Consider the following 54,018-nt stretch of genomic DNA (forward strand, 5'->3'; position numbering starts at 1 on the left):
TCGTCCGTCCAGTCGGCGGCGCCGTCGGCGTCGAGCACCGGCAGGTGCCCGGGACGGACGACGACGTCCCCCCGCTCGCGCCGCGTCGCACCGGACTCGAGGGGGAACCCGCCGCGCACCCACGCGTCGAGGCCGCCGTCCAGGATGCGTACGGCGTCGTGCCCGAACCAGCGCAGCAGCCACCACGCGCGCGCCGCCGAGGTGCCGCCCACGGCGTCGTACACGACGACGCGGGAATCTGTACAGACGCCCCACCCGCGGGCGGCGGCCTGGAAGGCGGCCGCCCCGGGCAGCGGGTGCCGGCCCTCGGCCGGGTCCGGCGCCGCCGCCAGCTCCGTGTCCAGGTCTACGTACACCGCGCCCGGAAGGTGTCCCTCCTCGTAGCGGTCCCGGCCGTCGGAGCGTCCGAGCGCCCACCGCACGTCCAGCAGCACCGGGGCCCCGCCCGCGGGGTCGTCGAGCCCGCCGAGCTGCAGGTCTGCCGCCAGCGTCGCGGCGTCGACCAGCACCGCGTCCCGGGCCGACGGCGACCCGTCCGTCACGCCGCGTCCCCGTGCCCGCCGGTGGTCGACGCCCTCAGGTCCATCCGCATCGTGTACGCGTCCTTGTCCTCCGGCTGGTAGTAGCGCTTGCGGATCCCGAGGCGCTCGAACCCGAACGACGCGTACAGCGCCAGCGCGTGCTCGTTGTCCGTCGCCACCTCCAGCAGCAGCGACGTCGCGCGGAGCTGCCGGCTGCGGTCCACCAGCGCCTGCAGCAGCGCCCGCCCGACGCCGCGACCCTGGTACTCCCGGGCCGTGCCGAGCGTCATCACCTGGGCGACGTCGCCGTCGAACCACAGTCCGGCGTAGCCGATCACCGGGCGTGCGCCGAACCCGTAGCGCAGGGCGTCGATCCCGTCGGGCTCGGCCACCACGTACCACCTGCCGAGGCCGGCGAGCTCGTCGGCGAGCATCCCGTAGGTCCACGCCCCCGGCCCGAAGAGCTCTCGCTCGAGCTCGAGCACCCGGTCGAAGTCGCTGCTGGCCAGCGGCCGCATCCGCACCTGCAGAGGGTCGTCGCTCATGCCGTGCCCCCGGTGGCGGGGACCACCCGCTTGGCGCCGGCGGGCTCCTGGACGTCGGGGCGGCGCAGGTACAGCGGCTCGGTCGGCAGCTCCTCGCCCGCGGCGCGGCGGGCCAGCGCCAGACGCGCCAGCACCACGGCGTCGGGTCGCAGCGGCGCGTCCTCGTCCGCCGCGAGGTGCTCGGCGTACAGCTCGGCCCCCTCCCCGACGACAACGAGACGACCGTCCGGAGCGGGCGTCGCCTCGGTCGCGACGTCGGCCGGCCGGGCGACCTGCGGACCGTGCAGGGTCTGCACGACGGGCAGTCCGTGCGGACCCTCGTGCGCGACGACGCGGTACCGCCCCCAGTACACCTCCTTGCGCCGGGCGTCGGTCGCGACGAGGACCTCGTCGCCCGGGTCGAGGCCGAGGTCCGCGACCGCCTGGACGGCGACGGCGTCGATGCTGGGCACGCCGAGCGCCGGGACGCCGAGGCTGAGCGCCAGGGTCCGCGCCGTGACCAGCCCGACGCGCAGGCCGGTGAACGGGGCCGGGCCGGTCCCGCCGACGACGGCGGTCAGGTCCGTGCGGTCGACGCCGGCCTCGGCGAGGACCTCGGCGATCATCGGGGCGAGGGACTCGGCGTGCCGGCGCCGCTCGTCGGCGGTGCGGACGGCGAGCCGACCGCCTTCGTCGTCGGTCAGGGCGACGGCGACGGCTGCGGAGGTGTCGAGTGCGAGAACGGCCACGGTTCCCAGCCTACGGCTCGCCGCGGGCTGCCTGCCCCGCGACGATTCGGGCCAGGTCGACGGCGGCCCACCGGTCCCCCACGCCCCGCAGCGTGACGCGGCGGACGCCGGCGTCCGGGTGGTCGAGGGCCACCTCGCCGCCCCGCGGCCGCTCCAGGTCGATCTCGAGGCGGTCCTCGGTCAGCGCCTCGGCCAGCCCACGCCCCCACTCGACGACCGTGACCGACTCGTCCAGCGACGAGTCCAGGTCGAGGGCGTCGAGCTCACCGAGGTCACCGAGCCGGTAGGCGTCCACGTGCACCAGGGCCGGGCCCGTCGTGCCGTCCGGGCGCGGCAGCGGCGGGTGCTCGCGCGCCACGATGAACGTCGGCGAGGCGACCTGGCCGCGCACCCCCAGCGCCTCGCCGAGCCCCTGCGTCAGCGTGGTCTTCCCGGCGCCGAGGTCACCGGTGAGGATCACCAGGTCACCGGCGCGCAGCACCGCGGCGAGCGAGGCACCCAGCGCCCTGGTGTCCTCGGCCTCCGGCAGGTCCGTGCGGACGACGTCGCTCACGATGCTCCCTCTCCTTCGGTCGGGACGTACTGGCGGACCACCCGGCCGGCCAGCCGGGTGACGATCTCGTAGCTGATGGTGCCGGCGGCGTCGGCCCAGTCCTGCGCGTTGGGCACGTCGGCGCCGTGCGGGACGCCGTCGGACGCCCCGAACAGGGTGACGACGTCGCCGGGGCTGTCGGTCGCGCCGGGACCCAGGTCGAGGACGAGCTGGTCCATGCACACGCGACCGGCCACGCGCAGCACCCGACGCGCCGCGGGCGGGCCGACGGCGATGGGACCGCCCGGGCCCGCCGAGCCGCCGGAGCCGTGCCGCGGCACGCCGTCGCCGTACCCGACGGGCACGAGGCCCACGGTGGTGTCCTGCGTCGTCGTGTACAGGTGGCCGTAGGAGACGCCCTCGCCGGCGGCCACCTGCTTGACGCTCGCCAGCCGCGCCTGGAACGTCATCGCGGGGCGCAGGCCGTACCGACCGGGCGGGCCGAGCAGCGGGCCGGGTGAGTTGCCGTAGACGGAGATGCCGGGGCGGACCAGGTCGTGGTGCAGGTCGGGCAGGGTCAGCGTGGCCGCCGAGTTGGCCAGGTGGCGCACCTCGGGCCGCAGCCCGGCCGCCTCGACGACGCCGAGCGCGGCGTCGAACGCCGTGGCCTGCCGGGCGATCGAGGGGTGGTCGGGCTCGTCGGCGCACGCCAGGTGGGAGAACACCCCGACGACGCGCACCTCGCCGGACGCCTCGAGCGCGGCCAGCCGTTCGACGACGGCCCCCAGGTCCCCCGTGGCGACCCCGTTGCGGGACAGCCCGGTGTCCACCTTGAGGTGCACGCGCGCGACCCGGCCGGCGGCCCGCGCCCCGGCGGCGACCTCGTCGACCGCCCAGGGGGCCGCCACCGTGACGTCCACGTCGGCGGCCACGAGGTCAGCGAACGGTGCGCCGGGCGTCAGCAGCCACACGAGCACCGGGACGTGCTGCCCCAGCCCCGCGCGCAGCGCCAGCGCCTCGGCGGCCGTGGCCACCCCGAGCCACGTCGCCCCGCCCGCGAGCGCCGCGCGGGCGGCCGGGAGCATCCCGTGGCCGTACCCGTCGGCCTTCACCACGGCCATGAGGTCCGACGACGGCGCGTGCTCGCGCAGGGCACGGACGTTGTCGCTGATGGCGTCGAGGTCGACGACGGCGCGGGCGGGCACGCCGTCGGGGAAGGGCGGGAGCGTCACGGTCGCGATTCTCTCACCGGGCGGCCGGCCATCCGGCGAGACGGCGCCGGGAGGTGAAGGTGCGGGGCTCGCCGGTCAGCGGGTCGGCGAACGACACCGTGCGGGCGAGGAGCTGCAGCGGGGTCCCGGAGTCCTCGGCGCCGTCGGGCAGCACCTCGGGCCAGAACGGGTCACCGACCAGCGGCAGCCCGAGGCCCGCCATGTGGAGGCGGAGCTGGTGCGTCCTGCCGGTGCGGGGCTCGAGGCGGTACAGACCCAGGCCGCGTGCGTCGTCGCGGGCGACGAGGTCGATCCACGACTCCGCGTTGGACTCGCCGGGGACCTCCTCGGCGCGGACCGACCCGCGGCGCTTGACGATGCGCGACCGCACGGTGCGCGGGAAGCCGGGCGCTCCGTCGTCGTCCGCCGCTCCGTCCGTGGCACCGACGTCGGCCCCGGCGCCGTCCCGCAGCGGGGCGACGGCCTCGTAGACCTTGCGCACCCGGCGCTCCTGGAAGACGAGCTGGTACGCGCCGCGCACCTCGGGGCGGACGGTGAGCACGAGGACCCCGGCGGTGGGTCGGTCGAGGCGGTGCGCCGGCACCAGGTCGGGCAGGTCGAGCTCGCGCCGCAGGTGCGTGAGCACCGTGCGCGTCACCCAGCGTCCGCGCGGCATGGTGGCCACGCGGTGCGGCTTGTCGACCACGAGGAGTTCGTCGTCCCGGTGCAGGATCTCCAGGTCGGCGAGCTCGGGGACCTCCGGCTCGTCGGACGGCGGGTCCCGGTACAGGTACAGGAACCCGCGCGGCGCGTAGGGCGTGCCGGCGTCGACCGGCGTGCCGTCGCCGGTCACGACCTCGCCGGCGGCGATCTTCGCGCGCAGGCGGACCGCGTCGTCGGGGAACCGTTCCAGCAGGTATCCGGCCGCCGTGGCGTGACGGGCCACCGAGGCCGGGTCGTGCGGGAGCACCAGCCGGGTGGGGTTGAGGCCGTCGCGCACGGGCAGCGGGGGGACGTGCTTGCGCGGGGACGGCATGGCTCCATTGTCCGTCCCGGGACCCGCCGTCACGACTCCGTAAGGCGTCGCACCCTGGGTTCGCGGCCCGCGCCGACGCAGACTGGAGGCATGCGAACCACACGAGGTGCGGCGACGGCCGCCGCGACCCTGACCCTGCTGCTCGTCGCCGGCTGCGCCGCCGAGACCGAGCCGGCCGCGGACACCATGACGGCGTCCGAGGAGCCGATGGACGAGACGTCGGACGACATGTCCGACGACATGTCCGACGAACCCGAGGAGGACATGGCGGAGGACCACGAGGACGACGCCATGGCGGACGACGCGGCCGACGAGGACCTGGCTGCCGTCTACGACTTCACGGCCACCACGCTCGACGGCGAGGAGTTCTCCGGCGCCGAGCTCGCCGGCTCGCCGGCCGTGCTGTGGTTCTGGGCGCCGTGGTGCCCCACCTGCCGGGCGCAGATCCCCGCGGTGACCGCGCTGTCCGAGACCTACGGAGACGACGTGTCGGTCGTGGCGGTCGGCGGTCTCGACGACGCCGAGGCCATCAGCGCCATGGCGCAGAGCGACATCGCCGGGCCCACCCACCTGGTGGACGACGCGGGCGAGGTCTGGCAGCACTTCGGCATGACGCAGCAGTCCACGTTCGTGGTGCTGGACGACGCCGGCGAGGTCGTGCTCGAGGGCTCGGTGCCCGCGGACGAGCTCGACGCGACCGTCGCCGACCTCGCGGGCTGACGTGGGCGAGGGATTCGCGCTCGCCCTCGGTGCGGGCCTGGTCGCGGCGGTGAACCCCTGCGGGTTCGCGCTGCTGCCCGCCTACCTCGCCACCCTGGTGCGGCCCGACGACGGCCGGGCCGCCGCCGTCGGGCGTGCGCTGCGCTCGACGGCGGCGCTCACCCTGGGGTTCGTGGCCGTGTTCGGCACGTTCGGGCTCGTGGTGGCGCCGGTGGCCAGCTCGGTCCAGCGCTGGCTGCCGGTCTTCACGCTGGTGCTCGGCGTCGTGCTGGCCGCGGCCGGCATCTGGGTCGTGGCCGGACGCGAGCTGCCGGGCCTGCGCGTCCTGCGCACCGGGTCGGGGCGGCCGCTGACGGACCGCTGGTGGTCCGTCGTCGGGTTCGGCGCCTCGTACGCCCTGGCGTCGCTGACGTGCACCATCGCACCGTTCCTCGCCGTCGTCGTCACGGCGTTCCGGGCCGGGTCGATCGGTCAGGGCGTCGCCCTGTTCGCCACCTACGCAGCCGGCATGGCGCTGCTGGTCGGCACGGCCGCCGTCGTCGTCGCGGTCGCGGGAGCCGGCGTCGTGGGCCGCGCCCGCAGCGCCGGTCCGGTGCTCGCCCGCGTCGGCGGCGCCATCCTGCTGATCGCCGGGCTGTACGTCGCCTGGTACGGGTTCTGGGAGCTGCGCGTGCTGTACGGCGGCGCGGGCACCGACCCCGTGGTCGAGGGCGCCGCCGCCGTCCAGCGCTGGCTGGCCGCCACGGCCGAGGGTCTGGGCTGGGTCGGGCTGCTTGCCGTCCTGGTCGCGGTCGCCGGTGCCACGCTGGGCCTGACCTGGTGGCGTCGCCGCAGGGCATGATGGGCGGCATGGACATCTACGAGATCCCGTTCGACCGGATGGACGGCACGACCGCGACGCTGGCCGAGCACCGCGACGACGTGGTGATGGTCGTCAACGTCGCATCGCGCTGCGGCCTGACGCCGCAGTACTCGGCGCTGGAGGACCTGCAGAAGCGGTACGCCGAGCGCGGGTTCACCGTGGTCGGGTTCCCCAGCAACCAGTTCCTGCAGGAGCTGTCCACCGACGACAAGATCGCCGAGTTCTGCTCGGCCACCTACGGCGTGACGTTCCCCGTGGTGTCCAAGGTCAAGGTGAACGGCAAGAAGGCCCACCCGCTCTACCAGGAGCTGACGAGGACGCCGGACGCCGACGGTCACGACGGACGGATCCGGTGGAACTTCGAGAAGTTCCTCGTGCTGCCCGGCGGCGAGGTCCGCCGCTACTCACCCAAGACGGTGCCGGACGACCCCGCGATCGTCGAGGTCATCGAGTCGCACCTGCCGCGCTGAGGCAGGCGCGCGGTCAGCAGCAGCCCCAGGCCGCCGGCGAACGGGACGCGGTGGAACGACGGCGCCCGCGCGACCTCCTGGAACCCCCAGCGGCGGTGCAGCGCGATCGAGGCCGAGTTGGCGGCGTTGACGACGTAGTGCACCCGGTCGGTGCGCTCGCCGAGCCAGTCCAGCCGCGCCTCCGTCAACGCCGCACCGAGCCCGCGCCGTCGCCAGGCCGGGTGGACCGTCACCCCGCCGAGGTAGTGCCCTGCCGGCGCCGGGCCGTCGGGGCGGGCGAACAGGTGCGTCTTGGCCCAGCCGACCACCGCACCGTCGACCTCGGCGACGACGACGAGCCGCTGCGGGTCGAGCACCGCGGCCCGCACCGCGTCCGCGGTGGCGGACCGGTCCGCGGCGGCGTCGACGCGCTCGATGGCGGCCAGGTCCTCGACCGTGGCCGTCCGGACCGCGAGGCCGCCGCCCGTCGTCGCACGCGGCACGGGGTCCATGCGGACGATCCTGTCACGGTCCGGATCACGCCCCGCGCGAGGCGAGCAGCTCCGCCACGGTGCCCGGCACGGCCTCGGCCACGTCGAGCGCGGCGACCGGGCCGCCCGGGTCGGCACGTTCGGCGGCCAGGCCGTGCACGACGGCGGCACCCGCGGCGACCTCGGCGGCGAGCGCCGGGTCCTCGACCACCTCGGCGGACCGGCCGGCCAGCATGGTGCCGAGGATGCCGGCCAGGACGTCCCCCGCACCGGCGGTGGACAGCCAGGCGGGGGCGTCCGCCTGGGCGTAGGTGACGCCGTCGCCCACCACCACGGTCACGGCCCCCTTCAGCAGGATGGTCGCCCCGGTCAGCTCGTGCGCGCGGCGGGCCCAGGTCAGCGGCGCAGCCTCGACGTCGGCGCGGTGGACGTCCTCGCCGTGGCGGCGCAGCACGGTGCGCAGCTCTCCGGCGTGCGGGGTCAGCACGAACCACGGCGGGCAGGACTCGGCGACGAAGCTGAGCCCGCCCGCGTCCACGACGGCGGGCACCGGCCCGCGCGACAGCCCGGCGAGTTCCCCGCGGGCCGCCGCCAGCCCGGCACGCCCGCGGTCGAGCTGACCGTCGTCGGCGTCGTCGGCGGTGGGCGGCACGCCCGGACCGATCACCCACGACTGGACCCGGCCGGGAGCGGTGACGACCTCGGGCCGCGCGGCCAGCACCGTGCGGGCGACGGCGTCCGGGCCGCGGTAGCGGACCATCCCGGCCCCGGTGCGCACGGCGGCGGAGGCCGCGAGCACGGCGGCCCCCGGGAACGTGGCCGTGCCGGCGACGAGGCCGACCACACCGCGGGTGTACTTGTGGTCCTCCGCGCCCGGCACGGGCCAGGTGCCGGCGACGTCCGAGGGCTCCAGGCGGCGCACGGCAGGTGGTCCGGTGAGGGTCAGGCCGATGTCGACCACGGTGAGGTCGCCGACCAGGTGCGCGGCGGGCGGCAGGAGCAGGCCGGGCTTCGCGGCCCCGAACGTGACCGTGCGGTCGGCGGCGAGCACCGGGCCGGGGACGGTCCCGTCGTCGACCCCGATGCCCGAGGGGGTGTCGACGGCGACGACCCACGGCCCCTCGCCGAGGGCGGTGACGAGCTCGGCGGCCCGGCCGCGCAGCGCCCCCGACGCGCCGATCCCGACCAGTCCGTCGAGCACGACGTCGTCCCGGGAGACCTCCGCAGCCACGTCCCGCACCCGCTCCGGCGCGGCGGCGAGATCCACGACCCGCCCGCCGGCCGCCCGCAGCGCGGCCAGGCCGCCGTCGTGCACCCGGTCCGAGGTGAGCACCGCCCGGACCGCCACGCCGCGACGGGCCAGCACGGCTCCCGCGAACAGGGCGTCGCCCCCGTTGTTGCCGGCCCCGGCCAGGACGGACACCCGGGAGCCACGCACCGACCGGCGTCGCGCGCGCAGGTCGGCCAGGACCTGGGTGGCCAGGGCGAACGCCGCCCGGTCCATCAAGGGGACCCCGGCGGCGAGCAGCGGTTCCTCGGCGGCACGGACGTCGGCGACGGACCAGGCGGAGATCATCCCCGCATCCTCCCGCGAGGTGCGCGCCGGTGCAGCGTCAGGCATAGGCTCTCAGTCATGCGATTCGGACTCTTCATCCCGCAGGGCTGGCGGATGTCACTGACGGACGTCCCGCCGGAGCAGCACTGGGAGACGATGCTGTCTCTCCTCCACTACGCCGACAACGCCGCCGCCGGCGAGGCCGTCCCGGGCGGCGAGTTCGCCTGGGAGTCGGTGTGGGTCTACGACCACTTCCACACCGTGCCCGTGCCCAGCACCGAGGCCACCCACGAGGCCTGGTCCCTGATGGCCGCCTTCGCGGCAGCCTCCCAGCGGGTCCGCCTGGGCCAGATGTGCACGTGCATGGCCTACCGCGAACCGACCTACCTCGCCAAGGTCGCCTCGACCGTGGACACGATCTCCGGCGGCCGCGTCGAGATGGGGATCGGCGCCGGATGGTACGAGCACGAGTGGCGGGCGTACGGCTACGGCTTCCCGCGCGCGGGCGAGCGGCTGCGGGCCCTGGACGAGGGCGTGCAGATCATGGCGAACATGTGGCGCACGGGGTCCTCGGGACGTTTCGACGGCGAGCGCTACCAGGTGGACGGCGCGCTGTGCTACCCGCAGCCGCTGCAGCAGCTCCCGGTCGGTGACGGCGGCGCGAAGGTGCCCAGCATCCCGCTGTGGATCGCCGGCGGCGGGGAGAAGAAGACGCTGCGCATCGCGGCGCAGCACGCCCAGTACACGAACTTCTCGGGCGATCCGGAGGGCTTCGACCACAAGTCGCGGATCCTCGAGCAGCACTGCGCCGACGTGGGCACGGACTTCGGGGCGATCACCCGGTCGGCCAACTACAACGTGGTGATCGGCGAGAACCAGGCCGAGATCGACGACAAGCTCGCCTGGGTGGAGTCCCACTTCTCGCGCCACGCGCCGGGCGAGCCGGGCGAACGCGAGATCGCGAACTGGCGCAACGGCCCGCTGGTAGGCACCCCTGAGCAGATCGTGGAGACCCTCCGCAACCTGGAGGAGCGGGGCATGACGTACGCGATCACCTACTTCGCGAACGCCGTCGGCGACCGCGAGCAGATCGAGCTGTTCCAGCGGCAGGTCATCCCCGAGCTCCAGGGCTGACGACCCGCGCTCCCGTCCGGGCCCGGCCCTCGAGACCACCCCCCGCGCTGCGCCGAGATACCGGTGCGTCGCTCAGATACCGGTGCGTCGCCGTCGTCGACGTCGACCGTCCGGTATCTCGGCGACGGAGCGGTATCTCGGCGCGCGTCAGGGGCGGCTGCCCGGGCCGGGCACCACGAAGGTGACCGTCCGCACGGGGTTGTCGAACTCGGTGGTGCGCAGGGAGACCTGGACCGTCCACTCCCCGGCGGTCGGCAGCACCACGTCCCCGGCGTAGACGCCGGGGCCCAGCGACCTCACGGGGACCTCGCCGAGGTCGACGCCCTCCGACCGGAGGCTCAGTCGTGGCGCGTCGTACCCCTCCACCGGCTCGCCGGCGGCGTCGGTCATCGCGACGGAGACCGTCGCCGGCCCGATGGCCACCGGGTCCAGACCGACCTCTGCCCGGACGTCGTCCAGCAGGACCTGCTCCGAAGCGCCCTGCGACGACACCGCCCCGGCCGTGAGGTCGCCGCTCGGCTCCGGGCTGCGGTCGACCAGGAAGCCCGTGACCAGCAGGACCGCGACCAGGACGCCCGCCTCGGCGCGCGTGGCGCGGATCAGGAGGGTCGACGGCGCACGCCGGTCGCGCCGTCGGGTGGCGGCACGCAGGCGCGGCACCAGGACAAGGCGGTTCCAGGTGGCGACGGCGATCGCCACGAGTGCGGCGAGGACCTTGACCAGGAGGATCGGACCGTAGCCGGTCCCCAGGAGCGCCTCCCAGGTCTCGGCCACGCGCCAGGCCAGGAACGTTCCTGCGACGACCAGCACGGCCAGCGCTGCGGCGGCCCACGTCGAGAAGCGGGCGAGCACGACGGCGCCCGTGTCGTCACGGGTCAGGTCGCCGAGGACGAGGGCGAGCGCGACCACGCCGCCCAGCCACAGGGCTCCCGCCCCGACGTGGAGCACGTCCACGAGGATCACCAGCGCCTCGGGCGTGGCGGCTCGCGTGTGGCCGGTGAACGCCGGCGCGACGACGGCGGTGCCGGCGCCGACGAGGACCCCGACGACGTGCTTCCTGTCGGGCGCCCCTCCCCGCGGGAGCGACCGCACCGCGAGGATGAGCCCGGCAACCACCACGGCCGGCACGAAGTACTCCGACGGCGCGAGGACCGTCCAGGTGGACGGCTCGGCGAGTGCCGACAGCGGCGCGCCGAGCTGGTACAGCGCGATCAGCGGGACGGCCGCAAGCCAGCCGACCGCCGCGACCGCCGCCGCGACGGGGACCACGGGACGGAGCCGGGAGCGCGCACCGTCGCCGCGGCGGTCACGCGGAAGGAAGAGGACCGCGAAGGTTGCCGTGCCGGCGGCCACGAGGAGGCCCAGGTATCCGACCCCGCGGACCAGGCTGAGCACGACGGGAGCCGAGTCGTCGACCTCCGCACCCGCGCTCGGGACCGTCACCACGTCGCTGGGGGCACCCACGGAGAAGGTCAAGGAACCGCCGATCGGGTGTCCGTCCTCCGAGACGAGCCGCCAGAGCACCACGAGCGTGCCGTCGGAGACCTCCTCGTCGATGTCGACGAAGAGCTGCGACGCGCTCACCGAGGCCGACGACGCCACCTCCGTCCCGGTCGCGTCGAACACCTTGATCCCGGCCGGGACGCCGATCACCGACTCGTCGAAGGTGAACGTGACCCGCTCGGGAGCGACGTCGAGCACCGCTCCCTCGACCGGGTCGGTGCTCAGGAGCGTGGCGTGGGCGACGGAGCTGCCGGCCGGTCCCAGGACGAGTGCGCCGACGACGGCCAGCAGGAGGCACCAGAGTCCTGCTCGCCGTCCCGCGCGCCGAGGGTTCACCGGTGTCCGCGGCGTCGGATCATGACCGCGACGATCGCCAGGGCGCCGACGACGGCGGCGCCGGTCGCGCCGTAGACCATCAGCGGGTTGCTCGGGTCGTCGGTCGCGGCGGTGGCGTCGGCGCCGCCGGCCGCGGCGGGCGTCTCGGTCTGGGGGCTCACAGTCTCGGCGTGCTCGGACTCGGCGTGCTCGTTGTGGTCGTGCTCGGCATCGGCCGGGTCGCCGTCGGCAGCGGTCACGACGACGACCGGCGCGGGCTTGTCGAGCGAGTCGTGGTCCTGACCGGGCTCGGCGACCTCGGTCCACGCCACCTCGCCCTGCTCGCACTCCTGGACGACCGGGAACACGAGCGTCGCGCCCTCCTCGTCGGGGAGTCGCACGGTGAACTCGACCTCGGCCGTCACGGCGTCGGGTAGGGGTTCGTCCGTGGCGTAGGTGAGGCTCTCGCCCGTCTGCTCCACCGTCCACCGCTGCGTGCCGGCCGCGTCGACGTCCGTCACGCCGTCGGGGATGCGGATGGTGATCGCTGTCGTTGCCGACCCGTCGCAACCGTGCGGGATCTGGACACGGAGGACGGCCGTCTCGCCCGCGCCGGAGGTCGACGGCGTGACGGTCACGTGGGCCAGCGCGGACGTCGGTAGCGCGGCCACGAGGCCTGCGGCGGCAAGGGCGGACAGTGCGGCGCGGCGCGGCAGTGCGGCGCGGTGGTCGCTGGTGCTGCGGTGCATCGGAGACTCCTGACTTCGACGTCGTGGCGCCCACACCATCAGGCGGCGCCCCGCTTGTCAAGAGTGTGAACTTGGATCGAAATGATGGACGCAACGCTCCCCTACGCGTACGGTGGTTCATGTCACTGAATCAAGGTCGCTTCCGTGAACCTGGGAAGCGGTCGCCACGAGAGGACAACATGCCCAACATCACCGTCGAGCTGCTGCGAGGCCGCACCCTCGAACAGCGCCGTGACTTCGCCCGGGCCGTCGCCGACCATGCCGTGGAGATCCTGGGCGCCCGCCGCCAGGACGTCCGGATGGTCTTCAGCGAGATCACCCCCGACATCGTCGCCAACGGCGGCGTGCTCGCCAGCGAGGACGACAGCCGCGCCGGCGTGGTCGCGTCGCTGGCCGACGACTGAGAGACGACCGACCGCGACGCCGCGTGGGCCCGGAGGAAAGCTCCTCCGGGCCCACGCGGCGTCCTGGCTAGACGCGTACCGTCACCCTGACCTGTGCGGGCAGCGCGAGGTCGCTGCCGGAGTACGACGCCGTCAGGTTCAGCTCGCGCCCCGTCGATCGCGGAACCTCGAAGACGGCATGCCCGTCGTCGACCGTGCCGACGTACGTCCCGCCGCCCTCGACGGCGATCCGCACCTCCCCGGTCACCGGTACGTCGTGCGCCGCGGTGAGGAGCACGTCGACCACCGCCTGCTTCTTCGGCGCCTTCGTCGCCGAGATCTCGAGGGTGGGCACCACCTTCTCCACCTCGACCCTGACCGTCGAACGGGAGGGCTGGTGGTCGGCGTCGCCCCTGTATCGCAGGACGAGCTCGTGGGACCCTGGCGGCAGCGCACCGACCGGGAGGACCAGGGTCCCCCGACCGTCCGCAACCCTGGCCCTGGCGAGCGTGCTGCCGTCGTGCTTCAGCTTGACGATGCCGGTGGCCGTGTCGGGCGACACCGCCACCGAGACCGTGCCCGCCGTGCCGTAGGTGATCGGCAGGGCCACCCCGGCCACCGCGGTGACCGCCGGCGACTTCACCGTGATGGTCACCGTGGCCGGCTGGGACCGGGCCTCCCCGTCGTCGGCCCGGTAGGCGAACTCGTCCTTGCCGGAGAACCCGTCGTCGGCCACGTAGGTGAAGGAACCGTCCGCCTCCAGCGTGACCTCACCGTTGGCCGGCTGCGTCACGCCCGTCGCGGTGAGGACGTTGCCGTCCTCGTCGCTGTCGTTCGCCAGGACCCCGGGTGCCGGGATCGTCAGCGGTTCGCCACCCACCGCGGCATAGGCGTCGTCGCCGGCGACCGGCGGCGTGTTGACCGGAGGCTGGTCGGCCTCCTCCACGGTGATCGTCACCGTGGTCGCCTCCGACGTCGCGACGCCGTCCGACGCCCGGTAGGTGAACGTGTCGATCCCCGCGAACCCGCTCTCGGGCGTGTACGTGAAGGATCCGTCCGCCTCCAGGGCGACCTGTCCGTGCGCCGGCTGGACCAGCCCGGTCGCCGTCAGGTCGTCGCCGTCCGCATCGGTGTCGTTGCCGAGGAGCCCCGGCGCCTCCACCGTCAACGGCTCGTCCTCCACGGCCCCGTAGGCGTCGGCAGCGCCGACCGGGGCCTCGTTGACGGCCGGCCCGTCGAAGAGCTCGCCCACCTGCTCGGCGGTCAGCTCGTAGCCGAACATCCGGAACTCGTCGACCTGACCGTTCCAGCGACCGTCCGGCCAGCTGGTGCCGCCGATGAGGTTCGTCGTCGTCCGGCCCCCGACACCGACGTCCCCGATGTCCAGGGTGAAGTCGTCCCTCGTGGCCTGGAGCTCGCCGTCGAAGTAGATCCTCCCCACCGAGCCGCTCTGCGTGAAGACGACGTGCGTCCACTCGTCGAGCGGCAGGTCGTTGCCCTGACCCAGCACCAGGCGTTCCTGCGCGCTGCCCGGGGTGCCGGGCGCCTTGAACGTCGCGGCGAAGCCGGTGGCGCCGTTCGTCTGGGTGTTGGACTGCAGCAGGAAGAACGTGTCCGTGCTGCTGCCGATCTGCACGAGCGGCACCCACGTGGGCAGCGCCTCGGGCCTGGCCCACACCGAGATGCTGAACTGGTCGTCGAGACCCGCCTCGATGTCGTCCGGCAGCTCGACCTGGTTGCCCGTCCCGGCGGCTCCGCCCGGGAGGTCGAGCGCCGCGCCGAAACGACCGTCCGCCGTCCAGCCGGCCGCGCCCGAGAGCGTGGCCGCCCCGACCGAGCCGTCGAGCCCGGTGTTGGCCGCGGTCGGCCCCTCACCCTCGTCGAAGGCGTAGTGGATCGGCGTGCCCTCGCCGGGCGGCGGCCGCTCGACCGTGTGCTCCACGGTCTGCGCGGAGTCCCGCCACCCGTCGTCGGCCAGGAACCGGACCTCCACCTCGTGGTCGCCCGGCGAGAGCGCCACGTCGGTGAACCGCACCGCACCGTCGGCCACGTCCACCTGCCCGCCGATGCGGGACCCGTCGACCCAGAGCTCGGCGACGCCCGTCGGCGCCCCGTCGGCCGTATCGACGACCTCGGCAGCGACCGCGACCGGCTCGCCGAACGGAGACGGCGACGAGGGCTCGACCGTGACGGTGGTGGTCGTCGCGAGCTCGGTCCCCGCGGCGTGCAGGGCCGCGACGTCGACATCGGTGAGCGTCGAGGTGTAGACGCGCACGTCGTCCATCAGACCGTCGTACGCCGGGTCCGGGAAACCGTTGCGTCCCAGCCAGTTGTTCGACGTCGGCCCGACGTCGGTCATGTCGATCGTCAGGTCGTCGCGCGACGCGACGGGCTCACCGTTCAGGTACAGCGTGCCGGTCGCACCCTGCCGCGTGAACGCGACGTGGTTCCACTCGTCGGCCACCACGTCCCGGGTCGGCGTGGCGTAGACGCGTTCCTGGGCGGGATCGCCCTTCGCCTTGAAGGTCGCGGCCAGGCCGGTCCCTCCCGGGGCGGCGGCCGTCTGCATCTGGATCTGGAAGAAGCTCCCGTCCCCACCGAGACCGTCACCGATGTGGAACAGGCCGATCCAGTCCGACTTCGCGTCGGGCCGCACCCAGAACGAGGTGGTGAAGTCCTCCTCACCCTGGAGCAGGTCGTCCGGCAGGTCCACGGCGTTGGCGTTCGAGCCGCCACCGAGGTCGACGGCGCCCCCGAGGACACCGTTCTCACCCCAGCCGGTCTCCCCCGTGAGCGTCGCGGCCCCGACGGACGGGTCCGTCCCGGAGTTCACGGCGGTGTCCCCGGAGCCCTCGTCGAACGCGTAGCGCACCGGCGGGTCCGACGGGCCCGGGTCGGAGCCCACGACCACGAGGTCGTCGATCATGACGCCGGCACCCGAGTCCCCGGCGGCGACGGTCAGGTCCTGCGACCTGGCGTCCGCCACGAAGGTCCCCACGTACGTGCCGAACTCGTCCTGCGACGAGAGGTCCGCTCCGGCGCTCAGCGTCGTGGACAGGTCCCCGACCGAGAGGTCGGCCGTCCCCGGTGCGTCACCGCCGGACCGGCTGTCCCGGGCGTACCGCAGGGAGAGGCGGTACTCACGGCCCGGGTCGAGACCTTCGATCGTGCGGGTCATGCTGCCGTCGGTGCCCACGCCCAGGTGGTAGCCGGTCCGGCCCAGGCCACCCTGGCTCGGGGCGGCCGCGCGGACCAGCTGGACCTCGCTGTCGACCTCCCAGGGGGACATCCGGCCGTTGCCGGGCTCGACGTCCACGACGGCCGGCGGGTTGGCGGAACGCCACTCGGCAGGCAGGCGCGGGTACTCGAGCTGGTCGACCAGCTCCGGGGCGCGGGTATCCATCTCGACCGTCGGGTCGATCTGGACGATGTCGGCCACGGACGGAGTGCCGTCCGCGTCGAAGACGAACAGCATGTACGCACCGGGGGGCGCGTAGGTGCCGTCGACCGGCGTCTCGATGGTGAGCGTGCTCCCGTCCTGGGCGAACGCCAGGTCCTGGAAGTTCTGGTCGTTGTTGAACCCGTGCGTCACCGACCCGTTGCGGACCAGCGTCACGCGGGAGACGTCGCCGTCGGACTGCACCTCGAACGTGCCGTCGTATCCGACCTCCGCCGGGACGTCGGAGATCTCCGGACGCTCGGCCGGTTCGTCCCCGTCGAAGAGGTATGCCGGGGAGTAGAACTCGACGTCGGTGTAGTTGCGCGGGCCGGGCGTGCCGCCACCGCCCACCATCAGGCGACCGTCAGGCAGGAGCAGCGCCGTCGAATGGTAGAGCCGGGCGTGCTGGTAGGGCACGTCGACGGTCGTCCACTCACCGCTGTCCGGGTTCCAGATCTCGGCAGCGGTGACGTAGCCGCCGTTGCCGTTGTTGTCGCGCGACCCACCGGTCACGATCACGTTGCCGTCGGGCAGCACCGTGGAGGTGGCCCAGTGCCGCGAGTACTGCATCGGCTCGGTGGCCTCGACCACCGGTTCGTCGGTGCCGCCGGTGATGTCGATGGTCAGGCCGGCACGGGCGCCGGCCGGGCCGCCGCCGTTGGCCCACCAGCCGCCGCCGACCTGCAGGATCTTGCCGGGGCGGTACATGGTCGCGGTGGAGGTGGCGCCGACCGGGTTGCCGAGCTCGCCCTGGTTCGCGAGGTCCTCGGGCAGCCTGCCCCGGAGGATCACCTCACCGTCGCCCGAGGGGTCGAGCTCGTACATCTGCGTGCCGGTGATGTTGAAGACGTTGCCGTTGCCCGGTGCCACGAAGGCGCGCGGGTACCACCAGCGGTTCTCGTCCGGACCGGTGCCGTCGCCGCCGTCGCCGTACGCGGCCCTGCTCGTCGCGCCGTCGAGCAGCTTCCACGAGCTGCCCTCGTCCGGGGTGTAGATCTCCGGGGTCAGGACCCCCGGACCACCGGGGCCACCTTCCAGGCTGCCGCCCTGCACGACGACGGAGCCGTCCGGGAGCGTGGTGCCCGTGGGGTACCAGCGGGGGTAGTTCATCGGGGCCTCGTCGTGCAGGCCCGTGCTGGTCGAGTAGCTGGTGACGCCGAGCGCCGCGTCGTTGGGCGCGTTGCCGCCCAGTCCGTCGTCACCACCGACGGTGAACGTGGACCGGCGGTGCGGCATCTGCACCTGCATCGAGCAGAACAGGTCCGTGTACGTCGTGTTCGGGATGACGCCCGACGTGACGTTCTCCGCGGTGCGGTCCTCGGAGGGGTCCCAGACGTCGACCTCCATCTGGCCGCCCTGCGTGACGCAGGAGTTCCCGCTGAAGTCGTACGGCGTGGTGTCCGTGCAGCCCGAGGACACGCTGCCGAAGGACTGGACGTGACCGTCCGCCGTCAGCGAGGCGTTGATCGGGACCAGAGGCCACGGGGTGATGTCGCTCCACGACCCCTGCTCCGCCTTGCTCGGCGGTGAGCAGTCGGCCTCGAGGAGCCCGGCAGCATACGCGAGCCCCTTCTCCATCTGCGCGAGCATCGGGGCCTCGGAGTAGGCCGTGCCCTCGTGCCCCATCCCGGTGTACCAGGAGCGACCTCCGTCGATCTCCTGGCACCACGTGACCGGGTGGCTGGTGCCGTGGTTGCCCATGCCGTACGAGGTCTCGTCGACCTCGAGCAGCACCCGGACGTCCTGGGCGGGGTTGACCAGCCAGTCGTACCACTCGTCGCTGCGCGTGAACTCGGCCGGGACGCCCTGCGTCAGCGGGTGCCCGGTGTCCTTGACGGACACGTCGCCGGCGCGCACCGCCGGGTTCTCGGGGTGCCCCTCGGACACCGCGCCGACGAGCCGGGCGTAGAACGGGTTGACGTCGTGCTCGCTCTGCCCGACCGACCATCCGGCGTAGTGCAGGCCCATGTACCCGCCGCCGCCGCGGATGTAGTCCTCCAGCGCGGCTCGCTGCGCGACGTCGAACAGCACGCCGCCCGTCTGGGCGAAGACGACCGCGTCCTTCGTCGCCAGGTTCTCGGTGGTGAAGGCGGCCGGGTCGTCGGTCTCCTCGATGTCGACCGGCTGGTCGTACTCGGTCCCCAGCTGCGTGGCGAGGTCTCGCACGGCCTCGCGGGCCTGGACGTTCGAGGCGTGGAAGTTGGGCTTGTAGAACAGCAGGACCTGCAGCTCGCCGTCGTCGACGGAGCCGGGTGCTGCCGCGGCGGGGCCGGCGGCGAGGCCGCCGGCCAGGGGTGCGGCCACCGACACGGCGGCCGCCATGGCCACCAGGCGCGCGGGCGCCCGGAGCCTCCGGCGCGCACGGCGCGGCCGGTCCGATCTGCGGAACAGGTTCATCGTCGAATCCCTTTCGCAACTGTTGTCGGGCACGACGGCGGACCGGGCGACCGGTCCCGGATCGGGGACCGGCCGTCCAGGCCGTGTCGGGTACTGCTGCGGCTCCTCCGCCCGCGTCGGTGCGGGCGGAGCAGGCTCACCGGAGCTCGGCGATCACCGTCTTGAGCTCCGTGTAGTCGTCGAGGCCGAAGGAGCCGAGCTCGCGGCCCCAGCCGGACTGCTTGTATCCGCCCCGCGGGAGCGTGACGTCGTCCGCATGCCAGGTGTTGAGCCAGACGGTGCCGGCCCGGAGGCGGCCGCCGACCCGGTGCGCGGTGCCGAGATCCTTCGACCACACACCGGCCGCCAGGCCGTACACGGTGTTGTTCGCCGCGGCGACGACCTCGTCCTCGGTGTCGAACGGGATCGCGGTGATCACCGGACCGAAGATCTCGTCGGTCTGGACCGCCATCTGCTCGGTGACGTCGGTGATGAGCGTCGGGGAGAAGAAGTAGCCGCGGTCGGCCGCCGCGTCGGGGCTGCCGGCGCTGAGGGTGGCGCCGTCCGCCACCGCGCCGCGGACGTAGCCCATGACCTTCTCGTGCTGCTCGGCCGAGACCAGCGGCCCCATGGTGGTGGCCGGGTCGAACGCGTCACCGACCGTGATCGCCCGAGCCGCCGCCGCGACGCCCTCGACGACCTCGTCGAAGACGCTGCGCTGGACGTAGAGGCGCGAGCCGTTGACGCAGCACTGGCCTTCGTTGAAGTAGCCGGCGAGCGCCGCACCGGCGATCGCGGCGTCCAGGTCGGCGTCGGCGAAGACGATGTTGGGCGCCTTGCCGCCGAGCTCGAGCGAGACCTTCTTGAGGCTCGCGGAGGCGCCGGCGGCGATCTTCTTGCCGACCTCCGTGCTGCCGGTGAAGGCGACCTTGTCGACGCCGGCGTGGTCGACGAGCGCCGCGCCGGCGTCGCCGTAGCCGGGAAGGACGTTGACCACACCGGCCGGGACGCCCGCCTCGAGGAGCAGCTCGCCGAGACGCAGCGCCGTCAACGGCGTCTGCTCGGCGGGCTTGAGCACCACGGTGTTGCCCGCGGTGATCGCCGGGACGACCTTGAAGCAGGCCATGGTCAGCGGGAAGTTCCAGGGCACGATCCCGGCCACCACGCCGATCGCCTCGCGGCGCGTGTAGGCGTGGAACTCCTTGCCGGGCACCGACATCGGGATCGAGGTGCCCTCCATCTTGGTGGCCCAACCGGCGAAGTAGCGGAACAGCTCCGCCGCCACACCGACGTCGCCGCGGGCCGAGGCGAGGCTCTTGCCGTTGTCCAGCGACTCGAGCTGCGCGAACTCCTCGGTGCGCTCCTCGATCATGTCGCCGATGCGCCACAGCAGGTGCGAGCGTTCGCGGGGACTCGTCCGTGACCAGGCGGACTTCTCGTCGAAGGCGTGACGTGCCGCGACGACGGCACGGTCGGCGTCGACGGCGGAGGCGCGGGAGACCTCGACGAGGGTCTCCTCGGTCGCCGGGTTCACCGTGGCGAACGTCCGGCCGTCCTTCGCGTCGACCCACTCGCCGTCGATGAGGAGCTGCTTGGACGACGACAGGAACGAGGAGACGGCGGGCAGGAGCAGGGAGCTCTCGGACATGAGGGGCCTTTCCGTGGTGGGGTTCGGGTGCGGTCGGTGAGACACGGTCATTTGATGATGAGCAGCTTGGACCGGTCGAGGGTGAGCGCGACGGCGGCGACGATGATCGCGCCGTAGAGGATCTGCTCGTAGGCCGACGGCACGCCGACGATCGGCAGGCCGACCCGGAGCAGCGTCACGACGAGCGCACCGGCGAGGCTGCGCCAGAGCGAGCCGTGGCCACCGGTGATGGCCGTGCCGCCGACCACGATGGCTGCCACGGCGGGCAGCAGCAGGTTGTCGGCCATCGTCGGGCTGCCGCTGAAGTTGCGTGAGACGAGCATGACGGCGGCGAGGCCTGCGCAGGCGCCGGAGACCGTGAACGCGGCGACCTTCACCCGGTCGACGGGCGCGCTGGCCAGCCGTGCCGCGGACTCGGAGTACCCGGTGGCCCGGATCCAGGAGTCCAGCGGGGTGAAGCGCTGGACGGTCCAGACGACGGCCACGACGAGCAGCGCGACGACGAACGCCATCGGCAGCACGCCCGCGAGGTAGAGCGTGAGCCAGTGGGTGGCCTCCCGGTCCACCACCCGGATCGGGCCGGCGTCGGAGATCACCAGGGCCACGGCGCCGAAGATGCTCATGCCGCCGAGGGTCACGATGAACGACGGGATGCGCAGGAACACGTGGGCGAGACCCTGCAGCGCGCCGATGGCGCCGGTGGCCGCGACGACCGCCAGGAGGGTGAGCCCACCGAGGTCCGGCAGCCACATGGCGAACAGGACGGTGCCGAGCGAGCAGAGCGCGGCGATCGAGAGGTCGATGCCGCCGCACAGGACCACGAGCGTGGCCCCGGCGGCCAGCACGACGAGAGGTGCCGCGGTCCGGACGACGGCGGTCAGGCTGCTCTGGGTGAGGAAGCTCGGGTCGGCGACGGTCAGGGCCGCGAGCAGGACCACGAGCGCGATCACCGGCATGAAGGCCGTGAGGCGCTGCCCGACGGTGGGGCGGGCGACCGTCGCCGCGTCCGGAGCAGGCTTGGTGACGACAGGGGTGGACATGCTCAGACCATCTCCTTGACGAGGTCGAGAGGCGTCGGCTTGTCCCCCACGGGAGCGTCGACCTCGGTGGTCGCCCGACCGTCGTTCATGACGACGATCCGGTCGGACATCCCGATCGCCTCCTCGAGGCTGTCGGCCAGCAGGACGGTCGCGACCCCGCTGCTCGCGAGCTCGCGCATCAGCCGGTACACCTCGGAGCGCGCCCCGATGTCGAGGCCACGGGTGGGGTGGTCGAGCAGCAGCAGCCGGACGTCGCCGGACACCAGCCAGCGCGCCAGGACGACCTTCTGCTGGTTGCCGCCCGACAGCCGTTGGATCGGGGTGCCGCGGTGCGGGGTACGGATCGAGAGCCGCTGGATCCAGGTGTCGACGAGCTTCGCCTGCTTGCGGGGTCGCACCAGGGGGCCGCTGCAGCGCGCCTCCTGCTTGGTGAGGGTCATGTTGTCGGCCACCGACATGGGCCCGACCATGCCCTCGGTCTTGCGTTCCGCCGGGACGTAGCCGACACCGGCTGCGCACGCCGCCCGGGTCCCGGAGAGGTCGAGCTCCTCGCCGTCGAGGGTGACCTCGCCGGCGGTCGTCGGCTCGGCGCCGAACAGCGCCCGGCACACGTCCTCGCGGCCGGAGCCGTGGACCCCGACGATGCCGACGATCTCGCCGGCGTGCACGTCGAGGTCGACGTCGCGGAACGTCCGCCCGCACAGCCCCCGGACCACGAGCCGTGGCTCGCGCGGCTCGGCGGGGGGCTCGACCGCCGCGCCGTGGTAGTGGTCGTCGGACCCGGTCGACCCGATCATCATCCGGTGCAGCTGGTCCGGTGCGGCGTCCGCCGTCGGAAGCTCGCCCACGGACTGCCCGCCCCGCAGCACGGCGACCCGGTCGCAGACGTCCAGCACCTCGTCGAGCCGGTGCGAGACGAAGACGACGGAGGCGAACTCCCGCAACCGCCGCACCTGGGTGAACAGCGCGTCGATCTCCTTCGACTCGAGGACCGAGGTCGGCTCGTCGAGGATGATCACCGGCGGGTGCGACGTGCGCTCCTCGATGCGGAGCACCTTGGCGATCTCGACCATCTGCCGGTCCGCGAAGGTCAGCGTGTCGGTCCGCGCGAGCGGGTCGATGCGGGACCCGATCTTGTCGAGCTGCTCCTGGGCGAGGCGCCGCATCGCGTCCCAGCGGTAGACGCCACGACGCACACCCAGGCCCTCGCTGCCGAGCACGATGTTCTCGGCGACCGTGAGGTTGGGGACGAGCGACTGCTCCTGGAACACCATGCCGATGCCGTGATCGGCCGCGTCGACGACGCTCCGGAGCCGCACCTTCTCCCCCCGCACCCAGATCTCACCGTCATCGGGCCTCACCAGGCCGACGAGGGCCTTGAGCAGCGTGGACTTACCGGCGCCGTTCTCCCCCGCCAGGCCCACCACCTCGTGCTGCCGCACGACGAGGTCGACCCCGTCGAGCGCCTTGACACCCGGGTAGTGCTTCACCAGGCCCCGGACCTCGAGCGCGGTGACGGGCGCCGTCGCCCGCTGCTCCGGCTCGATCTGCATGTTCATGGTCACTTCGTCACCTGATTCCTACGACGCTGCGGGATGACCGCGGCCGCGACGGCCGCCACGACGATGAGCCCCTGGACCCCGCCCTGCCAGTAGGGGCTCACGCCGACCAGGACGAGCCCGTTGGTCAGGACCGTCACGAGCAGGACACCCACCGTGGAGTGGAGGACGCCGCCCCGGCCGCCGGCGAGGAGCGTGCCGCCGACCACGGCCGCCGTGATGGCGGAGAAGTCGTAGCCACGTCCCGCCTGGACGAGACCTGCCCCGAGCTGGCTGGTCACCATCACGCCGCCGAGCCCGTAGAAGGCGCCGGCCATGGTGAAGACGGCCACCTTGTAGGGCTTGACGTTCACGCCGGACAGGGCCAGGACCTCCTCGGCCCCGCCGATGGCGAACGCGTACCGGCCGAGCCGCGTGTAGCGCTGCACCATCCAGCCCACGAGCACGCACGCGACGGCGATCCAGGTGAGCGTCGACAGTCCGAGGAACCGGTCGACGGCCCAGCCGGAGAGCGTCCCGTCGGAGATGTTCGGCTGGACGCCGGCGAACAGCAGGGTCGCCACGCCCAGCCCCACGGCGGAGACGCCGAGGGTGGTCATGAAGGACGGGACCTTCAGCAGCACCAGGGCGAGGCCGCTGAGGCAGCCGAGGCCGGCGGCCACGAGGATCGCGAGCGCGACCCCGAGGAGCCCGAGCTCGTTGTCGTTGCGGTTGTTGGCGACCAGGAGGGCGACCGTGATCGCGGACGCCCCCATGATCCCGGGGGTGGACAGGTCGATCGAGCCCATCATCAGCACGAAGGTGACACCGCAGGTCACGACCGCGAGCACCGCGGCGGCATCCATGATGTTCTGGGCGTTGGACAGGGTGCGGAACCCCGGGCTGAGCGCGGCGAAGATCCCGACGATGACGACCAGGGCGATGAGCGGCCCGGTGTCGCGGAACGACATCCCCCGCCTCGGCTGGGGGCGTCCTTCTCGCACGACCTCGGCGTCGGCGGGGGATGTCGTGGTCACGAGATCGCGCCCTGCGAACGGCTGAAGAGGTTGTCGCAGGCGAAGTCGGACTCGCTGGTCTCCGGTGCGACGAAGTCGCCCACGTTCTCCTGCTCGATGAGGAACTGCTCGGCGTACCAGGCGCGGTCCTCCGCGGCGATGTCCTCCACGGCGAGCTCGCCCGTGGCCACGCAGTAGCCGATGGCCAGACCGATGCCTCCCTGCCAGGGACCGTCGCTGGAGACGGTGGCCGTCATGGTGCCGTCCTCGATCGCCGTCAGGGCGTCGGGCACCGCGTCGATGCCGACCACGGCCACGTCCGTGCGCCCGGCCTGCTCGAGCGCCTCGAGCGCGCCCAGCGCCATGTCGTCGTTGGCCGCCCAGATGCCCTTGACGTCCTCGCCGTGCTTGGTGAGCAGGGTCTTGGTGACGTCGAGGGCCTCCGCCCGGGAGAAGTTGGCGGTCTGGTCGTCGAGCAGCTCGACGTCGGGATTGCCCGCCAGCGACTCCTCCAGGCCGGCGAAACGGTCCTTCGCCGCACCGGTGTCCAGGATGCCCTGCAGGGCGATGATCCCGCCGGAGCCGCCGATGGCCTCGGCCAGCGCGTCACCGATCTGCTTGCCGGAGTCCACGCCGTCGTACGTGATGTGGGAGAGCCAGGAGTCGTAGTCGGTGACCGCGAGGTCGGCCGGCTTGTTCCACTGGGTGACGAGGAAGGCGCCGGCCTCCTCGGCACCCTCGACGATGGGCGGGGTGTCCGAGTCACCGTTGGGCAGGACGTTCATCACCAGACAGTCGGTGTCGCCGGCGAGCAGCTGGCTGATCTGCTCCTGCTGCCGGGTGGAGTCGCCGTCGTAGGTGAGTCGCTCCTGGCTGAGCCCGACCTGTTCGGCGAACGCGTCACCGCCGTCGAGCCAGGAGGCCTCGTACGGGTTGGACTCGTTGCGCACCTGACCGACGAGAGTGACCTCGGACGGGTCGCAGCTCTCGGTCGCTGCACCGGCGTCGCCGGTGTCGTCCCCGGCGGCTTCCTCGGTGCAGGCGGTGAGCGTGGCGGCCGCGAGGGCGACGCCGACGACGGCGGCGGTGCGGCGTGAGGTGAACTTCATTGTCTGTCCTCGTTCTCTGTGAGTGCCGGGATCCGGCAGGTGGGTGGTGCGTCGACGGTGACGCCGGGGTCAGCGGGCCATCCATCCGCCGTCGACGGCCAGGAGGTGGCCGTTGACGTAGTCGGCGGCGGGCGAGCTGAGGAACACCGCTGCTCCGGCGACGTCCTCGGGGGTGCCCCAGCGTCCGGCAGGGATGCGTTCCAGGATGGAGCGTGAGCGGTCCGCGTCCTTGCGGAGCGCCGTGGTGTTGTCGGTGACCATGTAGCCGGGCGCGATGGCGTTGACCTGGACGCCGTGCGGGCCCCACTCGTTGGCCAGCGCCTTGGTCACCCCGGCCACGGCGTGCTTGCTGGCGGCGTACGAGGCGACACGCAGCCCGCCCTGGAAGGACAGCAGGCTGGCGATGCTGACGATCTTGCCGCGCCCTCGCTCCACCATCGGACGGCCGAGCTGCTGGGTGAGGAAGAACAGCCCGTCGAGGTTGACGTCGAGCACCCGCCGCCACGAGTCGCGGGCGACGGCGGTGCTGTCCTCGCGCTCGATGATCCCCGCGTTGTTGACCAGGACGTCGATCTGCCGCGAGTCGTCGAGCGTGGCGGCGGTCCGTTCGACGGCGTCCAGGTCGGCGACGTCGAGGTCGACGACGTCCACCCGGCCACCGAGGGCGGCGACCTGGGCGCGGGTCTCGTCCTGGCGCCCCGGCCGGCCGAGCAGGACGACGTCCGCACCGGCTCGTGCGAGCCCGAGCGCCACCGCACGACCCAGGCCGCGCCCGGCGCCCGTGACGGCCGCGCACCGACCGCGCAGGTCGAAGGGAGTGCGTGCCTCGTCGGCGGCGCGGGTCGTCACAGCTCCTCCACCGGGACGACGCCCAGGTCGGTGTAGCAGTTGTTCTCGCCGGCCATCGCCCAGATGAAGGCGTACGACCCGGTGCCCGCACCGGAGTGGATGGACCACGGCGGTGCGATGACGGCCTCGCGGTTGCGGACCACGAGGTGGCGCGTGGCTCCGGGCCGACCCATGAGGTGGAAGACGCGGTCCTGCTCGTCGAGGTCGACGTAGCAGTAGATCTCGGTCCGACGGTCGTGCAGGTGCGGGGGAAAGGTGTTCCAGACGGACCCCGGCGCGACGACGGTGACGCCGAACTGAAGCACCGAGGTCTGCACCTCCTGGCCCCAGGCGTACCGGAAGAGGTGTCGCTCGTTGGCCGCCTCGGACGACCCGAGCGCCACCGGCTCCACGTCGCGGTGACGGAGGAGATGGGTCGGGTACGTCGCGTGCGCGGTCGCGGAGACGAAGTAGAAGGCGGCGTCGTCACCGGCGAAGGACACCTCGCTCCCCCGGCCCACGTAGAGGCCGTCGAGGTGGTCGAGCTCGAACTTCTCCCCGTCCACGACGACGTGACCGGCCCCGCCGATGTTCATGACACCGAGCTCGCGCCGCTCGAGGTGCGAGTCCGTGCCGAGGACGTCGCCCCACGCCGGGAGGTCGAGCTGGGCGGTCCCGGGGAGGGCACCTCCCACCACCATGCGGTCGTCGTGGGTGTAGGTCCCGCGGACCTCGCCGTCGACGAACAGGTCCGGAACGAGGAAGGCCTCGCGCAGGTCCGGGGTGGTGGCCGTCTCGGCGTCGGACGGGGATGTCGAGTATCGAACCTGGATCACGAAGGCGCCTCTCGTCTATGAACTGCGTTCGTCTATGTGAACTGCGTTCAGACTAGAGGCGATCCGAGTGTCGGTCAAGGGGTGGAAACCGATCCATATATGCGAACTGCGGTAGGCTGGAGCAACCGGGGTGCCCGGACCAGGCGCAGGACCGAAGGAGAACGCTCATGAAGCCCCAGCAGGAGCTCGCCCGGGAGGCGAACGGCACGACCGGCGCCGGACCGGTGAAGTCCGCAGCCCGCGCCCTCGATCTCCTGGACGAGATCGCGGCCCACGGGCCCGGGACCCAGCTCCAGCTCTCGGAACGCCTGAGCATCCCCAAGAGCAGCCTGCACGCCCTCCTGCGCACCATGGTCGACCGTCGCTGGCTGCAGACCGATCCCACGGGCAGCATCTACCAGCTGGGCATCAACGCCCTCGTGGTCAGCTCCGCCTACCTGGACGGCGACCCGGTCCTCGCGCGCGCCACCGCCGTGCTCGACGAGGTCGCCGCCGCGACGGAGGAGACCGTCCACCTCGGACGCCTCGACGGCACCGACGTCATCTACACCGCCAAGCGCGAGTCCGTGCACCCGCTCCGGATGCACTCCGCCGTCGGACGCCGCCTGCCGGCGTACGCCACCTCCCTGGGCCGGGCCCTCCTGGCCGAGATGCCCACCGAGGCGCGGCGCGACCTCGTGCCCGAGTCGATCACCGCGATCACCCCGAACACCACCACCGACAAGGACGCCGTCCTCGACATCATCGACCGCGCCGCCTACCAGGGCTACGCCACCGAGAGCGAGGAGTCCTGCCTCGGCGTGCGCTGCTTCGGGGTGGCGCTCCCCTTCGGCCCCCACGCCGTCGACGCCATGAGCGTCGCCGTCCCCATCAGTCGCCTCGGGGACGGTCGGGAGGACCACATCATCGAGACCCTGCTGAGCGTCAAGGCACGCCTCGAGCACGCCTCCACGCGCCGGACGGGGATCTGAGCGTCGCGCTCCGGGTCAGCCCTCGGTACCCCCGGTCGAGCCGACCCTGCACTCGCATCCTCGGTCGAGCCGACCCTGCACTCGCACGCTCGCTCCGGGTCAGCCTTCGGCGACCACCATCGCCGAGGAGATCCCGGCGTCGTGAGAGATCGACAGGTGCCAGTGCCGCACCCCGAGCTCGTCCGCCCGCGCCTGCACCGAGCCGCGCAGCTCAACCTGCGGGGGCCCGCCGACGATCCGGTGCACGGTCGCGTCGTGCCAGTGCATGTTCCCGGGCGCGCCGAGCGCCTTGGCGATGGCTTCCTTCGCCGCGAACCGGGCCGCCAGCGACGACGCCGGCAGGTCCCGCTCGGCCTCCGTGAACAGCTTCTCCCGCAGCCGGGGCGTGCGGTCGAGGGTCGCCATGAACCTCTCGACGTCCACGACGTCGATCCCCACCCCGATGATCACGACGGAGCCTCTACTCGACGGTGACGGACTTGGCCAGGTTGCGGGGCTGGTCCACGTCGAGGCCCTTGGCTCCGGCGAGCGCCATCGCGAAGATCTGCAGCGGTACGACGGCGAGCAGCGGCTGGAGCAGCGAGGGCGCCTGCGGGATCCAGAAGATCTCGTCGGCGTACTGGCGCACCACGTCGTCGCCGTCCTCGGCGATCACGAGCGTGCGGGCGCCGCGCGCCCGGATCTCCTGGATGTTGGAGACCACCTTGGAGTGCAGCTGGTCGCGGCCCCGCGGGGAGGGCACGACGACGAACACCGGCTGGCCCTCGTCGATCAGCGCGATGGGGCCGTGCTTGAGCTCGCCGGCGGCGAAGCCCTCGGCGTGGATGTAGGCGAGCTCCTTGAGCTTGAGCGCCCCCTCCATCGCGACGGGATACCCGACGTGGCGTCCGAGGAACAGCACCTTGTCGGCGGCCTGCATCGAGCGGGCCGTGGCGCGCACGTACTCGCCGCGCTCGATGACGGTCTGCACCTTGCGGGACATGTCGCGCAGCTCGTCGAAGAGCTGGGCGACCTCGTCCGGGAACTTGTTGCCGCGCAGCTGCGCCAGGTACAGCCCGAGGATGTACGCGGCGGTGATCTGCGCGAGGAACGCCTTGGTGGAGGCGACGGCGATCTCCGGTCCGGCGTGCGTGTACAACACGGCGTCGGACTCGCGCGGGATCGTGGAGCCGTTGGTGTTGACGATGGCGAGCACCTTGGCGCCCTGCTCACGGGCGTGGCGCACCGCCATGAGGGTGTCCATGGTCTCGCCGGACTGGGAGATGGCGACCACGAGGGTGCGCTCGTCGACGATCGGGTCGCGGTAGCGGAACTCGTGCGCGAGCTCGACCTCCACGGGGATGCGGCACCAGTGCTCGATGGCGTACTTGGCGACGTGCCCCGCGTAGGCGGCGGTCCCGCAGGCGATCACGATGATCTTGTCGACGCTGCGCAGCACGGACTCGTCGATGCGCAGGTTGTCGAGGATGATCCGCCCCGAGGAGTCGGTGCGGCCGAGCAGCGTGTCGGCGACGGCGTGCGGCTGGTCGTGGATCTCCTTGTCCATGAAGGAGTCGAAGCCGCCCTTCTCGGCGGCGGCGGCGTCCCAGTCCACGGTGAACCGCTTGCCCTCGGCGGGGTTGCCGGCGAAGTCGGACACCTCGACCGACGTCGGGGTGATGGTGACGATCTGGTCCTGCGCGAGCTCCAGCGCCTCCTTGGTGTGGGCGACGAACGCGGCGACGTCGGACCCCAGGAAGTTCTCCCCCTCCCCCAGTCCGACCACCAGCGGCGAGTCGTGGCGCGCGCCGACGACGGTCTCGGGCGCGTCGGCGTGGACCGCGAGCAGGGTGAAGGTGCCCTCGAGCTGCCGGGCCGTGGCGGCCATCGCGGCGGTGAGGTCACCGGCGGTCCGGTACTCACGGGCGAGGAGCTGGGCGGCCACCTCGGTGTCGGTGTCCGACAGGAACGAGACGCCGTCTCGTTCCAGGGACCCGCGCAGCTCGCTGAAGTTCTCGATGATGCCGTTGTGGATGACGGCGAGCCGGCCCTCGTCGGCCAGGTGCGGGTGGGCGTTGACGTCGGTCGGTCCGCCGTGCGTCGCCCACCGGGTGTGCCCGACGGCGGCGGTCGCGTCGGGCAGCGGCTGCTCCGCCACCGCGGCGACGAGGTTCTCGAGCTTTCCGGCCTTCTTGGCGAAGGCGGCCGTGGGGCTGCCGGGTCCCACCAGCGCGACGCCCGCGGAGTCGTACCCCCGGTACTCGAGCCGCTTCAGCCCGCCGAGGGCCACCTCCAGGGGGCGCGCCGAGGCGCCCGACGCCGCGGCGTCGTCCCCGGCGAGCAGGGACGTACCGGCGTATCCGACGATGCCACACATGAGCCGGAGTCTACCCAGCGCGCCACGGGCCCCGGGCCGTCGCGGGCCGCCGGTTTGTCACGGACCCGCCCCGCTCGGGCAGAATCGACCAGGTGACCTCCGCGAGCACGCCCGCACCCGCTGCCGGCGACCCTGCGCCGCCGCACCCCCTGAGCGAGCACCTGTCCCGGTTCGCCCCGGTCTCGCCTTACGTGGACTTCGACCGGGCGACGTGGAGCCGGCTGTCGGAGCAGACGCCGCTGCCCCTCACGGACGCCGACGTCGACCGGCTCCGCGGCCTGGGCGACCCGATCGACCTCGCGGAGGTCGACGCCGTCTACCGTCCGCTGTCGCGGCTGCTCAACCTGTACGTGACCGCGACGTCAGGGCTGCACCGCGCGACGTCGACGTTCCTGGGCGAGGACCCGCCGCGCACCCCGTACGTCATCGGCGTGGCGGGGTCCGTCGCGGTGGGCAAGTCGACGACGGCGCGCGTCCTGCGCGAGATGCTGGCCCGGTGGCCGGAGACGCCGCACGTGGAGCTCATCACCACCGACGGGTTCCTGTACCCGAACGCGGAGCTGGAGCGCCGCGGCCTCATGTCCCGCAAGGGCTTCCCCGAGTCGTACGACCGCCGCGCGCTCATCCGCTTCCTGTCCCGCGTCAAGGCCGGGCAGAGCGAGGTGCGGGCACCCGTCTACTCCCACGTCACCTACGACATCGTCCCGGACGAGCACACCGTGGTGCACCGCCCGGACGTGCTGATCGTCGAGGGCCTGAACGTGCTGCAGCCGGCGCGGTACTCCTCGATCGACGAGTCCACGGTGGCGGTCAGCGACTTCTTCGACTTCTCGATCTACGTCGACGCCCGCACCCGCACGATCCGGCAGTGGTACGTGGACCGGTTCCTCAAGCTGCGGCGCACGGCGTTCAGCCGGCCGGAGTCGTACTTCCGCCGCTACGCCGAGCTGTCGGACGCCCAGGCGACCGAACGCGCCCTGAGCATCTGGGAGTCGATCAACGCGGTCAACCTGGAGCAGAACGTGCTGCCGACCCGCGGTCGCGCCACCCTGGTCATGACCAAGGGCACCGACCACGCCGTCCAGCGCCTGCGGCTACGCAAGCTCTGAGGACTCCACCGGCTGCTCGTCGGGCAGCGGGGCCTGCTCGCGCATCTCCTCGAGCACCTCCTCGCGCGGCGTGAAGAGCTGGACGACCCGGTCGACGAGGAGCCCGAGCAGACCGCCGCCGACGACGCCGACCACCATGGCGAGCAGCGGGTCGTGCCCGAGCACCTCGGCCGCAGCGACACCGATCAGCGCCGAGTAGGTGCACCAGAGCACGGCGGCGATGGCGGAGAACGTCATGAACCGGCGCTGCGGGTAGCCGACGGCACCGGCGGTCATGTTCACGGCGACGCGGCCCACGGGGATGTAGCGGGCGGCGATGATGAAGACCGCTCCGCGCCGGGCGAGCGCCCGCCGTGCCCACGCGACGGCCTTGCGGCCCCGCCGCGAGCGCAGGAGCCCGATCCGGTCCGTGCCCACCCGTCGTCCGAGCACGTAGGCGAGGTTGTCACCCAACCAGGCGCCGATGCCCGCGATCGGGATGATCAGCCACCACAGCGGCTGACCCGTGGACTGCGAGGAGATGACCAGGGTGACGAGCACCGACTCGCTGGGGACCGGCGGGAAGAACCCGTCGATGAAGGCCGAGGCGAACATCGCCGGGTAGATCCACAGCGACGCGGCCATCTCGAGGATCACGTCCTCGAGCTGCTGCAGAAAGGCGGTGATGGCCGGCACGCGGTCCCTCGTTCGTCAGCCGGGACGGTCCCGGCGGTGGGCGGCACCGGGCGGTGCCGTGCACCAGCGTAGGGGGCCCGCGGACCGCCGCGCATCGGGGATGTCCCGGGGTGTCCCCTGAACGGCGAACGTTCACGAGCGTTTCACAGTCGGGGCACGACGGCGGCACCACGGCGCCGCTCGACGGCCCGTCGCGGGCCGGGGCGGCCCGCCTCGCCGCGGCGTCAGGTGGGCAGCGGGAAACCGAGCTCGACGGCGGCGCGCTCCGCGGCGGCGTCGGGCGCCCCGAACCGGGCCAGGTTCTCGTGGGAGGTGAGCGACCGCGGCTCGGCGCGGTCGAGGTACAGCCGGCCGGCCAGGTGGTCGGTCTCGTGCTGGACGATGCGCGCGGGCCAGCCGTGCAGCACCTCGTCGAACGCGGCACCGTGCTCGTCCTGGCCGGTCAGGCGGACGCTGCGGGGCCGGGCGACGACGGCCTGCCAGCCGTCGACCGAGAGGCACCCCTCGTAGTGCGCCGCACGGTCCGGGGTGCCGCCGTCGTGCACCGGCTCGTAGCGGGGGTTGACCAGGACCCGGAAGGGCAGCGGCTCGCGCTCGCGGGAGTCGCCGGGCACGCCGGGGTCCGCGCACACCGCGACGGCCAGGGGGATGCCGACCTGCGGTGCGGCGAGCCCGACGCCGGGGGCGTCGAGCATGGTGCGGCGCATCGCCTCGACGAGCCGCGGCAGCTGTGCGCCGAGCTGTCCGGTGTACGGGGTCGCGACCCGGCGCAGCACGGGATCGCCGGCCTGCACGATCGGCAGGACGCCGGGCCGGCCCTCCCGCGCGAAGGCGGCGTCGAGCAGTCCGGCCACCGCCTCGACGAGGTCCGCGTCGGGCTCGTCGGGCCAGGCACGGCCGTCGCTCACAGGGCGAGCCGCTCCCGCACGACGGCGGCGAGCGTCTCGGCCACGCCGTCGGCCTGCGTCTGCGAGGACGCCTCGACCATGACGCGCACCACCGGCTCGGTGCCGGACGGCCGCAGCAGCACCCGCCCGGTCTCCCCGAGCAGCGACTCGGCGTGCTCGACGGCCCGGACCAGGTCGGCGTCGTCCGTGCGCGCCTTGTCGACGCCCTTGACGTTGACGAGCGTCTGCGGCAGGCGCGGGATCTCGGTGGCGAGGTCGGCCAGGCGGCGACCCGACGCCTTCACCCGTGCGGCCAGGTGCAGGGCCGTCAGCACGCCGTCGCCCGTGGTGGCGTGCTCGGCGAGGATGATGTGTCCCGACTGCTCGCCACCGAGGCCGTACCCGCCCGAACGCATCTCCTCCAGGACGTACCGGTCGCCGACCGCCGTCTGCAGCGTGGCGATGCCGGCGTCCTTCATGGCGAGCAGCAGCCCGAGGTTGCTCATCACGGTGACGACGAGCGTGTCGCCCGGGAGGCGGTCCTCGTCCCGCAGCGACTTGGCGAGGATTCCGAGGATCTGGTCGCCGTCGACGAGGACTCCCCCGTGGTCGACGGCGAGACACCGGTCGGCGTCGCCGTCGAACGCGACGCCGAAGTCGGCCTCGGCGGCGACGACGACGGCCTGCAGCTGCTCCGGGTGGGTGGACCCGGCCTTCTCGTTGATGTTGCGTCCGTCCGGGCTGGCGTTGATGACGACGACGTCGGCGCCGGCCTCGCGCAGTGCCTCCGGACCGACCTGGCTCGCGGCGCCGTTCGCGGCGTCCACCGCGATCCGCAGGCCGTCCAGCGGCCGGTGGTCCGGCGTCGCGCCGATGCTGCGGGTCAGGTGCTGGACGTACTGCTGGGCGGCGATGCCCGTGTCGGTGCGCATCCGCCCGACGGCGGCCCCCACGGGACGCTCGCGCGCCGCGCCGAGGTTGGCCTCGATCTCGTCCTCGAGGCGGTCGTCGAGCTTGAGCCCGCCCCGGGCGAAGAACTTGATGCCGTTGTCCGGCATGGCGTTGTGCGAGGCGGAGATCATGACGCCAATGTCCGCGTGCATCGCGCTGACGAGGTGCGCGAGCGCGGGCGTGGGCAGCACGCCGAGGTCGACCACGTCCACGCCGGAGCTCGCCAGCCCGGCGGCGACGGCCGCGGACAGGAACTCCCCGGAGGCGCGCGGGTCGCGACCGACCACCGCCTTGGGCCGGTGCGACGTGTCGGTGCGCGCACCGAGCACCTGCGCCGCGGCGCTGCCGAGGTCGAGCGCGAGCTCGACCGTCACGTCACGGTTGGCCAGTCCACGAACACCGTCCGTGCCGAACAGTCGTCCCATCGCCTCGTCCTTCCTCGGTGACACTCGCTCGATCGTAGTGCGCCGCGGCGGCGCTCGGGACCGGTCCTCGGCGCCACGGCCACGGCGGACGTGCCCGCGCACGGGGACGGCCCCGCCGGCAGGAGCCGACGGGGCCGTGCGGTGAAGCCTCGATCAGCGCTTCGAGTACTGCGGAGCCTTGCGGGCCTTCTTGAGACCGGCCTTCTTGCTCTCCACGGCACGGTCGTCGCGCGTGAGGAAGCCGGCCTTCTTCAGGGCCGGGCGGTTCGCCTCACGGTCGATCTGGTCGAGCGCGCGGGCGATGCCCAGGCGCAGCGCACCGGCCTGACCGGAGGGGCCGCCACCCGCGATGCGGGCGATGACGTCGAAACGCCCCTCGACCTCGACCAGCTTCAGCGGGTCGTTGACGAGCTGCTGGTGCACCTTGTTCGGGAAGTACTCCTCGAGGGTGCGACCGTTGATCTTCCACTGCCCGGTCCCGGGGACGAGGCGCACGCGCGCCACGGCCTCCTTGCGGCGGCCCAGGGCCTGGCCGGGAGCGGTGATGGACTGACCGCTGTTCGCCACGGGGGCGGCGGTCTCGGTGGTGTAGTTGCTGGGCGTGTTCTCGTCCAGCTCGGTGTCGACGGTGGTGTCAGCCACGGTGGTTCCTTCGCTCGGCATCGGGCAGCGGCTCAGGCCTGCTGCGAAAGCTGGGTGATCTCGAACGGCTGGGGCTGCTGCGCCGTGTGCGGGTGCTCCGCGCCACGGTAGACCTTCAGCTTGGTGAGCTGCTGGCGCCCGAGCTTGTTCTTGGGGAGCATGCCGCGAACGGCCTTCTCCACGGCCTGCTCCGGGTTCTTCTCGAGCAGCTCGCCGTACGAGACGGAGCGAAGACCACCCGGGTAGCCGGAGTGACGGTAGGCCCGCTTGTCCTCGTGCTTGTTGCCGGAGAGCGCGACCTTCTCCGCGTTGACGACGATGACGAAGTCACCGGAGTCGACGTGCGGGGCGAAGGTCGGCTTGTGCTTCCCGCGCAGGAGCTGGGCGACCTGGCTGGCCAGGCGTCCGAGGACGACGTCGGTCGCGTCGACGACGTGCCACGTCGGCTGGACGTCGCCGGGCTTCGGGGTGTAAGTACGCACGGTTGCGTCACCTTTTCGTGTTCGGTGTCGTCGGGCGAGAAGCGGCGCCCGATGAGTCAGGTGTTGTGCGCGGGTGCTCCGGTGGCGTCCTGGCCGTGCGTCGTCTGGCGGTGGGAACGCTGACGACGCCGGACGCCGGAGGCATAGCACAACGACTGGTCAGTCTAGCGCGGTGCTTTCGAGGTGGTCAAAGCGACGTCGGTCACGCCCGTCGGGCGCCGGCTCGCAGGTGCGAACCTGCCCCCACGGGTGCACCGTGGAGGCATGAGCGAGGACACCTCAGCGACACGACCGGACCCCGAGGGCGTGGCCGAGGGCGACAACGACCAGCTGCCCCACGAGGACACGCTGGTCGACCGCGGCATCCGCGACCCGTTGGACGAGGGGTACTCCCCGCCGGAGCGCCCGCGGCCCAACCACTGGGGCGAGACCGCCTGGGAGGAGTCCGTCGGGGAGCCGCTCGACCGCCGTCTCGCGGACGAGGTCCCCGACACCTGGGCCGACGAGCGCGCCGAACGCGTGGACACCACCCGCGCGGGGCGCCTCGTGTCGGACCCCGACGCCGACCCGAACGCCGACGGCGAACGGTCCAACGACCTGTACGGCACCGACGCCGGGATCGACGGGGCCGGAGCCACCGCCGAGGAGGCCGCCGTCCACTGGGTCGAGGAACCCTGACCCGACCCCACGAGGTAGGCAACTCTCCCGCGAGGTAGGCAGTCTTCCAGCGAGGTAGGCGACCGCGCCTACCTCACCGGCCGCGGGTCGACCTCCTCCGGCGACCGCCGCGCACGGATCCGCTCGGCACGCGACGCGAGCTCGTCGTCCGGCGGGTAGTCGACCCGCTCCAGGGTCAGCCCGTGCGCCGGCGCGACGGCGGCCGCCGCCGACCGGTCGCGGCCGGCGAGCACGCGGTCCGGCTCGTCGCCGCCGCGGCGCCCCTCCCCCACGGCCAGGGACATCCCGACCAGCGCCCGCACCATCGAGTGGCAGAACGCGTCGGCCACCACCTCGGCGACCACCAGCCCGGCGTCCGGCCCGGCGTCCGGACGCGACCACGTGAACCGGGTCAGCTCGCGGATCGTCGTGGCCCCCTCCCGGGGCCGGCAGTAGGCGGCGAAGTCGTGCAGGCCCACCAGCGGCCGGGATCCGGCGTCCATCGCGGCCACGTCCAGCCGACGGCGGTGCCACAGCACCGCCTCGCGCCGCAGCGGGTCGCGCAGCGCGTGGTCGTCGGCGATCCGGTAGCGGTAGGTGCGCGCCGCCGCGGAGAACCGGGCGTCGAACCCGTCCGGCGCCGCCTCGGCACGGTGCACGACGACGTCGGTCGGCAGGACGCCGGAGAGCCGGTCCACCAGGGCCCGCCCGGGGGTGCGGTCCGACCGCCCCGGCAGCACCTCCCAGCGAGACCTGGGCACGTCGACGTGCGCCACCTGGCCCCGGGCGTGCACGCCGGCGTCGGTGCGTCCCGCCACCGTCAGCCGCGGCCGGGGCAGTCCGAGCGGCTCGCAGCGCAGGATGGTCGCCAGCGCGTCCTCGAGCACGCCCTGCACGGTGCGCAGCCGGGGCTGGGCCGCCCAGCCGGCGAAGTGCGTGCCCGCGTACGCGAGGTCCAGGCGCACGCGGACGGCACCGTCGTCGGACGTCGGGGTGGCTGTCGTCGTGCTCACCCGCCCATTGTGCCCGGATGATGGACCGGTGACCGGACCTCTGACACTCTCCGTGGACTGCGGCGGCAGCGGCATCAAGGCCAACGTGCTGGACGGCGCAGGGACCGCGCACGCCGCGCCCGTCCGCGTCCCGACCCCGTATCCGCTGCCGCCCGAGCTGCTCGTCGACACCGTCGCCGGGATCGCCGCCGGGCTCCCGGCCGCCGACCGCGTCACCCTCGGCATGCCGGGGATGGTGCGCCACGGCGTCGTCGTGCACACCCCGCACTACGTGACCCGGGCCGGCCCTCGCACCCGCGTCGACCCCGACCTCGTCGGTCGGTGGCGCAACGCCGACGTGCAGGCCGCGCTCCGCGACCGGCTCGGGGTCCCCGCGCTGGTCCTCAACGACGCCGAGGTGCACGGCGCCGGCGTCGCCTCCGGCTCCGGGGTGGAGCTGGTGCTGACGCTCGGCACTGGCCTGGGTGCCGCGCTGTTCGACGGCGGAAGGCTCGCCCCGCACCTGGAGTGGTCGCGTGCGCCCGTGCGCCGCAACACCTCCTACGACGCGTACCTGGGCGAGCCGGAACGTCGCCGGCTCGGCGACGGGCTCTGGTCGCGGCGCGTCGTGACCGTCGTCGACGGCCTGCGGCCGGTGTTCTGGTGGGACCGGCTCTACGTCGGCGGCGGCAACTCGCGGCGCCTGACCGCGACGGCGCTCGCCCGGCTGGGCGACGACGTCGTCGTGGTGCCGAACTCCGCCGCGCTCGTCGGCGGGGTGCGCGCGTGGGACCTGCCGCGGCCGTAGGTGGCGCACGCCGCGTGGGCCTCCAGCACGGCCCGGCTGAACGCGACCGGCGCGTCCAGGCTCACCAGGTGGCGCGCCCGCGGCACGATCACCAGGCGGGCGTCCGCCCCCGAGGAGCGGGCCGCGGCCAGCATGGAGCGCTCGTGCCCCCGGAAGTGGTCCCACTGGCCGTTCACGAGCCGCACCGGGCTGTCGGCGGCGGCGAGCGCACGCCGGGTGTCCAGAGCGCCCACCTCGACGAGCACGTCGCCCATGGCGTCCAGGGCGAACCCCCCGGCCGCCAGGTCGCGCACCGAGGCGTCGTCGAGCATGCCGCGCACGAACGTGTCGTTGAGCCACGCCCCGCTGTCCGGCCAGCGCTCGATCCACCGCGCCAGGTGCAGCCAGGCCGCACGCAGAGGCGTGTCCGGGCTCGTGCAGCACGAGGCGGCGACGAGCCCGGCGCACTGCTCCGGCCGGCGGGCACGGTGCTCGATGCCGACGTACCCGCCGAGCGACAGCCCGACCACGAGGGCCCGACCCCCCACGGAGTCGACGGCGTCGCCCACGGTGGCCACGGCGTCGTCCAGCCCGAACGGCACGTCCCGCCGGGACCCGTGACCGGGCAGGTCGGGCGCGACGACGGTCGCGCCGGCCGCGTGCAGGGCGTCGACCTGCCGGCGCCACATCGTGGCCGACGTCCGCGAACCGTGCAGCAGCACCACCGGGAGCATGAGTTCACCGTAGGGACGACGAGGGCCCCGCACCATCGGTGCGGGGCCCTCGTGACGTCCGGAGCGGAAGGGGACTCAGTCCTCCTTCTTCTCCTCGGTCGACTCGGCCTCGGTCGTCTCGGCGGCCGGGGTCTCCTCCGCCGGGGTCTCCTCGGCGGGCTTCTCGGCCTCGGGCTTCGACGCCTTCTCGGCGGCCTGGGTGGCCTCCTTGACGACGCCCTGCTTGGGGCTGACCGGCTCGGTCACCAGCTCGATGACGGCCATCGGGGCGTTGTCGCCCTTGCGGTTGCCGACCTTCGTGATGCGCGTGTAGCCGCCGTCGCGCTCGGCCATCGACGGAGCGATCTCCGTGAACAGCGTGTGCACGACCGACTGGTCACGCACGACGCGCAGCACCCGACGACGGGCGTGCAGGTCGCCGCGCTTGGCGAACGTGATCAGGCGCTCGGCGACCGGACGCAGCCGCTTGGCCTTGGTCTCGGTCGTGGTGATCCGGCCGTGCTCGAACAGCGCCGTCGACAGGTTCGCGAGGATCAGGCGCTCGTGAGCCGGGCTGCCACCGAGCCGCGGACCCTTGGTGGGGGTAGGCATTTCTGGTTCTCCTTGAGGGTGGTTCCGCACCGCGCGGCCCCGTCATGTCGATCGGTGCCGCAGCGGGCGCGGTACGTCAGTACGTCTGCTCGTCCGGGTACGCGGTCTCGTCGTCCCCGAAGTACTGCGCCGCCGACGGGTCGAAGTCGAGCGGGGAGTCCTTGAGAGCAAGGCCGAGCTCCGCGAGCTTCTCCTTGACCTCGTTGATCGACTTCGCACCGAAGTTGCGGATGTCGAGCAGGTCCGCCTCGCTGCGCGCGACGAGCTCACCGACCTGGTGGATGCCCTCGCGCTTGAGGCAGTTGTACGAGCGGATGGTGAGGTTGAGCTCCTCGATCGGCAGCGCCAGGTCGGCAGCCAGCGCGGAGTCCGTTGGGGACGGACCGATCTCGATGCCCTCGGCCTCGACGTTCAGCTCCCGGGCCAGGCCGAAGAGCTCGACGAGCGTCTTGCCGGCCGACGCGAGCGCGTCCCGCGGCGCGATGGCCTGCTTGGTCTCGACGTCGACGATCAGCTTGTCGAAGTCCGTGCGCTGCTCCACACGGGTCGCCTCGACCTTGTAGGTGACCTTCAGGACCGGCGAGTAGATCGAGTCCACCGGGATCCGACCGATCTCGGCGTCCGGGGTCTTGTTCTGCGCGGCGGACACGTAGCCACGACCCCGCTCGACGGTCAGCTCGATCTCGAGCGTGCCCTCGTCGTTGAGCGTGGCGATGTGCAGGTCGGGGTTGTGCACCTCGACACCCGCCGGCGGCACGATGTCCGCCGCGGTCGCCGCACCGGCGCCCTGCTTGCGCAGGTACATCACGACCGGCTCGTCGTTCTCGGAGGAGACCACGAGGTTCTTGATGTTGAGGATGATCTCGGTGACGTCCTCCTTCACCCCCGGCACGGTGGTGAACTCGTGGAGCACACCGTCGATGCGGATGGAGGTGACCGCCGCGCCCGGGATGGACGACAGGAGCGTCCGGCGCAGGGAGTTGCCGAGCGTGTAGCCGAAGCCCGGCTCCAGCGGCTCGATGGAGAACCGCGAACGGTAGTCCGAGATGACCTCTTCGGTCAGCGTGGGGCGCTGTGCGATGAGCACTGTGTTGGTCCTTTCAGTGTGCGTCCGCTATATGACGCATCACGGATCCGCGCTCTGGCGCGGCCCCGGGCGGGACTCGGTCCACCCGTCCGGGCAGGGTGCGGACCGGCCGGCCCGTCGGGGCCGGCCGGTCCACGAGGTCAGACGCGGCGACGCTTCGGGGGGCGGCAGCCGTTGTGCGCCTGGGGGGTGACGTCCTGGATCGAGCCGACCTCGATGCCGGTCGCCTGCAGGGAGCGGATGGCGGTCTCACGACCGGAACCCGGGCCCTTGACGAAGACGTCGACCTTCTTGACCCCGTGGTCCTGCGCACGGCGCGCGGCCGACTCGGCGGCGAGCTGCGCGGCGTACGGCGTGGACTTGCGGGAGCCCTTGAAGCCGACGTGGCCGGCGGACGCCCACGAGATCACGGCGCCCGACGGGTCGGTGATCGAGACGATCGTGTTGTTGAACGTGCTCTTGATGTGTGCCTGGCCGTGCGGGACGTTCTTCTTGTCCTTGCGACGCGGCTTGCGCGCGGCGGTGGCGCGAGTCTTGGGAGGCATGTGCGTTGATACTCCTGGTCTGAGGTCGTCGGACCGGGGCGGAGGTCAGCGGTGCTGACCCGCTCCACGGACTGCTGACGTCAGCGGGCCTTCTTCTTGCCCGCGACGGTGCGCTTCTTGCCCTTGCGGGTACGCGCGTTGGTCTTGGTGCGCTGACCGCGCACCGGCAGCCCGCGACGGTGACGCAGACCCTGGTAGGTGCCGATCTCCACCTTGCGGCGGATGTCGGCCGCGACCTCGCGGCGGAGGTCACCCTCGAGCTGGTAGTTGCCCTCGAGGAAGTCGCGGAGCGCGACGAGCTCGGCGTCGCCGAGGTCCTTCACGCGCTGGTCCGGGGAGATCCCCGTCGCCGCGACGGCCTGCTCGGCGCGGGTGCGTCCGACGCCGTAGATGTAGGTGAGCGCGACCACGACCCGCTTCTCGCGGGGGAGGTCGACGCCGACAAGACGTGCCATGTGTCTTCCGGCTCCTGTGCTTCGTCCAGAGGTCTTCCGCACCGCCTTCCCGCGAGGACCGCGGGCCCCGGCCCCTGGACCGAGGGTTCCCCTCGCCGTGCCCGTCGGAGCGGGAGGTCGAGGTTCGTGGTGGTGCGCTGCCCGCGCCGGTCCGTGGACCTGGTGCGGGGTCGTGCTCGTGATTCAGCCCTGGCGCTGCTTGTGGCGCTGGTTCGAGCAGATCACCATGACGCGACCGTGCCGGCGGATCACCTTGCACTGGTCGCAGATCTTCTTGACGCTCGGCTTGACCTTCATCAGTGTTCCTCCGCCACCTCAGGACCGGCCGTGGGCCGCTCCGTCCGGGTGGCGATGTCGATCGGGTGGGGGATGACGACTACTTGTAGCGGTAGACGATCCGGCCACGGGACAGGTCGTACGGGCTCAGCTCGACGACCACCCGGTCCTCGGGGAGGATCCGGATGTAGTGCTGACGCATCTTGCCCGAGATGTGCGCGAGAACCTTGTGACCGTTGGCCAGCTCCACGCGGAACATCGCGTTCGGCAGGGCCTCGATCACGCTGCCCTCGATCTCGATGACACCGTCCTTCTTTGCCATGTCCTCCGCTAACTCTCGTCTGTGTCTTTCGACGGACTGCTGCCACGCGCCTCGGCCCGGCCGCGGAAAGACCACGGGGAGAGCGTCGGGGACGTGGATCGCGTGCTTCCGCTCCCTGGCCGACGGCCTGCCGGACCCCGGAGACCGGGACGACAGGGAGGGCTCACGAACGGACTACACCCGACAGACCATCGTACTCCATCGGCACGGAAGGGCAACCCGCTCTGCGTCACACCTCGGCGCGGGTTCGTCTCATCCACGCTCGTTCAGCCCAGGGCGACCGGCTGCACCTCGAACGGCGCCAGCCCGGCGGTGCCCAGGTCGTGCGCCGTCAGGACCGCGATGCCGTCCTCCAGCACCGCGACCGTGTGCTCCCAGTGCGCGGCGCGGGACCCGTCGGTGGTGACGACGGTCCAGTCATCGGCGAGCACACGGGTCGCGGCACCACCGCGGGTGACCATGGGCTCGACGGCGAGGCAGAGGCCCGGCCGGACCCGCGGACCGCGGTCGGAGGCGCGGAAGTTCAGCACGTCGGGCGGCTGGTGCATCGCCGTCCCGATCCCGTGCCCTGTGTACTCCTCGACGATGCCGTACCCGGCACCGTCGATCTCCCCCGCCAGCTCCACGGCGGTCTCCACCGCATCGCCGACCTCGCCGACGCGCCGGGCGCCCGCCAGCGCGCTGATGCCGGCCCACATCGCCGTCCTGGCGGCGCGCGAGAGCCGCGCGTCGCCGGGATCGGCGACGGCGGCCGCCGGCTCGGCGTCGTCGTCCATCGCACCGTTCGGACCGACGAGGAACGTCACCGCGGAGTCCCCGTGCCAGCCGTCGACGACCGCGCCGCAGTCGATCGACACCAGGTCGCCGGCGTGCAGGATCCGGTCCCCCGGGATGCCGTGCACGACCTGGTCGTTCACCGACGCGCAGATCGTGGCCGGGAACCCCTGGTAGCCGAGGAACGACGGCGTGGCGCCCGCCGACGCGATGGCGTCCGCCGCCACCCGGTCGAGCTCCGCCGTCGTCGTGCCGGGCCGCGCGGCGTCGCGCACGGCGGCCAGCGTGTCCGCCACCACCAGCCCGGCCCGCCGCATGAGCAGGACCTGCTCGCGGGACTTGAGCTCGAGGCGGGGGCGGGAGCGGAACACGGGACTCCTCAGCCGAGCTGCTGCGCGAGGGCCGCCACGACGCGGTCCGTGACCTCGGAGATCTCCCCGATGCCGTCCACCCGCGCCAGGAGCCCGCGCTCGGCGTAGGCGGCGGTCAGCGGCGCCGTCTCGGCGTCGTAGATGTCCAGGCGACGCGCGATCGCGTCCGGGGTGTCGTCCTCGCGGCCCTCGAGCTCCGCCCGCTTGGCGATGCGGGCGAGCAGCTCGTCGCGGTCGGCGGTGAGCTCCACGACGCCGTCCAGCTCCCAGTCGAGGTCGCCCAGGATCTGGTCGAGGGCCTCGACCTGGTGCGCGTTGCGCGGGTAGCCGTCGAGGAGGAACCCGCCGCGGACGTCGTCCTCGGCCAGGCGGTCCCGGACCATCGAGTCCGTCACCTCGTCCGGGACCAGCTCGCCCTTCGCCGAGTACTCCTGGGCGAGCTTGCCCAGGTCCGTGCCGCCGGCGATGTTCGCGCGGAAGATGTCGCCCGTCGAGATCGTGGGGATGCCGAAGAGCTCGGCCAGGCGGGCGGCCTGGGTACCCTTGCCGGCGCCCTGCGGCCCCATGATCACCAGGCGCGTCAGACGGCCCTCGGCGCTCGGGGAGCCGTGCAGCTCGCGGCGGGTGGTCGGGGTGTTCGACTCGGTCAACGGAGGAACCCTTCGTAGTGTCGCTGCTGGAGCTGGGAGTTGACCTGCTTCACGAACTCCAGGCCGACGCCGACGATGATGAGGATCGACGTCCCGCCGAACGGGATGTTCGTGGTCACGCCCAGGAACACCAGCACCAGCGTCGGGATGAGCGCGACGATGGCGAGGTACAGGGCGCCGGCGGACGTGATGCGGGTGATCACGTAGTCCAGGTACTCGGCCGTGGGCCGGCCGGCGCGGATACCGGGGATGAAGCCCCCGTACTTCTTCATGTTGTCCGCGACCTCGTCCGGGTTGAACGTGATCGAGGTGTAGAAGAACGCGAAGAACACGATCATCAGGACGTACACCGCGATGTAGATCGGCTGGTCCTGCTGGGCGAGGTTGTTCGAGATCCAGATGACCCAGCCGGCCGTCTGGTCGCCGAACTGCGCGAGGAGCGCCGGGATCGCGAGGATCGACGCCGCGAAGATCACCGGGATCACGCCGGCCATGTTGATCTTGATCGGGATGTAGGTGCTCGTCCCGCCGTACATCCGGCGGCCGACCATGCGCTTGGCGTACTGCACCGGGATCCGGCGCTGCGACTGCTCCACGTAGACGACCATGCCGATCACCAGGACGATCACGGCGATCATGATCATGAAGTTCAGCGGGCCGTTCGCGCCACCGGCGATGGACCACAGGGCCGTCGGGAAGCTGGCGACGATCGAGGTGAAGATCAGCAGCGACATGCCGTTGCCGATGCCCTTCTCGGTGATCAGCTCACCGAGCCACATGACCAGGCCGGTACCGGCGGTCATGGTGACCACCATGAGGAAGGCGGTCATGAAGCTGTCGTCGACGACGACGTCGACCGGGCAGCCGGGGAACAGCAGCCCCGTGCGGGCCGTGGTGATGATCGTCGTCGACTGCAGGATCGCCAGCGCGATGGTCAGGTAGCGCGTGTACTGCGTCAGCTTGGCCTGACCCGACTGGCCCTCCTTGTGCAGCGCCTCGAACCGCGGGATCACGACACGCAGGAGCTGCGTGATGATGCTGGCCGTGATGTACGGCATGATCCCGAGGGCGAACACCGACAGCTGCAGGAGCGCGCCACCGCTGAACGTGTTGACGAGACCCAGCAACGACGTGCTGCCCTCCTGGGCCGCCACGCACTGCTGGACGTTCGCGTAGTCCACGCCCGGCGTCGGGATGAACGACCCCACGCGGAAGAGCGACATGATCGCGATCGTGAACAGCAGCTTGCGCCGCAGGTCCGGTGTCCGGAAAGCCCGGCCGAATGCGCTGAGCACCTATCCTCCTGACCCGCCACGGCGGGGTGTCGTGCCGCCGGTGGAACCGGCGAGATGAGGTCCGTCCACGCTGCGGGCCGTCCCGCGGCGCCGACGCACCGACTCGGTCGTGGTCCGGCCGGCGTCTGCCGGCGACCCACCGCGCACGCCGCGCGCGGTGCGGACCGTGACGGATTCTACGTGCCTTCGCACGTGACCTGGACCACGATGGTCCGATCGAACCTAGCAGATCGGACGTACCGGGCGTGATCCACGCCGCGTCCGGGGCTCCGTCACGTCCGCCCCGGACAGCGCACGGGGCCGGTGGCGCGTCGCGCCACCGGCCCCGTGGTTGGGACTCAGTCCTCCGAGACCGAACCGCCGGCCGCCAGGACCTTGTCCTTGGCGGAGCCGGAGATCGCGTCGACCGCGACGTCCAGCTTGACGGTGATCTCACCCGTGCCGAGCACCTTCACCGGCTGGCCGGAGCGGACCGCGCCCTTGGCGACGAGATCGTCGACCGTGACGGAGCCCCCCTCCGGGTACAGCGCGGCGAGCTTGTCCAGGTTCACGACCTGGTACTCGACGCGGAACGGGTTCTTGAAGCCACGCAGCTTCGGCAGACGCATGTGCAGCGGCATCTGCCCGCCCTCGAAGCCCACCGGCACCTGGTAGCGGGCCTTGGTGCCCTTGGTGCCGCGACCTGCCGTCTTGCCCTTCGACGCCTCACCACGACCCACACGGGTCTTGGCCTTCTTGGCGCCGGGGGCCGGACGCAGGTGGTGGACCTTCAGCGGCTGCGACTGCGCGCCCTTGTCCTGGGTGCTGTCGGCCATGATCAGTCGACCTCCTCGACGGTGACGAGATGCGCCACCGTGGTGACCATGCCACGGATCTCCGGACGGTCCTCCTTCACGGCGATGTCGCCGATCCGCTTGAGGCCGAGGGTCCGCAGCGTGTCACGCTGGTTCTGCTTGCCGCCGATGGCGGACTTGACCTGGGTGACCTTGAGTCGAGCCATCACGCACCCACCTTCTCGTCGGCCTTGTCGGCCTTCGCGGCGAGACCGGCGGCCTGCGCGCGCAGGAGCGGGGCCGGAGCCACGTCCTCGAGCGGCAGACCACGGCGCGCGGCCACGGCGGCCGGCTCCTCGAGGCCCTTGAGGGCCGCGACGGTGGCGTGCACGATGTTGATCGCGTTCGACGAGCCGAGCGACTTGCTCAGCACGTCGTGGATGCCGGCGCACTCCAGCACGGCGCGCACCGGACCACCGGCGATCACACCGGTACCCGGGGAGGCCGGGCGCAGGAACACGACGCCGGCAGCCTCCTCGCCCTGGATGGGGTGCGGGATGGTGCCCTGGATGCGCGGGACGCGGAAGAAGTTCTTCTTCGCCTCCTCGACACCCTTGGCGATCGCCGAGGGCACCTCCTTGGCCTTGCCGTAGCCGACACCGACGGTGCCGTCGCCGTCGCCCACCACGACCAGCGCGGTGAAGCTGAAGCGGCGGCCGCCCTTGACGACCTTGGCGACGCGGTTGATCGTCACCACGCGCTCGACGAAGGCGTTCTTGTCGTCACCGCGGTTGTTGCCGCGGCGGTCGTCGCGCCGGTTGGAACGGCGACCGTCGTTCTTGGACTCGTTGGCGCCCTGGGGGGCGCCGGTGTTGCGCTGCCCTGCAGCCATCAGAGGATCCTCATCTTCCGTGCGAACGTGGTCGTCATCACAGCGCCAGACCGCCTTCGCGCGCGCCGTCGGCGACCGCAGCCACCCGACCGTGGTACTTGTTGCCGCCACGGTCGAAGACCACGGCGTCGACACCGGCAGACTTCGCACGCTCGGCGACGAGCTCGCCGACCTTGCGGGCCTTGGCGGTCTTGTCGCCGTCCATCGCACGCAGGTCGGCCTCGAGCGTCGAGGCGGACGCGACGGTCTTGCCGACCGTGTCGTCCACGACCTGCGCCACCATGTGACGCGACGAGCGGGTCACGACGAGGCGCGGACGCGCCGTGGTGCCCTTGATCTTCTTGCGCAGGCGAAGGTGACGACGCTGACGAGCGACGCTCTTGCCCTTGCCGAGAACCTTGAGAGCCATCACTTACCAGCCTTTCCGACCTTGCGACGGACGACCTCGTCGGCGTACCGCACACCCTTGCCCTTGTACGGCTCGGGCTTGCGGATCTTGCGGATGTTCGCCGCGACCTCGCCGACCTGCTGCTTGTCGATGCCGGCCACGGAGAACTTCGTCGGGCTCTCGACCGCGAAGGAGATGCCCTCCGGGGCGGAGACCTTCACCGGGTGCGAGAAGCCGAGGGCGAACTCGAGGTCCTGCCCCTTGGCCACCACGCGGTAACCGGTACCGACGATCTCGAGCTTCTTCTCGTAGCCCTGCGTCACGCCGACGATCATGTTGGACAGCAGCGTGCGGGTCAGACCGTGCAGCGCACGCGACTCGCGCTCGTCGTCAGGACGACGCACCGAGAGGGTGCCGTCGTTCTGCTCGACGGTGATGGGGGCGGCGACCGTGTGGTCCAGGGTCCCCTTGGGGCCCTTGACCGTCACGAGCGCGCCGCTGATGGTGATCTCCACGCCGGACGGGACCGGAACGGGGAGCTTGCCGATTCGAGACATTGGCGTCTCTCCTTTCCGGATTACCAGACGTAGGCGAGGACCTCGCCGCCCACACCCTTGTCCTGCGCCTGACGGTCGGTCAGGAGGCCGGAGGAGGTGGACAGGATGGCCACGCCGAGGCCACCGAGGACCTTGGGCAGGTTGGTGGACTTCGCGTAGACGCGCAGGCCGGGCTTGGACACGCGGCGCACGCCGGTCAGCGCGCGCTCACGGCTCGGGCCGTACTTGAGGGTGAGGGTGAGGTTCTGCCCCACCGTCGCGTCCTCGACGGTCCAGCCGGCGATGTACCCCTCGGCCTGCAGGATCTCCGCGATGCGCGACTTCAGCTTCGAGAACGGCATGGTGACCGTGTCGTGGTGCGCCGAGTTCGCGTTGCGCAGACGCGTCAGCATGTCTGCGATCGGGTCGGTCATAGTCATCGGGCTCTAGCCCTTCCTCGCCGGGGTATCCGTGCGGTGCTCGCCGAGCACCGCACGGACCTGCGGCGTAGTGGTTTTACCAGCTGCTCTTGGTGACGCCGGGGAGCTCACCGCGGTGGGCCATCTCCCGCAGGCAGATCCGGCACAGGCCGAACTTGCGGTAGACCGAGTGCGGACGACCGCACCGCTGGCACCGGGTGTAGGCACGCACGGCGAACTTCGGCTTGGCGTTCGCCTTGTTGATCAGGGCCTTCTTCGCCATATCAGTTCTCCTTGAAGGGGAAACCGAGACGGCGCAGCAAGGAGCGGCCCTCGTCGTCGGTCGTCGCCGTGGTCACGATCGTGATGTCCATACCGCGGACACGGTCGATCTTGTCCTGGTTGATCTCGTGGAACATCGACTGCTCCGTGAGACCGAACGTGTAGTTGCCGTGGCCGTCGAACTGCTTCGGGCTCAGACCGCGGAAGTCGCGGATGCGCGGCAGCGCGATCGACAGCAGCCGGTCGAGGAACTCCCACATGCGGTCGCCGCGCAGCGTGACGTGCGCACCGATCGGCATGCCCTCGCGCAGCTTGAACTGCGCGATGGACTTCTTCGCCCGGTTGATCGCCGGCTTCTGACCCGTGATCGCCGTGAGGTCGCGGATCGCGCCCTCGATGAGCTTCGAGTCCTTGGCGGCGTCACCGACACCCATGTTGACGACGATCTTCGTCAGACCGGCGACCTGGTGGAGGTTCTCGTGGCCGAACTCCTCGCGGAGCGCCGCGACGATCTCCTCGCGGTACTTCTGCTTGAGGCGCGGCAGCGCCGGTGCCTCGAGAGTGGTGTCGGTCATCAGATGTCCTTCCCGGAACGCTTGGCGTAGCGGACGCGCACCGTGCGGGTGCGACCGTCCTGCTCGACCTCCTCGAGGCGGAAGCCCACGCGGGTCGGCTTCTTGGTCTCGGGGTCGACCAGCATCACGTTGGACACGTGGATCGGGGCCTCGACCGTCTCGATGCCACCCGTGCGGGTGCCGCGCGCCGACTGGCCGGCCTTCACGTGCTTGGTCACGCGCTGGACGCCCTCGACGACGACACGGTCGGTGTCGGTCAGGACCTCGAGCACGCGGCCCGTCTTGCCCTTGTCGCGACCAGCGATCACCTGGACCTGGTCGCCCTTCTTGATCTTCGCCATGGTCAGAGCACCTCCGGGGCCAGCGAGATGATCTTCATGAACCGCTTGTCACGCAGCTCACGGCCGACCGGGCCGAAGATACGGGTGCCACGGGGCTCGCCGTCGTTCTTCAGGATCACGGCGGCGTTCTCGTCGAACTTGATGTAGGAACCGTCGGGACGACGGCGCTCCTTGACGGTCCGGACGATGACGGCCTTGACGACATCGCCCTTCTTCACGTTGCCGCCCGGGATCGCGTCCTTGACGGTGGCGACGATGGTGTCGCCGATACCGGCGTAGCGACGGCCGGAGCCACCGAGAACGCGGATGCAGAGGATCTCCTTGGCACCCGTGTTGTCGGCGACCCGCAGTCGCGACTCCTGCTGGATCATCGATTGATCTCCTGTCGTCGAGCTGGTTCTCGGCCCGGGCTGTCCCGGGCGAGCCTGGCCGAACGGATAGTTGCTGTGGTGGGGACCCGGCGCATACGTGTGTCACACCGCGCCCCCACCGGGGAAGGTCTGTCTTACTTCGCCTTCTCGAGGATCTCCACCAGGCGCCACCGCTTGGTCGCGGACAGCGGGCGGGTCTCCATGATGACGACCAGGTCGCCGATGCCGGCGGTGTTCTGCTCGTCGTGCACCTTGACCTTGTTGGTGCGGCGCATGACCTTGCCGTAGAGGGGGTGCTTCACGCGGTCCTCGACGGCGACGACGATGGTCTTGGCCATCTTGTCGCTGACGACGTAGCCACGGCGCACCTTGCGGGTCGACCGCTCCTCGGTGGTCACCGTCTCGGTGTTCTCGCTCATCAGTGCCTCACTCACTCACGCTCGGGGCCGTACGGATGCCGAGCTCGCGCTCGCGCAGGACCGTGTAGATCCGCGCGATGTCGCGCTTGACCGCCTTGAGGCGGCCGTGCGACTCGAGCTGGCCGGTGGCGGCCTGGAAGCGCAGGTTGAAGAGCTCTTCCTTCGACTCCTTGAGCTTCGCGACGAGGGTCTCGTCGTCGAAGCCGTCGAGGTCGGCGGGGGCCAGGCCCTGGGTACCGATAGCCATCAGTTCGCACCACCTTCGCGCACCACGAAACGGCACTTCATCGGAAGCTTGTGCATCGCGCGGCGCAGGGCCTCGCGTGCCAAGTCCTCGGGGACACCGGCCAACTCGAAGACGACGCGGCCGGGCTTGACGTTGGCGACCCACCACTCCGGGGAGCCCTTGCCGGAACCCATGCGGGTCTCGGCGGGCTTCTTGGTCAGCGGGCGGTCCGGGTAGATGTTGATCCAGACCTTGCCGCCACGCTTGATGTGGCGGGTCATCGCGATACGAGCAGCCTCGATCTGGCGGTTCGTGACGTAGGCGGGCTCGAGAGCCTGGATGCCGTAGTCGCCGAACGAGATCGTGGTGCCACCCTTGGCCACGCCGGAGCGCTTGGGGTGGTGCTGCTTGCGGTGCTTGAGCCTGCGCGGGATCAGCATGACTCAGGCCTCCGTTCCGGACTCGGGGGCCGCGGCCTGGTCGGCCGGGGCCGGCGCGTCGGACGCTGCGGGCGCCTCGGCAGCGGACTGCTTCGGCTGCGACTGACGCTCGTTGCGGTCGTTGCGACGCGGACCGCGACGCTCGCCACCACGGCCACCACGGCCCTGACGGGGAGCGGCGGCGGCCTGCTGCGCGGCGAACTCCTTCTCGGTGAGGTCGCCCTTGTAGACCCAGACCTTCACGCCGATGCGGCCGAACGTCGTCCGGGCCTCGAAGAAGCCGTAGTCGATGTTCGCGCGCAGCGTGTGCAGCGGCACACGACCCTCGCGGTAGAACTCCGACCGGCTCATCTCGGCACCGCCGAGGCGACCCGCGACCTGCACGCGGATGCCCTTCGCGCCGGCGCGCTGCGCGGACTGGATGCCCTTGCGCATGGCGCGACGGAAGGAGACGCGGCTCGCGAGCTGCTCGGCGATGCCCTGTGCGACCAGCTGCGCGTCGATCTCGGCGTTCTTGACCTCGAGGATGTTGAGCTGGACCTGCTTGCCCGTGAGCTTCTCGAGCTCGCCGCGGATGCGGTCGGCCTCGGCACCGCGCCGGCCGATGACGATGCCCGGACGCGCCGTGTGGATGTCCACGCGGACGCGGTCGCGGGTGCGCTCGATCTCGACCTTGGAGATGCCGGCCCGCTCGAGGCCGGTGCTCATGAGCTTGCGGATCTCGACGTCCTCGCGGACGTAGTCGCGGTACCGCTGACCAGGCTTGGTGCTGTCGGCGAACCAGCGCGACCGGTGGTCGGTGGTGATGCCGAGGCGGTACCCGTGCGGGTGAATCTTCTGCCCCACTATCGGGCCCCTTCCTTCTGCTCACGCGGTGCGACGACCACGGTGATGTGGCTGGTGCGCTTGAGGATCCGGCTGGCACGCCCCTGAGCACGCGGACGGAACCGCTTGAGGGTCGGGCCCTCGTCCACGTACACCTCGGAGACCACGTAGTCGGTCTCGTCGAAGCGCTCGCTCGCGCGGTCGGCCTTCACCCGTGCGTTGGCCACAGCGGACTCGACGACCTTGCGGACCGGCTCGCTCGCGGCCTGCGGCGCGAACTTCAGCACCGCGACGGCCTCGGCGGCCTGCTTGCCACGGATGAGGTCCACGACGCGCCGGGCCTTCTGGGGCGTGACACGGACGAACCGCGCCTGCGCCTTGGCTTCCATTGCTGTCCTGCTTCCTTTTCTCAGACCGTCGGGGTCGACGCCGCTCAGCGGCGACGGCCCTTCCGGTCGTCCTTCACGTGGCCGCGGAAAGTCCGCGTGGGGGCGAACTCGCCCAGCTTGTGGCCGACCATCGCCTCGGTCACGAAGACCGGGACGTGCTTGCGGCCGTCGTGCACGGCGAAGGTGTGACCGAGGAAGTCGGGCGTGATGACCGACCGACGGGACCAGGTCTTGATGACGTTCTTGGTCCCCTTCTCGTTCTGGACGTCCACCTTCTTCTGCAGGTGGTCGTCGACGAAGGGGCCCTTCTTCAGGCTACGAGGCATCTGTCAGGCTCCTTATCAGCGCTTCTTGCCGGTGCGACGACGGCGGACGATCATCCGGTCGCTGGACTTGTTCGGACGGCGGGTCCGGCCCTCGGGCTGGCCCCACGGGCTGACCGGGTGGCGACCACCGGAGGTCTTGCCCTCACCACCACCGTGCGGGTGGTCGACCGGGTTCATGACCACACCGCGCACGGTCGGGCGGACGCCCTTCCAGCGCATGCGGCCGGCCTTGCCCCAGCTGATGTTCGACTGCTCGGCGTTGCCGACCCAGCCGACCGTGGCGCGGCAGCGCAGGTCGACGTTGCGGATCTCGCCGGACGGCATGCGCAGCTGCGCGTAGGGGCCGTCCTTCGCGACGAGCTGCACCGAGGCGCCCGCGGAACGGGCGATCTTGGCGCCGCCACCGGGGCGGAGCTCGACGGCGTGGATGACGGTACCCGTCGGGATGTTGCGCAGCGGCAGGTTGTTGCCGGGCTTGATGTCGGCGCCGGGACCGGCCTCGACGGTGTCGCCCTGCGACAGCTTGTTCGGCGCGATGATGTAGCGCTTGGTGCCGTCCGCGTAGTGCAGCAGCGCGATGCGCGCCGTGCGGTTCGGGTCGTACTCGATGTGCGCGACCTTGGCCGGCACGCCGTCCTTGTCGTGACGACGGAAGTCGATCACGCGGTAGGCGCGCTTGTGACCGCCACCCTTGTGCCGGGTGGTGATCCGGCCGGAGCTGTTGCGGCCGCCGCTCTTGGACAGCGGGCGGACCAGCGACTTCTCCGGCTCCGAGCGCGTGACCTCGACGAAGTCGGCGACGCTGGAGCCGCGGCGGCCGGGCGTCGTCGGCTTGTACTTACGGATTCCCATGGAAGTAGTCCTCGATCTGCTCTCGTGCGGCTCAGCCGACCGGACCGCCGAAGATGTCGATCGAACCCTCGCGGAGGGTGACGATCGCACGCTTCGTGTCCTTGCGCTTGCCCAGGCCGTAGCGCGTGCGACGCGCCTTGCCCTTGCGGTTGATCGTGTTCACCGAGGCGACCTTGACGCCGAACACCTGCTCGACCGCGATCTTGATCTCGGTCTTGTTGGCGTCCGGGGCCACGACGAAGGTGTACTTGCCCTCGTCGAGGAGGTTGTAGGACTTCTCGGAGACGACCGGCGCGATCAGGATGTCGCGCGGGTCCTTCGTCACGGCGGTCACTTGGCGGCCTCCTTGGCGGTCGCTGCTTCACCCTCGGTCGCGACGGCCTTCACGGACTTGCCCGTGGCCGGGCCCGCCAGGAACGCGTCGAGCGCACCCTGCGTGAAGACGACGTCGTCGGAGACGAGCACGTCGTAGGTGTTCAGCTGGTCCGCGGTCAGCAGGTGGACCTGCTCGACGTTGCGGAGCGACTTGACGGTCACCTCGTCCGAGCGCTCGGTCACGACCAGCACGTGGGTGCTGTCGGTCAGCGCGGAGAGCGTGCCGAGAGCGGTCTTGGTCGAGGGCACGCCGTCGAGGCCGAAGCCCGACACCACGTGCACGCGGCCGGCGCGCGCCCGGTCCGACAGGGCACCGCGCAGGGCGGCGGCCTTCATCTTCTTCGGGGTGCGCTGGTCGTACGAGCGCGGCTGCGGGCCGTGGACGGTGCCACCGCCGGCGAACTGCGGGGCGCGGACCGAACCCTGGCGGGCGCGGCCGGTGCCCTTCTGCTTGTACGGCTTCTTGCCACCACCGCGCACGTCGGCGCGGGTCTTGGTGGCTGCGGTGCCCTGGCGCGACGCAGCGCGCTGGGCGACGACCACCTGGTGGATCAGGGGGACGTTCGTGGCGACGTCGAACACCTCGGCCGGGAGCTCGGCGGTGCCGGCCTTCTTGCCCGAGGCGTCGAGCACGTCGACGGTCAGGTTAGCCATCGGTCTCAGGCTCCCTTCGCGGCGGTACGGACGAGGACGATGCCGCCCTTGGGGCCCGGGACGGCGCCCTTGACGAGCAGCAGACCCTTCTCCGCGTCGACCGCGTGGACGGTCAGGTTCTGGACGGTCTTGCGGGCGTGGCCCATGCGACCGGCCATGCGCATGCCGCGGAAGACGCGCGACGGCGTGGAGGCGCCGCCGATCGAGCCCGGCTTGCGGTGGTTGCGGTGCGCACCGTGCGAGGCGCCGACGCCGGCGAAGCCGTGACGCTTCATCACACCGGCGGTGCCCTTGCCCTTGGTGGTGCCGACGACGTCGACCACGGCGCCGGCCTCGA

The 54,018-nt window shown here is 72.0% G+C and carries 64 protein-coding genes and 1 pseudogene (2 of these 65 only partly in view); 9 read left to right on the top strand and 56 right to left on the bottom strand.

The features are described from left to right. The 6 genes in view from HDG68_RS13025 to HDG68_RS13050 are tightly spaced (at most 13 nt apart) and all read right to left on the bottom strand, a layout consistent with a single transcriptional unit that may run on beyond the window. A protein-coding gene (locus HDG68_RS13025; RefSeq protein ID WP_172152766.1) for a rhodanese-like domain-containing protein crosses the window boundary here: on the bottom strand, positions 1 to 542 show its 5' portion. Its footprint begins 337 nt before the window's first position; 542 of the gene's 879 nt are visible here — the first part of the coding sequence; the start codon lies at positions 540 to 542; its stop codon lies off the left edge, out of view. Continuing rightward, the gene (rimI, locus tag HDG68_RS13030) at positions 539 to 1,066 is read right to left on the bottom strand and encodes a ribosomal protein S18-alanine N-acetyltransferase (protein ID WP_172152768.1); all 528 of its coding nucleotides are present in this window, start codon (positions 1,064 to 1,066) and stop codon (positions 539 to 541) included. Before rimI ends, HDG68_RS13025 begins: the two co-directional genes overlap by 4 nt. Then, positions 1,063 to 1,794 carry a tRNA (adenosine(37)-N6)-threonylcarbamoyltransferase complex dimerization subunit type 1 TsaB gene (gene tsaB, locus HDG68_RS13035; protein WP_172152770.1) on the bottom strand — a complete coding sequence of 244 codons (732 nt, stop codon included), beginning with the start codon at positions 1,792 to 1,794 and terminating at the stop codon, positions 1,063 to 1,065. Before tsaB ends, rimI begins: the two co-directional genes overlap by 4 nt. A gap of 10 nt (positions 1,795 to 1,804) precedes the next feature. Beyond that, on the bottom strand, positions 1,805 to 2,347 hold the full coding sequence (tsaE, locus tag HDG68_RS13040) for a tRNA (adenosine(37)-N6)-threonylcarbamoyltransferase complex ATPase subunit type 1 TsaE (RefSeq protein WP_172152772.1): 543 nt from the start codon (positions 2,345 to 2,347) through the stop codon (positions 1,805 to 1,807). Then, on the bottom strand, positions 2,344 to 3,558 hold the full coding sequence (gene alr, locus HDG68_RS13045; protein ID WP_172152774.1) for an alanine racemase: 1,215 nt from the start codon (positions 3,556 to 3,558) through the stop codon (positions 2,344 to 2,346). The genes tsaE and alr overlap by 4 nt, the downstream gene beginning before the upstream one ends. Positions 3,559 to 3,571: 13 nt before the next feature. Further along, positions 3,572 to 4,573: a pseudouridine synthase gene (locus tag HDG68_RS13050; RefSeq protein WP_172152776.1), complete on the bottom strand. Its 1,002-nt coding sequence runs from the start codon at positions 4,571 to 4,573 to the stop codon at positions 3,572 to 3,574. A 90-nt stretch (positions 4,574 to 4,663) separates the two neighbouring features. Between HDG68_RS13050 and HDG68_RS13055 the strand changes: the two genes are divergently transcribed. From HDG68_RS13055 to HDG68_RS13065, 3 genes are read left to right on the top strand one after another with little or no spacing between them, the layout of a single operon-like run. Then, positions 4,664 to 5,293, top strand: coding sequence for a TlpA family protein disulfide reductase (locus HDG68_RS13055; protein ID WP_172152778.1), 630 nt, complete (start codon positions 4,664 to 4,666; stop codon positions 5,291 to 5,293). 1 nt (position 5,294) lies between these two features. Then, a complete protein-coding gene (locus tag HDG68_RS13060) occupies positions 5,295 to 6,134 on the top strand; it encodes a cytochrome c biogenesis protein CcdA (RefSeq protein WP_172152780.1) in 840 nt (279 codons plus the stop codon). An 8-nt stretch (positions 6,135 to 6,142) separates the two neighbouring features. Continuing rightward, entirely contained in the window at positions 6,143 to 6,625 is a 483-nt protein-coding gene (locus tag HDG68_RS13065; protein ID WP_172152782.1) for a glutathione peroxidase, read from the top strand. On the opposite strand, the gene HDG68_RS13070 is transcribed toward HDG68_RS13065, so the two are convergent. After that, positions 6,556 to 7,116 carry a GNAT family N-acetyltransferase gene (locus tag HDG68_RS13070; protein ID WP_172152784.1) on the bottom strand — a complete coding sequence of 187 codons (561 nt, stop codon included), beginning with the start codon at positions 7,114 to 7,116 and terminating at the stop codon, positions 6,556 to 6,558. The two genes, HDG68_RS13065 and HDG68_RS13070, sit on opposite strands and share 70 nt — an antisense overlap. Before the next feature lie 25 nt (positions 7,117 to 7,141). Continuing rightward, positions 7,142 to 8,671, bottom strand: coding sequence for an NAD(P)H-hydrate epimerase (locus HDG68_RS13075; RefSeq protein WP_172152786.1), 1,530 nt, complete (start codon positions 8,669 to 8,671; stop codon positions 7,142 to 7,144). A gap of 57 nt (positions 8,672 to 8,728) precedes the next feature. Between HDG68_RS13075 and HDG68_RS13080 the strand changes: the two genes are divergently transcribed. Then, positions 8,729 to 9,784: a TIGR03560 family F420-dependent LLM class oxidoreductase gene (locus HDG68_RS13080; RefSeq protein ID WP_172152788.1), complete on the top strand. Its 1,056-nt coding sequence runs from the start codon at positions 8,729 to 8,731 to the stop codon at positions 9,782 to 9,784. A 147-nt stretch (positions 9,785 to 9,931) separates the two neighbouring features. Here the strand turns inward: HDG68_RS13080 and HDG68_RS13085 are convergent, their stop codons facing one another. Together HDG68_RS13085 and HDG68_RS13090 are read right to left on the bottom strand one after the other, a co-directional pair. After that, positions 9,932 to 11,623 (bottom strand): CopD family protein, encoded by a 1,692-nt coding sequence (locus HDG68_RS13085; RefSeq protein WP_172152790.1) that lies wholly within the window; start codon positions 11,621 to 11,623, stop codon positions 9,932 to 9,934. Further along, positions 11,620 to 12,351 (bottom strand): YcnI family copper-binding membrane protein, encoded by a 732-nt coding sequence (locus HDG68_RS13090; protein WP_172152792.1) that lies wholly within the window; start codon positions 12,349 to 12,351, stop codon positions 11,620 to 11,622. The genes HDG68_RS13085 and HDG68_RS13090 overlap by 4 nt, the downstream gene beginning before the upstream one ends. 179 nt (positions 12,352 to 12,530) lie before the next feature. Here HDG68_RS13090 and HDG68_RS13095 point away from each other — a divergent pair, with 179 nt between their 5' ends. After that, entirely contained in the window at positions 12,531 to 12,755 is a 225-nt protein-coding gene (locus HDG68_RS13095; protein WP_172152794.1) for a tautomerase family protein, read from the top strand. 67 nt (positions 12,756 to 12,822) lie between these two features. Here HDG68_RS13095 and HDG68_RS13100 read toward each other — a convergent pair whose 3' ends face one another. From HDG68_RS13100 to kduI, 8 genes are all read right to left on the bottom strand, one after another. Further along, positions 12,823 to 18,570 carry a LamG-like jellyroll fold domain-containing protein gene (locus HDG68_RS13100; protein ID WP_246253904.1) on the bottom strand — a complete coding sequence of 1,916 codons (5,748 nt, stop codon included), beginning with the start codon at positions 18,568 to 18,570 and terminating at the stop codon, positions 12,823 to 12,825. A gap of 136 nt (positions 18,571 to 18,706) precedes the next feature. After that, positions 18,707 to 20,197 (bottom strand): aldehyde dehydrogenase family protein, encoded by a 1,491-nt coding sequence (locus HDG68_RS13105; RefSeq protein WP_172152796.1) that lies wholly within the window; start codon positions 20,195 to 20,197, stop codon positions 18,707 to 18,709. A gap of 47 nt (positions 20,198 to 20,244) precedes the next feature. Next, positions 20,245 to 21,237 carry an ABC transporter permease gene (locus tag HDG68_RS13110; protein WP_172152798.1) on the bottom strand — a complete coding sequence of 331 codons (993 nt, stop codon included), beginning with the start codon at positions 21,235 to 21,237 and terminating at the stop codon, positions 20,245 to 20,247. 2 nt (positions 21,238 to 21,239) lie between these two features. Beyond that, positions 21,240 to 22,796, bottom strand: a complete 1,557-nt coding sequence (locus HDG68_RS13115) for a sugar ABC transporter ATP-binding protein (protein WP_172152800.1) — start codon at positions 22,794 to 22,796, stop codon at positions 21,240 to 21,242. Between the two features lie 2 nt (positions 22,797 to 22,798). Continuing rightward, positions 22,799 to 23,812, bottom strand: a complete 1,014-nt coding sequence (locus tag HDG68_RS13120; protein ID WP_343037572.1) for an ABC transporter permease — start codon at positions 23,810 to 23,812, stop codon at positions 22,799 to 22,801. After that, the gene (locus tag HDG68_RS13125) at positions 23,809 to 24,900 is read right to left on the bottom strand and encodes a sugar ABC transporter substrate-binding protein (protein WP_172152802.1); all 1,092 of its coding nucleotides are present in this window, start codon (positions 24,898 to 24,900) and stop codon (positions 23,809 to 23,811) included. Before HDG68_RS13125 ends, HDG68_RS13120 begins: the two co-directional genes overlap by 4 nt. 69 nt (positions 24,901 to 24,969) lie before the next feature. Next, positions 24,970 to 25,749, bottom strand: coding sequence for a 2-dehydro-3-deoxy-D-gluconate 5-dehydrogenase KduD (gene kduD, locus HDG68_RS13130; protein ID WP_172152804.1), 780 nt, complete (start codon positions 25,747 to 25,749; stop codon positions 24,970 to 24,972). Next, complete coding sequence (kduI, locus tag HDG68_RS13135; RefSeq protein WP_343037573.1) at positions 25,746 to 26,564, bottom strand: 5-dehydro-4-deoxy-D-glucuronate isomerase; 819 nt, start codon at positions 26,562 to 26,564, stop codon at positions 25,746 to 25,748. The genes kduD and kduI overlap by 4 nt, the downstream gene beginning before the upstream one ends. Before the next feature lie 167 nt (positions 26,565 to 26,731). On the opposite strand from kduI, the gene HDG68_RS13140 reads away from it, so the two are divergent. After that, positions 26,732 to 27,535, top strand: coding sequence for an IclR family transcriptional regulator (locus HDG68_RS13140; protein ID WP_172152806.1), 804 nt, complete (start codon positions 26,732 to 26,734; stop codon positions 27,533 to 27,535). Positions 27,536 to 27,634: 99 nt separating this feature from the next. Here HDG68_RS13140 and HDG68_RS13145 read toward each other — a convergent pair whose 3' ends face one another. Both HDG68_RS13145 and glmS read right to left on the bottom strand, forming a co-directional pair. After that, positions 27,635 to 27,985: a holo-ACP synthase gene (locus HDG68_RS13145; protein WP_172152808.1), complete on the bottom strand. Its 351-nt coding sequence runs from the start codon at positions 27,983 to 27,985 to the stop codon at positions 27,635 to 27,637. A gap of 10 nt (positions 27,986 to 27,995) precedes the next feature. Further along, positions 27,996 to 29,891, bottom strand: coding sequence for a glutamine--fructose-6-phosphate transaminase (isomerizing) (gene glmS, locus HDG68_RS13150; protein ID WP_172152810.1), 1,896 nt, complete (start codon positions 29,889 to 29,891; stop codon positions 27,996 to 27,998). 149 nt (positions 29,892 to 30,040) lie between these two features. Between glmS and coaA the strand changes: the two genes are divergently transcribed. Next, complete coding sequence (gene coaA / locus HDG68_RS13155; protein WP_216648434.1) at positions 30,041 to 31,000, top strand: type I pantothenate kinase; 960 nt, start codon at positions 30,041 to 30,043, stop codon at positions 30,998 to 31,000. On the opposite strand, the gene HDG68_RS13160 is transcribed toward coaA, so the two are convergent. The 5 genes from HDG68_RS13160 to rplM all read right to left on the bottom strand — a co-directional run bounded on the left by HDG68_RS13160 (position 30,986) and on the right by rplM (position 35,062). Next, entirely contained in the window at positions 30,986 to 31,675 is a 690-nt protein-coding gene (locus HDG68_RS13160) for a DedA family protein (protein ID WP_343037574.1), read from the bottom strand. The two genes, coaA and HDG68_RS13160, sit on opposite strands and share 15 nt — an antisense overlap. A 224-nt stretch (positions 31,676 to 31,899) precedes the next feature. After that, positions 31,900 to 32,583 carry a peptide deformylase gene (locus tag HDG68_RS13165; RefSeq protein WP_172152814.1) on the bottom strand — a complete coding sequence of 228 codons (684 nt, stop codon included), beginning with the start codon at positions 32,581 to 32,583 and terminating at the stop codon, positions 31,900 to 31,902. Continuing rightward, positions 32,580 to 33,938, bottom strand: a complete 1,359-nt coding sequence (glmM, locus tag HDG68_RS13170; RefSeq protein WP_172152816.1) for a phosphoglucosamine mutase — start codon at positions 33,936 to 33,938, stop codon at positions 32,580 to 32,582. Before glmM ends, HDG68_RS13165 begins: the two co-directional genes overlap by 4 nt. Before the next feature lie 153 nt (positions 33,939 to 34,091). After that, entirely contained in the window at positions 34,092 to 34,580 is a 489-nt protein-coding gene (gene rpsI / locus HDG68_RS13175) for a 30S ribosomal protein S9 (protein ID WP_172152817.1), read from the bottom strand. Between the two features lie 32 nt (positions 34,581 to 34,612). Then, positions 34,613 to 35,062 carry a 50S ribosomal protein L13 gene (gene rplM, locus HDG68_RS13180; RefSeq protein WP_172152818.1) on the bottom strand — a complete coding sequence of 150 codons (450 nt, stop codon included), beginning with the start codon at positions 35,060 to 35,062 and terminating at the stop codon, positions 34,613 to 34,615. 264 nt (positions 35,063 to 35,326) lie between these two features. On the opposite strand from rplM, the gene HDG68_RS13185 reads away from it, so the two are divergent. Further along, positions 35,327 to 35,740: a DUF5709 domain-containing protein gene (locus HDG68_RS13185; RefSeq protein ID WP_172152819.1), complete on the top strand. Its 414-nt coding sequence runs from the start codon at positions 35,327 to 35,329 to the stop codon at positions 35,738 to 35,740. A 68-nt stretch (positions 35,741 to 35,808) separates the two neighbouring features. Here HDG68_RS13185 and truA read toward each other — a convergent pair whose 3' ends face one another. After that, positions 35,809 to 36,732, bottom strand: coding sequence for a tRNA pseudouridine(38-40) synthase TruA (gene truA / locus HDG68_RS13190; protein ID WP_343037575.1), 924 nt, complete (start codon positions 36,730 to 36,732; stop codon positions 35,809 to 35,811). A 28-nt stretch (positions 36,733 to 36,760) separates the two neighbouring features. Here truA and HDG68_RS17145 point away from each other — a divergent pair, with 28 nt between their 5' ends. Beyond that, a complete protein-coding gene (locus tag HDG68_RS17145; RefSeq protein WP_343037576.1) occupies positions 36,761 to 37,519 on the top strand; it encodes an ROK family protein in 759 nt (252 codons plus the stop codon). A 44-nt stretch (positions 37,520 to 37,563) separates the two neighbouring features. Here HDG68_RS17145 and HDG68_RS17150 read toward each other — a convergent pair. The 30 genes and pseudogenes from HDG68_RS17150 to rplC all read right to left on the bottom strand — a co-directional run. Next, a pseudogene (locus tag HDG68_RS17150) lies at positions 37,564 to 38,268 on the bottom strand (alpha/beta fold hydrolase); the annotation flags it as partial. Between the two features lie 39 nt (positions 38,269 to 38,307). Further along, a complete protein-coding gene (gene rplQ, locus HDG68_RS13205; RefSeq protein WP_172152822.1) occupies positions 38,308 to 38,823 on the bottom strand; it encodes a 50S ribosomal protein L17 in 516 nt (171 codons plus the stop codon). A gap of 76 nt (positions 38,824 to 38,899) precedes the next feature. Further along, a complete protein-coding gene (locus HDG68_RS13210; RefSeq protein WP_172152823.1) occupies positions 38,900 to 39,910 on the bottom strand; it encodes a DNA-directed RNA polymerase subunit alpha in 1,011 nt (336 codons plus the stop codon). A gap of 140 nt (positions 39,911 to 40,050) precedes the next feature. Next, positions 40,051 to 40,455: a 30S ribosomal protein S11 gene (rpsK, locus tag HDG68_RS13215; protein ID WP_172152824.1), complete on the bottom strand. Its 405-nt coding sequence runs from the start codon at positions 40,453 to 40,455 to the stop codon at positions 40,051 to 40,053. A gap of 80 nt (positions 40,456 to 40,535) precedes the next feature. Next, positions 40,536 to 40,910, bottom strand: a complete 375-nt coding sequence (rpsM, locus tag HDG68_RS13220) for a 30S ribosomal protein S13 (protein WP_172152825.1) — start codon at positions 40,908 to 40,910, stop codon at positions 40,536 to 40,538. Positions 40,911 to 41,093: 183 nt separating this feature from the next. Next, complete coding sequence (rpmJ, locus tag HDG68_RS13225; protein WP_171246392.1) at positions 41,094 to 41,207, bottom strand: 50S ribosomal protein L36; 114 nt, start codon at positions 41,205 to 41,207, stop codon at positions 41,094 to 41,096. A 79-nt stretch (positions 41,208 to 41,286) separates the two neighbouring features. Beyond that, a complete protein-coding gene (gene infA, locus HDG68_RS13230; RefSeq protein WP_012877432.1) occupies positions 41,287 to 41,508 on the bottom strand; it encodes a translation initiation factor IF-1 in 222 nt (73 codons plus the stop codon). Between the two features lie 266 nt (positions 41,509 to 41,774). Then, entirely contained in the window at positions 41,775 to 42,653 is an 879-nt protein-coding gene (gene map, locus HDG68_RS13235; protein WP_172152827.1) for a type I methionyl aminopeptidase, read from the bottom strand. An 8-nt stretch (positions 42,654 to 42,661) separates the two neighbouring features. After that, positions 42,662 to 43,219, bottom strand: a complete 558-nt coding sequence (locus HDG68_RS13240) for an adenylate kinase (protein ID WP_172152957.1) — start codon at positions 43,217 to 43,219, stop codon at positions 42,662 to 42,664. An 80-nt stretch (positions 43,220 to 43,299) separates the two neighbouring features. Further along, complete coding sequence (gene secY / locus HDG68_RS13245; RefSeq protein ID WP_172152849.1) at positions 43,300 to 44,598, bottom strand: preprotein translocase subunit SecY; 1,299 nt, start codon at positions 44,596 to 44,598, stop codon at positions 43,300 to 43,302. A 338-nt stretch (positions 44,599 to 44,936) separates the two neighbouring features. After that, positions 44,937 to 45,413, bottom strand: coding sequence for a 50S ribosomal protein L15 (gene rplO, locus HDG68_RS13250; protein WP_172152851.1), 477 nt, complete (start codon positions 45,411 to 45,413; stop codon positions 44,937 to 44,939). Positions 45,414 to 45,415: 2 nt separating this feature from the next. Further along, entirely contained in the window at positions 45,416 to 45,598 is a 183-nt protein-coding gene (gene rpmD, locus HDG68_RS13255) for a 50S ribosomal protein L30 (RefSeq protein WP_172152853.1), read from the bottom strand. Next, the gene (gene rpsE / locus HDG68_RS13260) at positions 45,598 to 46,263 is read right to left on the bottom strand and encodes a 30S ribosomal protein S5 (protein WP_172152855.1); all 666 of its coding nucleotides are present in this window, start codon (positions 46,261 to 46,263) and stop codon (positions 45,598 to 45,600) included. Before rpsE ends, rpmD begins: the two co-directional genes overlap by 1 nt. A 37-nt stretch (positions 46,264 to 46,300) precedes the next feature. After that, positions 46,301 to 46,672 (bottom strand): 50S ribosomal protein L18, encoded by a 372-nt coding sequence (rplR, locus tag HDG68_RS13265; protein ID WP_172152857.1) that lies wholly within the window; start codon positions 46,670 to 46,672, stop codon positions 46,301 to 46,303. Continuing rightward, the gene (gene rplF / locus HDG68_RS13270) at positions 46,672 to 47,208 is read right to left on the bottom strand and encodes a 50S ribosomal protein L6 (protein WP_172152859.1); all 537 of its coding nucleotides are present in this window, start codon (positions 47,206 to 47,208) and stop codon (positions 46,672 to 46,674) included. The genes rplR and rplF overlap by 1 nt, the downstream gene beginning before the upstream one ends. A gap of 20 nt (positions 47,209 to 47,228) precedes the next feature. Continuing rightward, a complete protein-coding gene (gene rpsH / locus HDG68_RS13275) occupies positions 47,229 to 47,627 on the bottom strand; it encodes a 30S ribosomal protein S8 (protein ID WP_172152861.1) in 399 nt (132 codons plus the stop codon). Between the two features lie 76 nt (positions 47,628 to 47,703). After that, positions 47,704 to 47,889, bottom strand: a complete 186-nt coding sequence (locus HDG68_RS13280; protein WP_013837851.1) for a type Z 30S ribosomal protein S14 — start codon at positions 47,887 to 47,889, stop codon at positions 47,704 to 47,706. Position 47,890: 1 nt separating this feature from the next. Further along, entirely contained in the window at positions 47,891 to 48,463 is a 573-nt protein-coding gene (rplE, locus tag HDG68_RS13285; RefSeq protein WP_172152863.1) for a 50S ribosomal protein L5, read from the bottom strand. Then, a complete protein-coding gene (gene rplX / locus HDG68_RS13290; protein WP_172152865.1) occupies positions 48,463 to 48,804 on the bottom strand; it encodes a 50S ribosomal protein L24 in 342 nt (113 codons plus the stop codon). Before rplX ends, rplE begins: the two co-directional genes overlap by 1 nt. A 2-nt stretch (positions 48,805 to 48,806) precedes the next feature. Then, entirely contained in the window at positions 48,807 to 49,175 is a 369-nt protein-coding gene (gene rplN / locus HDG68_RS13295; protein ID WP_172152867.1) for a 50S ribosomal protein L14, read from the bottom strand. A gap of 134 nt (positions 49,176 to 49,309) precedes the next feature. Continuing rightward, positions 49,310 to 49,594 (bottom strand): 30S ribosomal protein S17, encoded by a 285-nt coding sequence (gene rpsQ, locus HDG68_RS13300; RefSeq protein WP_172152869.1) that lies wholly within the window; start codon positions 49,592 to 49,594, stop codon positions 49,310 to 49,312. A 7-nt stretch (positions 49,595 to 49,601) separates the two neighbouring features. Next, entirely contained in the window at positions 49,602 to 49,841 is a 240-nt protein-coding gene (rpmC, locus tag HDG68_RS13305) for a 50S ribosomal protein L29 (protein ID WP_246253906.1), read from the bottom strand. Beyond that, entirely contained in the window at positions 49,841 to 50,260 is a 420-nt protein-coding gene (rplP, locus tag HDG68_RS13310; protein ID WP_172152871.1) for a 50S ribosomal protein L16, read from the bottom strand. Before rplP ends, rpmC begins: the two co-directional genes overlap by 1 nt. 3 nt (positions 50,261 to 50,263) lie before the next feature. Next, complete coding sequence (rpsC, locus tag HDG68_RS13315) at positions 50,264 to 51,106, bottom strand: 30S ribosomal protein S3 (protein WP_172152873.1); 843 nt, start codon at positions 51,104 to 51,106, stop codon at positions 50,264 to 50,266. Then, a complete protein-coding gene (gene rplV, locus HDG68_RS13320; RefSeq protein WP_172152875.1) occupies positions 51,106 to 51,474 on the bottom strand; it encodes a 50S ribosomal protein L22 in 369 nt (122 codons plus the stop codon). Before rplV ends, rpsC begins: the two co-directional genes overlap by 1 nt. Before the next feature lie 44 nt (positions 51,475 to 51,518). Then, positions 51,519 to 51,800 carry a 30S ribosomal protein S19 gene (gene rpsS / locus HDG68_RS13325; protein WP_172152877.1) on the bottom strand — a complete coding sequence of 94 codons (282 nt, stop codon included), beginning with the start codon at positions 51,798 to 51,800 and terminating at the stop codon, positions 51,519 to 51,521. Between the two features lie 15 nt (positions 51,801 to 51,815). After that, positions 51,816 to 52,652: a 50S ribosomal protein L2 gene (rplB, locus tag HDG68_RS13330; RefSeq protein WP_172152879.1), complete on the bottom strand. Its 837-nt coding sequence runs from the start codon at positions 52,650 to 52,652 to the stop codon at positions 51,816 to 51,818. Between the two features lie 31 nt (positions 52,653 to 52,683). After that, positions 52,684 to 52,986 carry a 50S ribosomal protein L23 gene (rplW, locus tag HDG68_RS13335; RefSeq protein WP_172152881.1) on the bottom strand — a complete coding sequence of 101 codons (303 nt, stop codon included), beginning with the start codon at positions 52,984 to 52,986 and terminating at the stop codon, positions 52,684 to 52,686. Continuing rightward, a complete protein-coding gene (rplD, locus tag HDG68_RS13340; protein WP_172152883.1) occupies positions 52,983 to 53,681 on the bottom strand; it encodes a 50S ribosomal protein L4 in 699 nt (232 codons plus the stop codon). The genes rplW and rplD overlap by 4 nt, the downstream gene beginning before the upstream one ends. Before the next feature lie 5 nt (positions 53,682 to 53,686). Beyond that, positions 53,687 to 54,018: the 3' portion of a 50S ribosomal protein L3 gene (gene rplC / locus HDG68_RS13345; RefSeq protein WP_172152885.1), read on the bottom strand. 322 nt of this gene lie beyond the right edge of the window; only the last 332 of its 654 coding nucleotides appear in the window; its start codon lies beyond the right edge, outside the window; it ends in the stop codon at positions 53,687 to 53,689.

The organism is Isoptericola chiayiensis, assembly GCF_013149805.1.
Taxonomy (GTDB): domain Bacteria; phylum Actinomycetota; class Actinomycetes; order Actinomycetales; family Cellulomonadaceae; genus Isoptericola; species Isoptericola chiayiensis.

What these genes read in the sequence shown, in the direction of transcription:
- rplB (WP_172152879.1), bottom strand. Translation starts at nt 52,652, where the DNA reads ATGGGAATCCGTAAGTACAAGCCGACGACGCCCGGCCGCCGCGGCTCC.
- glmS (WP_172152810.1), bottom strand. Translation starts at nt 29,891, where the DNA reads ATGTGTGGCATCGTCGGATACGCCGGTACGTCCCTGCTCGCCGGGGAC.
- rplP (WP_172152871.1), bottom strand. Translation starts at nt 50,260, where the DNA reads ATGCTGATCCCGCGCAGGCTCAAGCACCGCAAGCAGCACCACCCCAAG.
- rplN (WP_172152867.1), bottom strand. Translation starts at nt 49,175, where the DNA reads ATGATCCAGCAGGAGTCGCGACTGCGGGTCGCCGACAACACGGGTGCC.
- rpsK (WP_172152824.1), bottom strand. Translation starts at nt 40,455, where the DNA reads ATGCCTCCCAAGACTCGCGCCACCGCCGCGCGCAAGCCGCGTCGCAAG.
- rpsQ (WP_172152869.1), bottom strand. Translation starts at nt 49,594, where the DNA reads ATGAGCGAGAACACCGAGACGGTGACCACCGAGGAGCGGTCGACCCGC.
- infA (WP_012877432.1), bottom strand. Translation starts at nt 41,508, where the DNA reads ATGGCAAAGAAGGACGGTGTCATCGAGATCGAGGGCAGCGTGATCGAG.
- HDG68_RS13105 (WP_172152796.1), bottom strand. Translation starts at nt 20,197, where the DNA reads ATGTCCGAGAGCTCCCTGCTCCTGCCCGCCGTCTCCTCGTTCCTGTCG.
- HDG68_RS13125 (WP_172152802.1), bottom strand. Translation starts at nt 24,900, where the DNA reads ATGAAGTTCACCTCACGCCGCACCGCCGCCGTCGTCGGCGTCGCCCTC.
- HDG68_RS13070 (WP_172152784.1), bottom strand. Translation starts at nt 7,116, where the DNA reads ATGGACCCCGTGCCGCGTGCGACGACGGGCGGCGGCCTCGCGGTCCGG.
- rplR (WP_172152857.1), bottom strand. Translation starts at nt 46,672, where the DNA reads ATGGCTCTCAAGGTTCTCGGCAAGGGCAAGAGCGTCGCTCGTCAGCGT.
- HDG68_RS13050 (WP_172152776.1), bottom strand. Translation starts at nt 4,573, where the DNA reads ATGCCGTCCCCGCGCAAGCACGTCCCCCCGCTGCCCGTGCGCGACGGC.
- glmM (WP_172152816.1), bottom strand. Translation starts at nt 33,938, where the DNA reads ATGGGACGACTGTTCGGCACGGACGGTGTTCGTGGACTGGCCAACCGT.
- rplE (WP_172152863.1), bottom strand. Translation starts at nt 48,463, where the DNA reads ATGACCGACACCACTCTCGAGGCACCGGCGCTGCCGCGCCTCAAGCAG.
- HDG68_RS13185 (WP_172152819.1), top strand. Translation starts at nt 35,327, where the DNA reads ATGAGCGAGGACACCTCAGCGACACGACCGGACCCCGAGGGCGTGGCC.
- HDG68_RS13075 (WP_172152786.1), bottom strand. Translation starts at nt 8,671, where the DNA reads ATGATCTCCGCCTGGTCCGTCGCCGACGTCCGTGCCGCCGAGGAACCG.
- rpsS (WP_172152877.1), bottom strand. Translation starts at nt 51,800, where the DNA reads ATGCCTCGTAGCCTGAAGAAGGGCCCCTTCGTCGACGACCACCTGCAG.
- HDG68_RS13240 (WP_172152957.1), bottom strand. Translation starts at nt 43,219, where the DNA reads ATGGGGCCGCAGGGCGCCGGCAAGGGTACCCAGGCCGCCCGCCTGGCC.
- rplQ (WP_172152822.1), bottom strand. Translation starts at nt 38,823, where the DNA reads ATGCCTACCCCCACCAAGGGTCCGCGGCTCGGTGGCAGCCCGGCTCAC.
- rpmJ (WP_171246392.1), bottom strand. Translation starts at nt 41,207, where the DNA reads ATGAAGGTCAAGCCGAGCGTCAAGAAGATCTGCGACCAGTGCAAGGTG.
- HDG68_RS13080 (WP_172152788.1), top strand. Translation starts at nt 8,729, where the DNA reads ATGCGATTCGGACTCTTCATCCCGCAGGGCTGGCGGATGTCACTGACG.
- HDG68_RS13140 (WP_172152806.1), top strand. Translation starts at nt 26,732, where the DNA reads ATGAAGCCCCAGCAGGAGCTCGCCCGGGAGGCGAACGGCACGACCGGC.
- rimI (WP_172152768.1), bottom strand. Translation starts at nt 1,066, where the DNA reads ATGAGCGACGACCCTCTGCAGGTGCGGATGCGGCCGCTGGCCAGCAGC.
- HDG68_RS13095 (WP_172152794.1), top strand. Translation starts at nt 12,531, where the DNA reads ATGCCCAACATCACCGTCGAGCTGCTGCGAGGCCGCACCCTCGAACAG.
- rplD (WP_172152883.1), bottom strand. Translation starts at nt 53,681, where the DNA reads ATGGCTAACCTGACCGTCGACGTGCTCGACGCCTCGGGCAAGAAGGCC.
- HDG68_RS13065 (WP_172152782.1), top strand. Translation starts at nt 6,143, where the DNA reads ATGGACATCTACGAGATCCCGTTCGACCGGATGGACGGCACGACCGCG.
- HDG68_RS13280 (WP_013837851.1), bottom strand. Translation starts at nt 47,889, where the DNA reads ATGGCGAAGAAGGCCCTGATCAACAAGGCGAACGCCAAGCCGAAGTTC.
- rplO (WP_172152851.1), bottom strand. Translation starts at nt 45,413, where the DNA reads ATGGCCGACAGCACCCAGGACAAGGGCGCGCAGTCGCAGCCGCTGAAG.
- rpsM (WP_172152825.1), bottom strand. Translation starts at nt 40,910, where the DNA reads ATGGCACGTCTTGTCGGCGTCGACCTCCCCCGCGAGAAGCGGGTCGTG.
- HDG68_RS13100 (WP_246253904.1), bottom strand. Translation starts at nt 18,570, where the DNA reads ATGAACCTGTTCCGCAGATCGGACCGGCCGCGCCGTGCGCGCCGGAGG.
- rpsH (WP_172152861.1), bottom strand. Translation starts at nt 47,627, where the DNA reads ATGACTATGACCGACCCGATCGCAGACATGCTGACGCGTCTGCGCAAC.
- rpsE (WP_172152855.1), bottom strand. Translation starts at nt 46,263, where the DNA reads ATGGCTGCAGGGCAGCGCAACACCGGCGCCCCCCAGGGCGCCAACGAG.
- HDG68_RS13115 (WP_172152800.1), bottom strand. Translation starts at nt 22,796, where the DNA reads ATGAACATGCAGATCGAGCCGGAGCAGCGGGCGACGGCGCCCGTCACC.
- rplX (WP_172152865.1), bottom strand. Translation starts at nt 48,804, where the DNA reads ATGGCGAAGATCAAGAAGGGCGACCAGGTCCAGGTGATCGCTGGTCGC.
- rplV (WP_172152875.1), bottom strand. Translation starts at nt 51,474, where the DNA reads ATGGAAGCCAAGGCGCAGGCGCGGTTCGTCCGTGTCACGCCCCAGAAG.
- HDG68_RS13110 (WP_172152798.1), bottom strand. Translation starts at nt 21,237, where the DNA reads ATGTCCACCCCTGTCGTCACCAAGCCTGCTCCGGACGCGGCGACGGTC.
- HDG68_RS13055 (WP_172152778.1), top strand. Translation starts at nt 4,664, where the DNA reads ATGCGAACCACACGAGGTGCGGCGACGGCCGCCGCGACCCTGACCCTG.
- rpmC (WP_246253906.1), bottom strand. Translation starts at nt 49,841, where the DNA reads ATGGCTATCGGTACCCAGGGCCTGGCCCCCGCCGACCTCGACGGCTTC.
- rplF (WP_172152859.1), bottom strand. Translation starts at nt 47,208, where the DNA reads ATGTCTCGAATCGGCAAGCTCCCCGTTCCGGTCCCGTCCGGCGTGGAG.
- HDG68_RS13090 (WP_172152792.1), bottom strand. Translation starts at nt 12,351, where the DNA reads ATGCACCGCAGCACCAGCGACCACCGCGCCGCACTGCCGCGCCGCGCC.
- rpmD (WP_172152853.1), bottom strand. Translation starts at nt 45,598, where the DNA reads ATGGCTCGACTCAAGGTCACCCAGGTCAAGTCCGCCATCGGCGGCAAG.